Origin of the sequence: Streptomyces lichenis, assembly GCF_023218175.1 — a bacterium.
GTDB lineage: Bacteria > Actinomycetota > Actinomycetes > Streptomycetales > Streptomycetaceae > Streptomyces > Streptomyces lichenis.
The window spans coordinates 1-56,947 of the sequence record NZ_JALPTH010000037.1 but is presented as its reverse complement, the minus strand read 5'-3'; the positions used below and the strand labels follow the sequence as shown (position 1 = coordinate 56,947).

52 protein-coding genes (1 of these 52 cut by a window edge) are annotated in these 56,947 nt (G+C 74.3%); 41 read left to right on the top strand and 11 right to left on the bottom strand.

The annotated features are described in order from the left end of the window. Both M1O15_RS28375 and M1O15_RS28370 read left to right on the top strand, forming a co-directional pair. Positions 1-1,083 carry the 3' portion of a hypothetical protein gene (locus M1O15_RS28375; RefSeq protein ID WP_248637063.1) on the top strand. 195 nt of this gene lie to the left of the window's left edge, so only the last 1,083 of its 1,278 coding nucleotides appear in the window; the start codon falls outside the window, past its left edge; its stop codon occupies positions 1,081-1,083. Next, positions 1,065-1,940 (top strand): tetratricopeptide repeat protein, encoded by an 876-nt coding sequence (locus M1O15_RS28370; RefSeq protein WP_248637062.1) that lies wholly within the window; start codon positions 1,065-1,067, stop codon positions 1,938-1,940. The genes M1O15_RS28375 and M1O15_RS28370 overlap by 19 nt, the downstream gene beginning before the upstream one ends. Positions 1,941-2,010: 70 nt before the next feature. Here M1O15_RS28370 and M1O15_RS28365 read toward each other — a convergent pair whose 3' ends face one another. Then, a complete protein-coding gene (locus tag M1O15_RS28365; RefSeq protein ID WP_248637061.1) occupies positions 2,011-3,309 on the bottom strand; it encodes a DUF1015 family protein in 1,299 nt (432 codons plus the stop codon). Positions 3,310-3,419: 110 nt separating this feature from the next. Here M1O15_RS28365 and M1O15_RS28360 point away from each other — a divergent pair, with 110 nt between their 5' ends. From M1O15_RS28360 to M1O15_RS28345, 4 genes are all read left to right on the top strand, one after another. Further along, entirely contained in the window at positions 3,420-4,469 is a 1,050-nt protein-coding gene (locus tag M1O15_RS28360) for an HAD-IIA family hydrolase (RefSeq protein WP_372499603.1), read from the top strand. A gap of 128 nt (positions 4,470-4,597) precedes the next feature. Further along, positions 4,598-5,650, top strand: coding sequence for a FecCD family ABC transporter permease (locus M1O15_RS28355; protein WP_248637069.1), 1,053 nt, complete (start codon positions 4,598-4,600; stop codon positions 5,648-5,650). Further along, positions 5,647-6,690, top strand: a complete 1,044-nt coding sequence (locus M1O15_RS28350) for a FecCD family ABC transporter permease (protein ID WP_372499601.1) — start codon at positions 5,647-5,649, stop codon at positions 6,688-6,690. Before M1O15_RS28355 ends, M1O15_RS28350 begins: the two co-directional genes overlap by 4 nt. 83 nt (positions 6,691-6,773) lie before the next feature. Further along, positions 6,774-7,754 (top strand): ABC transporter ATP-binding protein, encoded by a 981-nt coding sequence (locus M1O15_RS28345; protein WP_248637060.1) that lies wholly within the window; start codon positions 6,774-6,776, stop codon positions 7,752-7,754. Positions 7,755-7,800: 46 nt separating this feature from the next. On the opposite strand, the gene M1O15_RS28340 is transcribed toward M1O15_RS28345, so the two are convergent. Continuing rightward, positions 7,801-8,148 (bottom strand): SCP2 sterol-binding domain-containing protein, encoded by a 348-nt coding sequence (locus tag M1O15_RS28340; protein ID WP_248637059.1) that lies wholly within the window; start codon positions 8,146-8,148, stop codon positions 7,801-7,803. Between the two features lie 41 nt (positions 8,149-8,189). Here M1O15_RS28340 and M1O15_RS28335 point away from each other — a divergent pair, with 41 nt between their 5' ends. The 5 genes from M1O15_RS28335 (at position 8,190) to M1O15_RS28315 (ending at position 14,768) form a co-directional block, all read left to right on the top strand. Then, the gene (locus M1O15_RS28335; RefSeq protein WP_248637058.1) at positions 8,190-8,639 is read left to right on the top strand and encodes a hypothetical protein; all 450 of its coding nucleotides are present in this window, start codon (positions 8,190-8,192) and stop codon (positions 8,637-8,639) included. Positions 8,640-8,646: 7 nt separating this feature from the next. Next, complete coding sequence (locus M1O15_RS28330) at positions 8,647-9,462, top strand: TlyA family RNA methyltransferase (RefSeq protein WP_248637057.1); 816 nt, start codon at positions 8,647-8,649, stop codon at positions 9,460-9,462. A gap of 14 nt (positions 9,463-9,476) precedes the next feature. After that, positions 9,477-10,421 (top strand): NAD kinase, encoded by a 945-nt coding sequence (locus M1O15_RS28325; RefSeq protein ID WP_248637067.1) that lies wholly within the window; start codon positions 9,477-9,479, stop codon positions 10,419-10,421. 243 nt (positions 10,422-10,664) lie between these two features. Beyond that, complete coding sequence (gene recN, locus M1O15_RS28320; protein WP_248637066.1) at positions 10,665-12,392, top strand: DNA repair protein RecN; 1,728 nt, start codon at positions 10,665-10,667, stop codon at positions 12,390-12,392. A gap of 1,293 nt (positions 12,393-13,685) precedes the next feature. After that, positions 13,686-14,768 carry a glycosyltransferase family 4 protein gene (locus M1O15_RS28315; protein ID WP_248637056.1) on the top strand — a complete coding sequence of 361 codons (1,083 nt, stop codon included), beginning with the start codon at positions 13,686-13,688 and terminating at the stop codon, positions 14,766-14,768. A gap of 17 nt (positions 14,769-14,785) precedes the next feature. Here M1O15_RS28315 and M1O15_RS28310 read toward each other — a convergent pair whose 3' ends face one another. The 3 genes from M1O15_RS28310 to M1O15_RS28300 all read right to left on the bottom strand — a co-directional run bounded on the left by M1O15_RS28310 (position 14,786) and on the right by M1O15_RS28300 (position 19,425). Then, positions 14,786-15,655, bottom strand: a complete 870-nt coding sequence (locus M1O15_RS28310) for an alpha/beta fold hydrolase (RefSeq protein ID WP_248637055.1) — start codon at positions 15,653-15,655, stop codon at positions 14,786-14,788. 80 nt (positions 15,656-15,735) lie between these two features. Further along, complete coding sequence (locus M1O15_RS28305; RefSeq protein ID WP_248637065.1) at positions 15,736-17,370, bottom strand: PucR family transcriptional regulator; 1,635 nt, start codon at positions 17,368-17,370, stop codon at positions 15,736-15,738. A gap of 249 nt (positions 17,371-17,619) precedes the next feature. Beyond that, on the bottom strand, positions 17,620-19,425 hold the full coding sequence (locus tag M1O15_RS28300) for a glycoside hydrolase family 15 protein (protein WP_248637054.1): 1,806 nt from the start codon (positions 19,423-19,425) through the stop codon (positions 17,620-17,622). 505 nt (positions 19,426-19,930) lie between these two features. Here M1O15_RS28300 and pyrG point away from each other — a divergent pair. The 14 genes from pyrG (at position 19,931) to M1O15_RS28230 (ending at position 35,348) form a co-directional block, all read left to right on the top strand. Next, a complete protein-coding gene (gene pyrG, locus M1O15_RS28295; protein ID WP_248637053.1) occupies positions 19,931-21,580 on the top strand; it encodes a CTP synthase in 1,650 nt (549 codons plus the stop codon). Between the two features lie 116 nt (positions 21,581-21,696). Further along, positions 21,697-22,329 (top strand): NUDIX domain-containing protein, encoded by a 633-nt coding sequence (locus M1O15_RS28290; protein WP_248637052.1) that lies wholly within the window; start codon positions 21,697-21,699, stop codon positions 22,327-22,329. 203 nt (positions 22,330-22,532) lie between these two features. Further along, positions 22,533-24,632 carry a tetratricopeptide repeat protein gene (locus M1O15_RS28285; RefSeq protein WP_248637051.1) on the top strand — a complete coding sequence of 700 codons (2,100 nt, stop codon included), beginning with the start codon at positions 22,533-22,535 and terminating at the stop codon, positions 24,630-24,632. Between the two features lie 143 nt (positions 24,633-24,775). Continuing rightward, a complete protein-coding gene (gene ald / locus M1O15_RS28280) occupies positions 24,776-25,891 on the top strand; it encodes an alanine dehydrogenase (protein WP_248637064.1) in 1,116 nt (371 codons plus the stop codon). A 457-nt stretch (positions 25,892-26,348) separates the two neighbouring features. After that, complete coding sequence (locus M1O15_RS28275) at positions 26,349-27,392, top strand: ParA family protein (protein WP_248637050.1); 1,044 nt, start codon at positions 26,349-26,351, stop codon at positions 27,390-27,392. Continuing rightward, positions 27,377-27,958 carry a hypothetical protein gene (locus M1O15_RS28270; RefSeq protein ID WP_248637049.1) on the top strand — a complete coding sequence of 194 codons (582 nt, stop codon included), beginning with the start codon at positions 27,377-27,379 and terminating at the stop codon, positions 27,956-27,958. Before M1O15_RS28275 ends, M1O15_RS28270 begins: the two co-directional genes overlap by 16 nt. A 50-nt stretch (positions 27,959-28,008) precedes the next feature. After that, entirely contained in the window at positions 28,009-29,085 is a 1,077-nt protein-coding gene (locus M1O15_RS28265; RefSeq protein WP_248637048.1) for a segregation/condensation protein A, read from the top strand. Beyond that, entirely contained in the window at positions 29,082-29,723 is a 642-nt protein-coding gene (gene scpB, locus M1O15_RS28260; protein ID WP_248637047.1) for an SMC-Scp complex subunit ScpB, read from the top strand. The genes M1O15_RS28265 and scpB overlap by 4 nt, the downstream gene beginning before the upstream one ends. Next, positions 29,723-30,865, top strand: a complete 1,143-nt coding sequence (locus M1O15_RS28255; protein WP_248637046.1) for a pseudouridine synthase — start codon at positions 29,723-29,725, stop codon at positions 30,863-30,865. The genes scpB and M1O15_RS28255 overlap by 1 nt, the downstream gene beginning before the upstream one ends. Positions 30,866-31,005: 140 nt before the next feature. After that, on the top strand, positions 31,006-31,662 hold the full coding sequence (gene pnuC / locus M1O15_RS28250; RefSeq protein WP_248637045.1) for a nicotinamide riboside transporter PnuC: 657 nt from the start codon (positions 31,006-31,008) through the stop codon (positions 31,660-31,662). Continuing rightward, the gene (locus tag M1O15_RS28245) at positions 31,659-32,729 is read left to right on the top strand and encodes an AAA family ATPase (RefSeq protein WP_248637044.1); all 1,071 of its coding nucleotides are present in this window, start codon (positions 31,659-31,661) and stop codon (positions 32,727-32,729) included. Before pnuC ends, M1O15_RS28245 begins: the two co-directional genes overlap by 4 nt. Then, positions 32,729-33,463: an NUDIX hydrolase gene (locus M1O15_RS28240; protein ID WP_248637043.1), complete on the top strand. Its 735-nt coding sequence runs from the start codon at positions 32,729-32,731 to the stop codon at positions 33,461-33,463. The genes M1O15_RS28245 and M1O15_RS28240 overlap by 1 nt, the downstream gene beginning before the upstream one ends. A 39-nt stretch (positions 33,464-33,502) precedes the next feature. Continuing rightward, a complete protein-coding gene (locus M1O15_RS28235) occupies positions 33,503-34,546 on the top strand; it encodes an ADP-ribosylglycohydrolase family protein (RefSeq protein WP_248637042.1) in 1,044 nt (347 codons plus the stop codon). A 4-nt stretch (positions 34,547-34,550) separates the two neighbouring features. Next, positions 34,551-35,348 carry a nucleotidyltransferase domain-containing protein gene (locus M1O15_RS28230; RefSeq protein WP_248637041.1) on the top strand — a complete coding sequence of 266 codons (798 nt, stop codon included), beginning with the start codon at positions 34,551-34,553 and terminating at the stop codon, positions 35,346-35,348. Positions 35,349-35,374: 26 nt separating this feature from the next. On the opposite strand, the gene M1O15_RS28225 is transcribed toward M1O15_RS28230, so the two are convergent. Then, positions 35,375-36,151: a nucleotidyltransferase domain-containing protein gene (locus M1O15_RS28225; protein ID WP_248637040.1), complete on the bottom strand. Its 777-nt coding sequence runs from the start codon at positions 36,149-36,151 to the stop codon at positions 35,375-35,377. A gap of 48 nt (positions 36,152-36,199) precedes the next feature. Here M1O15_RS28225 and M1O15_RS28220 point away from each other — a divergent pair, with 48 nt between their 5' ends. The 6 genes from M1O15_RS28220 to der all read left to right on the top strand — a co-directional run bounded on the left by M1O15_RS28220 (position 36,200) and on the right by der (position 41,125). After that, complete coding sequence (locus M1O15_RS28220) at positions 36,200-36,535, top strand: DUF952 domain-containing protein (RefSeq protein ID WP_248637039.1); 336 nt, start codon at positions 36,200-36,202, stop codon at positions 36,533-36,535. A gap of 152 nt (positions 36,536-36,687) precedes the next feature. After that, positions 36,688-37,050 carry a chorismate mutase gene (gene aroH, locus M1O15_RS28215; protein WP_248637038.1) on the top strand — a complete coding sequence of 121 codons (363 nt, stop codon included), beginning with the start codon at positions 36,688-36,690 and terminating at the stop codon, positions 37,048-37,050. Continuing rightward, positions 37,047-38,132, top strand: coding sequence for a prephenate dehydrogenase (locus M1O15_RS28210; protein ID WP_248637037.1), 1,086 nt, complete (start codon positions 37,047-37,049; stop codon positions 38,130-38,132). The genes aroH and M1O15_RS28210 overlap by 4 nt, the downstream gene beginning before the upstream one ends. 121 nt (positions 38,133-38,253) lie before the next feature. Beyond that, complete coding sequence (gene cmk, locus M1O15_RS28205) at positions 38,254-38,937, top strand: (d)CMP kinase (RefSeq protein WP_248637036.1); 684 nt, start codon at positions 38,254-38,256, stop codon at positions 38,935-38,937. Then, positions 38,934-39,602: a lysophospholipid acyltransferase family protein gene (locus M1O15_RS28200; protein WP_248637035.1), complete on the top strand. Its 669-nt coding sequence runs from the start codon at positions 38,934-38,936 to the stop codon at positions 39,600-39,602. The genes cmk and M1O15_RS28200 overlap by 4 nt, the downstream gene beginning before the upstream one ends. A gap of 74 nt (positions 39,603-39,676) precedes the next feature. Continuing rightward, a complete protein-coding gene (gene der, locus M1O15_RS28195) occupies positions 39,677-41,125 on the top strand; it encodes a ribosome biogenesis GTPase Der (protein WP_248637034.1) in 1,449 nt (482 codons plus the stop codon). A 78-nt stretch (positions 41,126-41,203) separates the two neighbouring features. Here der and M1O15_RS28190 read toward each other — a convergent pair whose 3' ends face one another. Together M1O15_RS28190 and M1O15_RS28185 are read right to left on the bottom strand one after the other, a co-directional pair. Continuing rightward, positions 41,204-41,572, bottom strand: coding sequence for a hypothetical protein (locus tag M1O15_RS28190; protein ID WP_248637033.1), 369 nt, complete (start codon positions 41,570-41,572; stop codon positions 41,204-41,206). 197 nt (positions 41,573-41,769) lie between these two features. After that, positions 41,770-42,561 carry a DUF8842 C-terminal domain-containing protein gene (locus tag M1O15_RS28185; RefSeq protein WP_248637032.1) on the bottom strand — a complete coding sequence of 264 codons (792 nt, stop codon included), beginning with the start codon at positions 42,559-42,561 and terminating at the stop codon, positions 41,770-41,772. Between the two features lie 213 nt (positions 42,562-42,774). On the opposite strand from M1O15_RS28185, the gene M1O15_RS28180 reads away from it, so the two are divergent. The 3 genes from M1O15_RS28180 to M1O15_RS28170 all read left to right on the top strand — a co-directional run bounded on the left by M1O15_RS28180 (position 42,775) and on the right by M1O15_RS28170 (position 45,818). Further along, on the top strand, positions 42,775-43,338 hold the full coding sequence (locus tag M1O15_RS28180; protein ID WP_248637031.1) for a LysM peptidoglycan-binding domain-containing protein: 564 nt from the start codon (positions 42,775-42,777) through the stop codon (positions 43,336-43,338). 535 nt (positions 43,339-43,873) lie between these two features. After that, positions 43,874-45,160: a glycosyltransferase gene (locus tag M1O15_RS28175; protein ID WP_248637030.1), complete on the top strand. Its 1,287-nt coding sequence runs from the start codon at positions 43,874-43,876 to the stop codon at positions 45,158-45,160. A 442-nt stretch (positions 45,161-45,602) separates the two neighbouring features. Further along, entirely contained in the window at positions 45,603-45,818 is a 216-nt protein-coding gene (locus M1O15_RS28170; protein ID WP_248637029.1) for an I78 family peptidase inhibitor, read from the top strand. Positions 45,819-45,899: 81 nt separating this feature from the next. Here M1O15_RS28170 and M1O15_RS28165 read toward each other — a convergent pair whose 3' ends face one another. Further along, positions 45,900-46,901, bottom strand: a complete 1,002-nt coding sequence (locus M1O15_RS28165) for a phosphatase PAP2 family protein (protein WP_248637028.1) — start codon at positions 46,899-46,901, stop codon at positions 45,900-45,902. A 494-nt stretch (positions 46,902-47,395) separates the two neighbouring features. On the opposite strand from M1O15_RS28165, the gene M1O15_RS28160 reads away from it, so the two are divergent. Together M1O15_RS28160 and M1O15_RS28155 are read left to right on the top strand one after the other, a co-directional pair. Further along, a complete protein-coding gene (locus M1O15_RS28160; protein WP_248637027.1) occupies positions 47,396-49,096 on the top strand; it encodes an MFS transporter in 1,701 nt (566 codons plus the stop codon). Between the two features lie 161 nt (positions 49,097-49,257). Beyond that, positions 49,258-50,448: an acyl-CoA dehydrogenase family protein gene (locus M1O15_RS28155; RefSeq protein ID WP_248637026.1), complete on the top strand. Its 1,191-nt coding sequence runs from the start codon at positions 49,258-49,260 to the stop codon at positions 50,446-50,448. A gap of 39 nt (positions 50,449-50,487) precedes the next feature. Here M1O15_RS28155 and M1O15_RS28150 read toward each other — a convergent pair whose 3' ends face one another. Further along, entirely contained in the window at positions 50,488-50,922 is a 435-nt protein-coding gene (locus tag M1O15_RS28150; RefSeq protein ID WP_248637025.1) for a cell division protein SepF, read from the bottom strand. Between the two features lie 285 nt (positions 50,923-51,207). Between M1O15_RS28150 and M1O15_RS28145 the strand changes: the two genes are divergently transcribed. From M1O15_RS28145 to M1O15_RS28135, 3 genes are all read left to right on the top strand, one after another. Further along, positions 51,208-52,452 (top strand): DUF5685 family protein, encoded by a 1,245-nt coding sequence (locus tag M1O15_RS28145; RefSeq protein WP_248637024.1) that lies wholly within the window; start codon positions 51,208-51,210, stop codon positions 52,450-52,452. Between the two features lie 43 nt (positions 52,453-52,495). Further along, positions 52,496-53,287: a DUF1684 domain-containing protein gene (locus tag M1O15_RS28140; RefSeq protein WP_248637023.1), complete on the top strand. Its 792-nt coding sequence runs from the start codon at positions 52,496-52,498 to the stop codon at positions 53,285-53,287. Positions 53,288-53,429: 142 nt separating this feature from the next. Beyond that, entirely contained in the window at positions 53,430-53,915 is a 486-nt protein-coding gene (locus tag M1O15_RS28135; protein WP_248637022.1) for a hypothetical protein, read from the top strand. Between the two features lie 308 nt (positions 53,916-54,223). Here the strand turns inward: M1O15_RS28135 and M1O15_RS28130 are convergent, their stop codons facing one another. Further along, entirely contained in the window at positions 54,224-55,102 is an 879-nt protein-coding gene (locus M1O15_RS28130) for a DUF4231 domain-containing protein (protein ID WP_372499602.1), read from the bottom strand. A gap of 249 nt (positions 55,103-55,351) precedes the next feature. Here M1O15_RS28130 and fxsA point away from each other — a divergent pair, with 249 nt between their 5' ends. Both fxsA and M1O15_RS28120 read left to right on the top strand, forming a co-directional pair. After that, positions 55,352-55,516 (top strand): FxSxx-COOH cyclophane-containing RiPP peptide, encoded by a 165-nt coding sequence (gene fxsA, locus M1O15_RS28125; RefSeq protein WP_248637020.1) that lies wholly within the window; start codon positions 55,352-55,354, stop codon positions 55,514-55,516. Between the two features lie 64 nt (positions 55,517-55,580). Beyond that, positions 55,581-56,947 (top strand): FxsB family cyclophane-forming radical SAM/SPASM peptide maturase (locus M1O15_RS28120; RefSeq protein ID WP_248637019.1); only part of this gene is annotated, 1,367 nt, incomplete at its 3' end.

The following is a 56,947-nucleotide window of genomic DNA, read 5'->3' as shown; positions in this document are numbered from 1 at the left end:
ACCGCGACCGTGGTGGTCGTTTCGGGGGCGGTGGTGGCGGTGGCTTCCGCCGCGATGACCGGCCCCGCGACGACCGTCCCCGTGATGACCGGCGTGACGATCGGCGGGATGACCGCCGTGATGGCCGAGGCGACGATCGGGGTGGCTTCCGCCGTGAGCCGCGTCGGGATGAGCGGCCGTACGAGCGTCGTGATGACCGTGGGCGTGACGACCGCCGTGACGATCGCCGCGATGACCGCCGTGACGGTCGGCGGGACGACCGCCCGAGCTTCCGGCGCGATGACAACCGGGGTGGCGGCGGTTTCCGTCGGGACGACAACCGGGGCGGCGGCGGTGGCTTCCGACGTGATGACAACCGGGGTGGTGGCGGCTTCCGTCGGGACGACAACCGGAGTGGTGGCGGCGGCTTCCGGCGGGACGACAGCCAGGGTGGTGGTGGCGGCTTCCGGCGCGACGATCGCCGGGATGACCGCCGTGACGACCGTGGTGGCTTCCGTCGGGATGACCGGCCGTTCGAGCGCCGGGACGACCGCCGTGACGACCGCCGGGATGACCGTCGAGACGATCGGCGGGATGACCGTCCGGGGTTCCGTCGTGATGACCGGGACCGTGGTGGGTTCCGTCGTGACGACAACCGGGGTGGTGGCGGCGGGTTCCGGCGCGGGGGCGAGCGGCCTTCGTACCCCCGGGACGACCGGGCCCCGCGCAGGGACGACCGTCGGGACGAGCGGCCCCGTGACGACCGCCGGGATGACCGTTCGTTCGAGCGGCGCGACGACCGTCGCGATGATCGGCGGGGCGGGTTCCCGCGCGACGACCGGATGCAGCGCCGTGACGACCGCGACCGCGGGGGCTACCGCGGCCGGGACGACCGTCCGCGTGGGCCGCGTCGGGACGATCGCCGCGATGACCGGCGTGACGACCGGGGCCGTGGTGGCTTCCGTCGGGACGACAACCGGGGCGGTGGCGGCGGCTTCCGTCGGGACGACCGTGACCGGGACCGCGAGCCGATCAGGCGGCTGCCCATCCCCGAGGACGTCACCGGGAACGAGATCGACCAGGATGTGCGGCAGGAGCTGCTGAGCCTGCCCAAGACGCTGGCCGAGGATGTGGCGAGGAACCTCGTCATGGTGGCCCGGCTCATCGACGAGGACCCCGAGCAGGCGTACGCGTACTCGCGGATCGCGCTGCGGCTCGCCTCGCGCGTGGCCGCCGTGCGTGAGGCGGCCGGCTTCGCCGCGTACGCGACGCAGAAGTACTCCGAGGCGCTGGCCGAGTTCCGGGCGGCCCGTCGGATGACCGGCAACGCCGAGCTGTGGCCGGTGATGGCCGACTGCGAGCGTGGTCTCGGCCGGCCCGAGCGGGCGCTGGCGATGGCCGGCGAGCCCGAGGTGCAGAAGCTGGACAAGGCCGGCCAGGTCGAGATGCGGCTGGTCGCCGCCGGTGCCCGCCGGGACATGGGGCAGCTGGACGCCGCCATCGTGACCCTGCAGAGCCCGGAGCTGGCCTCCCACTCGGTCCAGTCGTGGACGGCGCGGCTGCGGTACGCGTACGCCGACGCGCTGCTGGAGGCGGACCGCGAGGGCGAGGCGCGCGAGTGGTTCGCCAAGGCGCTGGAGGCGGACAAGGACGGCTCGACCGATGCCTCCGACCGACTGGCCGAGCTGGACGGTGTCGAGTTCACGGACGCCGAGGACGAGAACGCCGCGGAGGGGGACATCGCGGATGAGGACGTCCCGGAGGCGGACGGCGCAGTCGAGGACGCGGTGGACGAGGACGTGGACGGTGCCGACGACCGGGAGGTTGTGGAGGCGGCCGAGGGCGATGCCGGGGACTCCGGCGCGGTGGCTGCCGACGGCGAGCGGGACGAGGAGCAGGTCGAGGAGCGGCGCGAGGAGGACGGTCTGGTGACCGGGACCGACCGGGCCGACCGCGACTGATCGGACCGAACCCGACTGATCGGGTCCGGAGTGTGAGGGAGGGGCGGTGCCTGCGGGCGCCGCCCCTTTCTCATGCGGTGTCGAGGCTGCGCAGTACCAGGCCGGTGGCCGGCTTGGGGCCGAACGAGGTCGACTTGCGGGGCATCGTCACACCCTGGCGAGCCAGGTCGCGGACGACCTCCTCGCGTACCGGGTGCATCAGCACGGCCGTACCGCCGCGCCGTTCGGCCTGTTCCACCGCGGCGGCCGCGTCGTGGATGTAGGTGATGTCCTCGGGGGTGTCCGGGATCTTCCAGAGGTGTTCCAGCAGGGTGGCGTGGAGCACGGTGGCGTCCAGGGCGCGCCAGGCGGGCGGGTACTCCTGCGGGACGGTGCGGGTCAGCAGTCCGGGGGTGGGGCGGTCCAGGAGGTGGAAGCGGCCGGCGCCGCCGGCGAGGAGGTAGGCGTTGCCCAGTGCGGCGGCCTCGGCGAGGGCGTCCAGCGCGGCGGGGAGCGGGGCGTCGACCGTCCGGACGCGGAAGGCCCCGTCCAGGGCGGGGGCGGTGAGCGCGTCCAGGGCGTCGTCGAGGGGCAGCCGGTTCAGCAGGCGGTGGATGGCGCGGACCCGGAGGGGGTAGCGGGCGGTGTCGATGAGGAGCACCAGGCCGTAGTCCCAGGGGCTGGGGGAGGGGTGCTCGGCGCGCAGCCGGAGGTAGGTCGCCCAGCGGTGGTGGCCGTCGGCGATGAGCGCCTGGTGGCGGGCCAGGTCGGTGGCGACCTCGGTGAGCTGGGCGGGGTCGGTGACCGCCCACAGGCGGTGGTCGACGCCGTCCTCGGTGGTGGTGGCGAGCAGCGGGGCGCTCCGTACCGTGCGTTCGATGACGGCGGTCGCGCCGGTGCCGGTGCCGTCGCCGCGGTAGGTGAGCAGCAGCGGGTCGAGGTTGGCGGCGGTGGTGCGCATCAGGGCGGCGCGGTCCTCGACGATCGGGGCCATCACGTCCTCGTGCGGCAGGACGACGCCCTCTTCCGGAGGGGTGAGGGCGAGCGCCCCGATGAGGCCGCGTTGCAGCAGCTCGCCGTCGCGCTGCTCGTAGACGTAGAGCGCCGGTCGGTCGTCGGGGGCGAGCACGCCCTCGGCGATCCAGTCGCGCAGGGTGGAGGCCGCCTGGCGGTGGCGGGCCTCGGGGGTGGCGGCCTGCGGGAGGATCAGCCGGACGATGTTGTGGGGGTCGGCGGACTGGAGATGGTGGACACCGTCGGGTCGTACGACGACGTCGTACGGGGGTGAGGTCACCGCGGCCAGGCTGCCGACCCGTTCCGGGACGTAGCGCAGTCCGCGGAAAGGCTTCAGGTTGAGCCCGCCGTTCGCCGCAAGACCTGTGGTGTTCATCCCTGCATCGTATGTGCGTACGGGGTATGCGCGATGATCGGGGGGAGAGCATGCGGATGCGAGGAGTGACGGTTGTGACGGATGCGGCGAATGCGGCGGACGCGGCGGATGTGAGGGCCCAGGAGCGCGAGGGGCGGCAGGAGGTCCGACGGCCGCGGGGGAGCGCCACCGCGCTGAGCGAGGCCTATGACACCGCGCTGCTGGACCTGGACGGGGTGGTGTACGCCGGTGGGGAGGCCATCGCGCACGCGGTGGACGCGCTGGCGACCGCCCGGGACGGCGGGATGCACCTGGCGTATGTCACCAACAACGCGCTGCGGACGCCGGACGCGGTCGCCGCGCATCTGACGGAGCTGGGGGTGCCGGCCGCCGACGACGATGTGATCACCTCGGCGCAGGCGGTGGCCCGGCTGGTCGCGGAGCAGGTACCGGCCGGGGCGCGGGTGCTGGTGATCGGCGGCGAGGGGCTGCGGGTGGCGCTGCGGGAGCGCGGGCTGACGCCGGTGGACTCGGCGGACGACGATCCGGCGGCGGTGGTGCAGGGGTACGGCGGGCCGGACATGCCGTGGTCGCGGCTGGCCGAGGGTTCGTACGCGGTGGCGCGGGGTGTGCCGTGGTTCGCGTCCAACACCGATCTGACCATTCCCAGCGGCCGGGGCATCGCGCCGGGCAACGGGGCGGCCGTGGAGGTCGTACGGATCGCCACCGGCAAGGAGCCGCAGGTGGCGGGCAAGCCGCTACCGCCGATGCACCGGGAGACCATTCTGCGGACCGGGGCGGAGCGGCCGCTGGTGGTGGGGGACCGGCTGGACACGGATATCGAGGGCGCGGTGGCCGGCGGGGTCGACTCGCTGCTGGTGCTCACCGGGGTGACCGACGCGGCCGCGCTGCTGGCGGCCGTACCGAAGCACCGGCCGACCTATGTGGACGCCGATCTGCGCGGGCTGCTGACCGGGCAGCCGGAGGTGACCGGCTCGGCGGACGAGGGGTTCGGCTGCGGGGGCTGGACCGCCCGGGCGGCCGGGGACGCGCTGGAGCTGTCGGGCGACGGGGACCGGCTGGACGGGCTGCGGGCGCTGTGCGCGGCGGCCTGGACACAGGGGGGCGACGAGGCGTGCGCGCTGGACGCGGGGAAGGCGCTGTCCCGGTTGGAGGGGTGAGGCTCTGGGTGCGTGTGTGCGCTTGGGTCGTCCGGGACGTGACCCGGGGCGGCGTTGTGCGGTGTGTAGCGGGGCCCTGCCCCGGCCTTTCGGGCAGCGACAAAAGGTAGGCTAGCCTTACCGCCGTGTTGGTCGACAGTCCCTCCAAGCGGAGCGCGGACGCCGCCGACTCCGCGACCCGGCCACGCGGGCGCCACTCGGCGCGCGCGGCCGGGCTCGTGGTGTCCCTGGGCGTCCTGCTGCTGATATGCGTCGCGAGCATCGTGGTGGGCGCCAAGCCGGTGCCGTTGGCCGATGTGTGGCACGGCCTCTTCCACTACTCCGGCACCGGGAACGACGTCCTCATCCAGGACCTCCGGGTGCCGCGCACGCTGCTGGGACTGCTCGTCGGCATCGCGCTGGGACTCTCCGGCGCGGTGATGCAGGCGCTCACCCGCAACCCGCTGGCGGAGCCCGGGCTGATGGGCGTCAACGCCGGCGCCTCCGCGGCGGTGGTCACCGCGATCAGCTTCCTCGGCGTCACCTCGCTGAGCGGCTATGTCTGGTTCGCCCTGCTGGGGGCGGCGGTCGTCTCCGTCGTCGTGTACGTGCTCGGCGGCAGCAGGGCCGCCACCCCGGTACGGCTGGCGCTCGCCGGCACCGCCGCGACGGCCGCGCTGTACGGATACGTCAACGCCGTGCAGTTGCTGGACGCGGTGGCGCTGGACCGGCTGCGCTTCTGGATCGTCGGCTCGCTCTCCCACGCCGATATGACGACCATCCGCAGTGTGGCGCCGTTCCTCGCCGTCGGGGTCGTGCTCGCCCTGCTGATCGCCCGCCCGCTCAACGCCATGGAGATGGGCGACGACACGGCCCGGGCGCTCGGCGCGAACCTCAACCGCACCCGGCTGCTCGGCATGGTCGCGGTGACCCTGCTGTGCGGGGCGGCCACCGCCGCCTGCGGCCCGATCGTCTTCGTCGGACTGATGGTCCCGTATCTGGTGCGCGCGCTCACCGGGCCCGACCTGCGCTGGATCCTGCCGTACTCGGCGGGGCTCTCCCCGGTGCTGCTGCTCGGCTCCGATGTGCTCGGCCGGCTGCTGGTGCGCCCCTCCGAGCTCCAGGTCGGCATCGTCACCGCCTTCATCGGGGGACCCGTCTTCATCCACCTCGTACGCCGCAAGAGGATGGCCCAGCTGTGATCACGCGGACCAGCAAAGCACTGCGCACCCCCGGCGGTCTGTCGATCCGCTACCAGCCGAGGGCGACCGGGGCGGTCCTGCTGCTGGTCGCCGCGACCGTGGCGGCCGGGATCGTGCTCATCGGCAGCGGGGACTACCCCATCTCCCCGGCCGAGGTCGTCGCCACGCTGATGGGCGACGGCACCATGGCCCAGGAGTTCGTCGTCCAGGACCTGCGACTGCCCCGGGTACTGGTGGCCGTCCTGGTCGGAGCCTGCCTGGCCCTCGGCGGCGCCGTCTTCCAGTCGATCTCCCGCAACCCGCTGGGCAGCCCCGACGTCATCGGCTTCGGGCAGGGCTCCGCCGTCGGCGCGCTCGCGGTGATCGTGCTCTTCCACGGCAGCCAGGCGGCCGTCGCGGGCGGCGCGGTCGTCGGCGGACTGGTCACCGGGGTCGGCATCTACCTGCTCGCCTGGAAGCGCGGGGTGCACGGCTTCCGGCTGGTGCTGGTCGGCATCGGCGTCGCCGCCATGCTGACCGCGGCCACCCACTACATGATCACCAAGGCCGACCTGGTCGACGCCACCCGCGCGGTGCTGTGGATGACCGGCACCCTCGACGGCCGCGACTGGGTGCAGTTCTGGCCGCTGCTCGCCATGTGCGCGGTGCTGATCCCGCTGGTGCTGGCCTTCGGGCGCCCGCTGCGGATGCTGGAGATGGGCGACGACTCGGCGTACGCGCTGGGGGTCCGGGTCGAACGGGTACGGGTGACCCTGATGTGCGCCGCCGTGCTGCTGGTGTCGGCCGCCACCGCCGCCGCCGGGCCGATCGTCTTCGTCTCGCTGAGCGCCCCCCAGCTGGCCCGCCGGCTCACCCGCGCCCCGGGCCCCAACCTGGCGGCCTCCGCCTGCATGGGCGCCGCGCTGCTGCTGGCCGCCGACTGGACCGCCACCAACGCCTTCGGCGACCGCGAGCTGCCGGTGGGGGTCGTCACCAGCGTGGTCGGCGGGGTCTATCTGCTGTGGCTGCTGGTCACCGAACGCCGGGCGGGCCGGATTTGAGCCCCGCCCCCGAGCCCGCCCACGACCACGCGCCCGCCGCCGGCCCCACCGCCGCGCACCACGACAACGCCAGGAGCACGACCATGCAGCGCCAGCAGCGTCCGGACCGCAGCTCCGCCGACCAGGACGGCCGGCAGCGGCTCAGCGCCGAGTCGGTGACCCTCGCCTACGAGCAGCGGGTCATCGCCCGCGACCTCTCGGTCGAGATACCCGACCACTCCTTCACCGTGATCGTCGGCCCCAACGCCTGCGGCAAGTCCACCCTGCTGCGGGCGCTGTCCCGGATGCTGAAGCCCACCGAGGGCCGGGTGCTGCTCGACGGGCAGGCGATCCACTCCATGCCGGCGAAGAAGGTCGCCAGGACCCTCGGGCTGCTGCCGCAGTCCTCGATCGCGCCGGACGGCATCACCGTCGCCGACCTGGTCGCCCGGGGCCGCTACCCGCACCAGAGCCTGCTGCGCCAGTGGTCGCCGGAGGACGAGGCGATCGTGCAGGAGTCGATGGAGGCCACCGGGGTCGCCGAGCTGGGGGAGCGGTACGTCGACGAGCTGTCCGGCGGGCAGCGCCAGCGCGTCTGGATCGCCATGGCCCTGGCCCAGCAGACACCATTGCTGCTGCTGGACGAGCCGACCACCTACCTCGACATCCAGCACCAGATCGATGTGCTCGACCTCTGCGCCGAGCTCCACGAGCACCAGGGCCGCACCCTGGTCGCCGTGCTGCACGACCTCAACCACGCGGCCCGGTACGCCACCCATCTGATCGCCGTACGCGGCGGGGAGATCGTCGCCGAGGGGCCGCCGAGCGAGGTGGTCACCGCGGAACTCGTGGAACGGGTCTTCGGACTGCGCTGCCAGGTGATCGAGGACCCGGAGACCGGCACCCCGCTGGTGGTGCCCGCCGCCCGGCAGGCCCGCGCCGCGGACCGCGCCTCGGCCGCGGCCCGGGCCGCCCTGGTCGGCGGCATCGGAGGCGCCGGCGGTACCGGCGGTACCGGCGGCATCGAGACTGCCGAGCAGCCGGAGGCCGGTAGCGGGGTGGCGCTCAAGAAGGGCGCCGGCTGAAGAAGGACGCCGGCTGAAGATGGGGCGCCAGCTGAAAATGGGCGCGCTAGAGCAGTGAGCGCAGCCGCAGCAGGTCGCGGAAGCCGGCCTCCAGCCTGACCCGGCCGGAACCCCAGGCGCGGGCGAAGTGGAGCTGCCCGTCGACCAGGGCCACCAGGTCGTCCCCCGTCATGGCGAGCCGGATCTCCGCCTTGGCGGGCGGCGGTCCGGCCACCCGGTCCTCGACCAGGATCCGGCCGTTCACCAGACGGCCGGTGAAGGTGGTGTCCAGGTCGGTGAGGTGGCAGCTGAGCGTGCGGTCCATCGCGGCCGCGGAGCGCACCTCGCCGTCCGCGCGCCGCAGCGAGTCGGAGAGCTTGTCCAGTGCGCTGCGGCACTCCTCGATCGTGGCCATCGGACCGACGGTACCGCAGGGCCACGCGGTAGCGTCGGGGCATGGACGACGAAGTGACGCCCCGGTCCGCCCCGGCCCCGGCCCGGGCCACCGGGGAGCGGCCCGAGGGACGCGAAGGGTCCGAGGGCCCCGAGGAGTCCATGGCGGCCGGGGAGCGGCTTGCGGGAGCGGCCGGGTCCGTGGAGCCTGCGGGGCCTGCGGCGCTGGCGGAGGGGGGCGTGGGAGGAGGCGCGGAGGCTCTGGAGCCCGCCGCGGCCGCGCCGCTCGGGGTGGGACGGACGCTCACCGGCCATCCCGCGGTGGACTCGGCCCTGGAGCGGCTGGCGGACGCCGACCACCTCCCCGCCGACGGGCATCTGGAGGTGTACGAGGATGTACACCGGGAACTGCGGGAAGCGCTCGCCGCGCTGGACGCCCGTCCGCCCGCGCCCCCGGCGCCGTCCGCACCGACCGGAGCGCCGTCCTCTTCTTCGTACGACCACAGGAGCTGAACCGAACGTGGCAGGAGTGGCACGCCGCCGTCTCGACGCCGAGCTGGTACGCCGGAAGCTCGCCCGCTCGCGGGAGCACGCGGGCCAGCTCATCGCGGCCGGGCGGGTGACCGTCGGCGGTGCCGTCGCCGCCAAGTCCGCCACCCAGGTCGAGACCGCCGCCGCCATCGTCGTGGCGACCGACGACGCCGACCCCGACTACGTCTCCCGGGGCGGGCACAAGCTGGCCGGGGCGCTGGCCGCGTTCGTGCCGCGCGGGCTGGTGGTCGAGGGGCGGCGGGCGCTGGACGCCGGGGCGTCGACCGGTGGCTTCACCGATGTGCTGCTGCGCTCCGGGGCCGCTCATGTGGTGGCCGTCGACGTCGGATACGGGCAGCTGGCCTGGTCGTTGCAGAGCGATGAACGCGTCACCGTCAAGGACCGTACGAATGTGCGCGAACTGACCCTGGACGCGATCGGCGGTGCACCGGTGGACCTGGTGGTGGGCGACCTGTCCTTCATCCCGCTCGGTCTGGTGCTGCCGGCGCTGGCCGGGGTGAGCGCCCCGGACGCCGACCTGGTGCTGATGGTGAAGCCGCAGTTCGAGGTGGGCCGCGAACGGCTCGGCAGCGGGGGTGTCGTCCGCAGCCCCGAACTGCGCGCCGACGCCGTGCGGACCGTCGCCGGCCAGGCCTGGGGACTGGGACTCGGCGTCCAGGGCGTCACCGCCAGTCCGCTGCCCGGCCCGTCGGGGAACGTGGAGTACTTTCTGTGGATGCGGGCCGGGGCGCCCGCGCTCGATCCGGCCGATGTGGACCGCGCCGTGGCGGAGGGACCCCGTTGAGCTCGTCCAAAGCACTGTCGACGACCGCCGCACCCGCGCTCACCCACGAGTCCTCGACGGGGCCGCGGACCGTCTTCCTGCTCGCCCACACCGGCCGCCCGGCGGCGGTGCGCAGCGCCGAACTGGTCGCGCTGGGGCTGCTCCGCAGCGGCCTGGACGTGCGGGTCCTCGCCGCCGAGGCGGCCGACCTGCCGCTGCCCGACACCCCGGCCGTGCAGATCGTGCCCGAGGCCTCCTCCGACGTCCTCGACGGCTGCGAGCTGCTGATCGTGCTCGGTGGTGACGGGACGCTGCTGCGGGGCGCCGAATTCGCCCGGGCCTCCGGGGTGCCGATGCTCGGGGTCAACCTGGGCCGGGTCGGCTTCCTCGCCGAGGCCGAGCGGGACGATCTGGACCAGGTGGTCGACCGGGTGGTCACCCGCGCCTACGAGGTCGAGGAGCGGATGACCCTCGATGTGACGGTGCACGACGACGGGGACGTCATCCACTCCGACTGGGCGCTCAACGAGGCGGCCGTGCAGAAGGTGTCGCCGGAGCGGATGCTGGAGGTGGTCGTCGCCATCGACGGGCGGCCGGTGACCGGCTTCGGCTGCGACGGGGTGATCTGCGCGACCCCGACCGGCTCCACCGCGTACGCCTTCTCGGCCGGCGGGCCGGTGGTCTGGCCGGAGGTGGAGGCGCTGCTGATGGTGCCGATCGGCGCCCACGCGCTCTTCGCCAAGCCGCTGGTGACCACTCCGGACTCGGTGCTGGCGGTGGAGGTCGAACCGCACACCCCCGACGGGGTGTTGTGGTGCGACGGGCGGCGCACCGCCGAACTGCCCGCGGGCGCGCGGGTGGAGGTGCGCCGGGGGGCCGTACCCGTGCGGCTGGCACGGCTGCACCACGCCTCCTTCACGGATCGGCTGGTCGCGAAGTTCGCCCTGCCGGTGTCCGGTTGGCGGGGTGCGCCGCACTGAGGCAAGGGCGGGTCTGGCGGGGGCTGTGGTGGGGTGATTACTCATGGTGACTAGCCTGCCCGTGGGTGCGGGCGGGCTGCCATCCGGCTGCCACCCCTCTTCTCCGGGGGTTCTCCCCCCACTCCGGTGGGTGACAGGCCGTCCCGGCCGGGCCGCCGCGACCTGCCCGTTCGGCGGCGCGCGGCGGGGGCCGTCGCACAGGGGCCCCCGGACCTCGTAAGGTCTTCTCTCGTGTTGGAGGAGATGCGGATACGGTCGCTCGGAGTCATCGACGACGCGGTGGTGGAGCTGTCACCCGGGTTCACCGCGGTGACCGGCGAGACCGGCGCGGGCAAGACCATGGTGGTGACCAGCCTCGGGCTGCTGCTCGGCGGGCGGGCCGACGCAGCGCTGGTACGGATCGGGTCGCCGTCCGCCGTCGTGGAGGGCCGCGTCAGCGTGGCACCCGGCGGGGCGGCCGCCACCCGCGCCGAGGAGGCGGGTGCCGAGCTCGACGACGGCGCCCTGCTCATCAGCCGTACCGTCTCCGCCGAGGGCCGCTCCCGGGCCCACCTCGGCGGCCGGTCCGTACCGGTCGGGGTCCTCGCCGAACTCGCCGACGACCTGGTCGCGGTGCACGGCCAGACCGACCAGCAGGGGCTGCTCAAGCCGGCCCGCCAGCGCGGCGCCCTGGACCGGTACGCGGGTGAGGCGGTCGCCGGGCCGCTGGGCCGGTACGCCGGCGCGTACCGCCGGCTGCGGGCGATCGCCGGGCAGCTGGACGAGCTGACCACCCGGGCCCGGGAGCGGGCCCAGGAGGCCGATCTGCTGCGCTTCGGGCTCGGCGAGATCGAGGCGGTCGAACCGCTGGCCGGGGAGGACGTGGAACTGGCCGCGGAGGCGGAGCGGCTGGGCCACGCCGAGGCGCTGGCCTCCGCCGCCGCGCTCGCCCACGGGGCGCTCGCCGGGGACGTGGAGGACCCGGAGGGGGTGGACGCCACCACGCTCGTCGCGGGTGCTCAGCGCGCCCTGGAGGCCGTCCGGGCGCACGACCCGGCGCTGGCCGCGCTCGCCGACCGGATGGGCGAGATCTCCATCCTGCTCGCCGATGTCGCGGGCGAGCTCGCCGGGTACGCCGACAACCTGGACGCCGACCCGCTGCGGCTGGCGGCCGTGGAGGAGCGCCGGGCCGCGCTGACCGGGCTCACCCGCAAGTACGGCGGGCAGGGCGACGGTATCGACGCGGTGCTGGCCTGGGCCGAGGAGGGCGTGAACCGGCTCACCGAGCTGGACGGCGACGACGACCGGATCGGCGAGCTGACGGCGGAGCGCGACGTGCTGCGGGCCGAACTGTCGCAGCTCGCCCAGGAGCTCACCGATGCCCGTACGGAGGCCGCCGCGCGGTTCGCCGAGGCGGTCACCGCCGAGCTGGCCTCGCTGGCCATGCCGCACGCCCGGGTCTCCTTCGCCATCCGGCAGACCGAGGACCCGGACGGGGTCGAGGTGGGCGGGCGCACGGTGGCGTACGGGCCGCACGGCGCCGACGAGGTGGAGCTGCTGCTCGCCCCGCACCCGGGCGCCCCGCCCCGGCCGATCGCCAAGGGCGCCTCGGGCGGTGAGCTGTCACGGGTGATGCTCGCGGTGGAGGTGGTGTTCGCCGGTACGGACCCGGTGCCGACGTATCTCTTCGACGAGGTGGACGCGGGCGTCGGCGGCAAGGCGGCGGTGGAGATCGGCCGCCGGCTCGCCAAGCTGGCCAGGACGGCGCAGGTGGTGGTGGTCACCCATCTGCCGCAGGTGGCGGCCTTCGCCGACCGGCAGCTGCTGGTGGAGAAGACCAACGACGGTTCCGTCACCCGATCGGGTGTCACCGTGCTGGAGGGGGAGGACCGGGTGCGTGAGCTGTCCCGGATGCTCGCCGGGCAGGAGGACTCGGAGACGGCCCGGGCGCACGCCGAGGAACTGCTCGCGGCGGCCCGCGCCGACGCGTAGGGCGGCTTGCGCCGCCGGATAGTGGGGGGCGTGCGCGTGCTGCGTGAGCCCCTGGTGGGCGTTGGTGCCGAACGGGGCGGTGCGGAACGCGTGTCGGGTGGGCCCCGGGGGCCGTCGGTGCCGTGCCGGTCGGGAGTGGCGAGGTGTCGGGGCGGGCTTCGGGGGTCGTTGGTGGCGGTCGGTGGCGGTCGGGGCGGTATGGGGCGCGCGGCCTGCCGGTCGCGCGGCCTGACGGTTGGCGGCCTCCGCGGTGGACGCGCCGTGCGCCCCAGCGCGCGTCGGGCGGTGCCCGGGGGTCCGGCGGCGCCGGTCGGGGGCGGCTTGGGGCGCGTGTCTGGGGCGGGGTCTACGGGGACGTCCCGCTGGTCGGGGGTGACGTGGGCGTGTGTGTGGGCGAGCCCACGGGGGCGCCCCGCTGGTCAGGGGTGACATGGGGCGTGGGGTGTGGGCGGGGCCCATGGGGCCGTCCCGCTGGTCGGGGATGACATGGGGCTTGCGTGGGGGCCCACGGGCCCGCCCTGTCGGTCAGGTGTGACATGGGGCTTGCGTAGGGGGGCCATAGGGCCGTTCCACCGGTCAGGGGTGGCGTGGCGCGCGCGTGTTGGGTCCGGCCCGGGGGTCCGTCGGGGGCCGGTCGGGGGTGACGCGGGGCCAGGGCGGCCCCGGTGCGGCTCGGCCTTGGCCACGGCTGCCTGGGTGTGGCGTGGCCGCTCTGGAGTGGGGCTGTGCCTGGTGGTGTTGGAGGCGGCCCGGGGTGGCGCGGAGTCTGTGGTCGTGGAGGTTGTCGGGTTGTCGGGTTGTTGGTGCGGTGCCCGGGGCCACGGAGGCGGCCTGGGGCGGCGCCGTACCCGGGGCCGCCAGGGCGTCTTGCGGCGGCGCGAGGTCTGTGGCTGCGAGGACGCCCCGGGACGGCGCGAGGTCTGTGGCGGCGGGGTGCCCTAATACGGCGCGGGGTCCGTCGCGGCGGGGCGCCCCGTTGGCGCGAGGCGCTGGAGGCCGGGGCGGGGTGGTGGGGACGCCGGGGTGGGTGTGTGGCCGGGCGGTATGCGGTGGGGCTCGGGGGCGTGGTGGTGGGCGGGGCGGCTGGGGCGCCGGTTCTTTTCGGTCGAAGGGTGGTCGCCTTGGTGGCCGTACCGGTGCCGGGCGGCGGGTGCGGGACGCGGTTGGGGCCGGGCGGTTGTGGGAGGCGGGAGTCACTCGTGTGGGTGAAGCATGGTGGGGGATCGGCCGGTTCGATGGGTTCGGGGCTTCCGGCGGTGACGCGGAGGGCCTCCGCGCTGGCATCCTTGGCGGGTGACACAGCTGCGTACGGTCCAGGTGCTCGGCGGTGGAAGCGCGGGCAGCAGCGCTCATGTCAGATCACTGGCCGCCGGGCTGGTGGCCCGGGGTGTGCGGGTGACCGTGTGCGCCCCCGCCGCGCTGGACCGCGCGTTCGACTTCCTGGGCGCCGGCGCGGACTTCACGGCCGTGCCGCGCCGCAGCGATCCGCTCTCCCTCGCCGCCCTGCGTGCCGCCTGCGCCGACGCGGACGTGGTGCATGCCCACGGGCTGCACGCCGCCCTGCGCGTCGGCCGGGTGCTCGGTGCCGCGCGCCGGGCCCCGCTGGTGGTCACCTGGCACGCCTTCGCGCCCGAGAGCGGGGCCCGGGGGCAGTGGCTCCGGTTGCGGGAGCGCCGGGCGGTGCGGGACGCCGCGGTGGTGTTCGGCACCTCCTCCGTGATCGTGGACCGGGCCCGGCTGCGCGGCGCCCGGGACGCCCGGCTCGGCGCGGTCACCATCCCGGCGCCACGGCAGGGCACCGAACTCCACTCCGGCAAGGTCAGGGCCGAACTGGGCGCCATGGACCGGGCCCTGGTCGTCGCGGTCGGCGCCCTGGAGCCGCACCACGGGTACGGAACCCTGCTGGACGCGTCCCGCCACTGGCTGGACCGCGATCCTCCGCCGCTCGTCGCGGTCGCGGGGGAGGGGCCCGGCCGTGCCGCGCTCCAGCGCCGTATCGACGCCGAGGGCCTGCCGGTCCGGCTGCTCGGGCGGCGCGACGATGTCACCGCCCTGCTCGCCGCGGCGGACGTGGCGGTCCTGCCGAGCCGTTGGGAGGCGCGCCCGCCGCTGGGGCAGGAGGCGCTGCGGCTGGGCGTACCGCTGGTCGCCACGGCCGCCGGCGGGGTGCCCGAACTCGTCGGCGACGCGGCCGAACTGGTGGCCCCGGGGGACGCCCCGGCGCTGGCAGCCGCGGTCACGGCGCTGCTGGACGACCCGGAGCGGCGGGCCGAGCTGGCGGCGGCGGGCCGGGTCCAGGCCGCCGGCTGGCCGACCGAGGACGACACGGTGGCGCAGGTGCTGAGCGTGTACGACGAGCTGCGCGCGGGGCGCTGACGTTCCGTCGGAGGGCCTCAGGCGGGCCGCTCGGCGAAGAAGGCGGCCAGGGCGGAGGCGAGCGCCTCCGGTGCCTCCTCGGCCATATGGTGCCCGGAGTCGATGCCGTGGCCTCGGACGTCCGGCGCCCACTGCCGCCAGATCCTCAGCGGGTCGCCGTACAGGTCCTCCAGGTCGTCCCGGAGCGACCAGAGGGCCAGTGCCGGGCACCGGATCCGTACCCCGGCGGCCCGGTCGTCCTCCTCGTGCCGCCGGTCGACGGTGAGGCCGGCCCGGTAGTCCTCCAGCATCGCGCGCACCACGTCCGGGTTCCGCACGGCCGCGCGCCACTCGTCGTGGTTCTCCTGGCCCATGGTCCGCGGATCGCCGCGGTACCAGCGGTCCGGGTCGGCGGTGATGACCCGCTCGGGGATCTCCGGCTGGGCGAAGAAGAACCAGTGCCACCACTGGGTGGCGAACGTCGCCGTGATGCGGGACAGGTGCTCGCTGATCGGCAGGCAGTCGAGCAGCGCCACCCGCTCCACCGCGTCGGGGTGGTCGAGCACGAGACGCAGCGCCACGGCGCCTCCGCGGTCGTGCCCGGCGAGGGCGAACCGGTCGTGCCCGAGGGCGCGCATCACCTGGACCACGTCACCGGCGACGGCCCGCTTGGAGTGGGCGGTGTGGTCGGGGGTGGGCGCCGGGCCGGTGGACCGGCCGTACCCCCGCAGGTCGGGGCAGACCACGGTGAAGCCGTCCCGGACGAGCAGGGGGGCGACCCGGTGCCAGGTCGCGGAGGTCCGGGGGTGGCCGTGCAGCAGCACCACGGGCGGCCCTTCCCCGCCGTGGCGTACCAGGATCGACGCTCCGTCGACCGTGACCCGCTCGGTCTCGAAACCCTCGAACACGGCCCGTACCCCCTCCCGCCTCGATGGCCGGCCTTCCCGCCGGCGGGGTCCTTCTGCCCCCTGAGGAGCCGTGGACACCGCTACGGGGTGTGGCGGCGGGCGTGCAGGGCCAGGGAGAGGCCGAGGACGGTCTGCGGGTCGTCCAGGTCGGTGCCGAGCAGTTCGCCGATCCGGGCCAGCCGGTTGTAGAGGGTCTGGCGGTTGAGGTGCAGCTCGCGGGCGGTCTCCGCCTTGCGGCCGGCGTGCGCGAGATAGGTCTCCAGGGTGGGGAGCAGCGGCGGGCGGGAGGTGCGGTCGTGGTCGCGCAGCGGGCCGATCGCCCGGTCCACGAAGGCCGCCAGGTCGGGGTGGTCGCGCAGCCGCCACAGCAGCAGGTCGATGTCGAGCCGCCGGGCGTCGAACCACGGCCGCTCCGGGAGCCCCTGGGCCGCCGCCGAGGTCTCCGCGGCGTGCCGCAGCCCCGCCGAGGCCGCCGCCCAGCCGCCGCCCGCGCCCACCACGACCACCGGGGCGGGCGCGCCCAGGCGCTCCAGCCCGGCCCGGGCCGCGCCCGCGCGCAGCGCCGCCGCCACCCGGTCGGCCACCGCGGCCCGTTCGGTGTCCGCGCGCAGCCCCAGCAGCAGCAGGACCCGCCCCTCCACCGGCCGTACGCCCAGCAGCACCGGAACCCCCAGGGTGCCCAGCTCCTCCGGCACCGTGCGGGCCAGCACTGACCAGTTGCCGGCCGGGGCGCCCTCGGCCACCAAGCGCATCACCACCGGCAGGAGGGGGCCGTCGCCGGGCTTGAAGCCCAGGACCCGGGCCTGGGCCGGGGCCTCCTCGGCCGGGACGCGGCCCTCGGCGAGATCGGTCAGGAAGTCGCCCCGGCCCCGGGCCGCGAGCTCCTCCTCCTGGCGCGCCTGCATCAGCACCACGGCCAGGATCCCGGCCGTCCGCTCCGCCGCCATCCGGTGCACCGGGGACAGCGCCCCCGACACCGCGAGCAGCACCAGCCGGGCCCGTACCGCCCCGGTCCCGGGACCGCCGCCGCCCGGCACGTCCACCAGCACCGCCCCGGCCGGCGGCCCCGCCTCCCGGGCCGCCCGCTGACCGCGCAGCCCCTCCCAGACCTGGAGCGGGTCGGCGGCCGACGTCCCGGTGCCCGTGCCGGCCGCGTACAGCAGTCCGCCGTCCACGGTCTCCAGGAAGACCGGGTTGGCGGCGAAGTCGGCCAGGATGCGCAGCACCTGCGGCACCCCGCCGCCGCCGAGCAGCGCCTCGGTGCACCGGCGGTGCACGTCCTCGGCCTGCCGCAGCATCGCGTAGTGGCCGTTGACGATCTCGGTGTGCACCTCCTCGGTGACCGAGACGAAGGCCACCTCCCGGTGCAGCTGCACCAGCGGCAGCCCGGCCGCCCGCGCGGTCTCCACGATCACCGAGGGCAGCCGGGAGAAGCGCGGCCCCAGCTCCACCACCAGCGCGGCGATCCCCCGGTCCGCCAGCCGGCGGACGAACGCCCGCTGCTCGGCCGGCCGGGTGCCCAGCCCGAGCCCGGTGGTCAGCAGCAGCTCGCCGCCCTTGAGCAGCGAGGCGATGTTGGGCACCTCGCCGGCGTGCACCCAGCGCACCGTGCGGTGCAGCCGGTCCGCCCCGGCGACCACCTCGGGCAGCCCACCGCGCAGCCCCGGCAGCTCCAGCGCCCGCCGTACCGTGATGCCGCCGCCCTGTCCGTCCATGGTGCTCATACGGTCGGACGCTACCCGGCCCGGGCGGGTGGGGGGTATGGCCGCCGTGTCCGGTGCCGGGCCGCTCTTCCGCCGACCCGTCGGGCCCGGTCCGGTGGGGTACGCCGAACGCCTCGGGCAGGAGAGGGCCGGTCGCCCGGGTACGGGGGCGAGGCGGGGTCCGGTACGGGAGAGGGCCCCGGCGCGGTTGGCGGCCGGGGCCCTCTGCGGGCGGCACGCCCCTGGGGGCGGTACGGGCGGTCAGCCGCCGTAGGCGCCCGAGGCGGTGAGCCGCAGGGCGGTGTCGATCAGCGGGACATGGCTGAAGGCCTGCGGGAAATTGCCGACCTGGCGCTGGTGCCTGCTGTCCCACTCCTCGGCCAGCAGGCCCAGGTCGTTGCGGAGCCCGAGCAGCTTCTCGAAGAGCTTGCGGGCCTCGTCGACCCGGCCGATCATCGCCAGGTCGTCCGCCAGCCAGAACGAGCAGGCCAGGAACGCGCCCTCGTCGCCCTCCAGGCCGTCCACGCCCGCGTCCTCGCCCTCGGTGGGGTAGCGCAGGATGAAGCCGTCCTCGGTGGACAGCTCCCGCTGGATCGCCTCGATGGTGCCGATGACCCGCTTGTCGTCCGGCGGCAGGAAGCCCATCTGCGGGATCAGCAGCAGCGAGGCGTCCAGCTCCCGGGAGCCGTAGGACTGGGTGAAGGTGTTGCGCTCCGGGTCGTAGCCCTTCTCGCAGACGTCCCGGTGGATGTCGTCGCGCAGCTCGCGCCAGCGCTCCAGCGGGCCGTCCGCGTCACCGGACTCGATCAGCTTGATGGTGCGGTCCACCGCCACCCAGGCCATCACCTTGGAGTGGGTGAAGTGCCGGCGCGGGCCGCGCACCTCCCAGATGCCCTCGTCCGGCTCCATCCAGTGGTCCTCCAGGTACCGGATGAGCTTCAGCTGGAGCACCGAGGCGTAGTCGTTGCGGGCCAGCCCGGTCATATGGGCCAGGTGCAGGGCCTCGGTGACCTCGCCGTAGACGTCCAGCTGGAGCTGGGCCGCGGCGCCGTTGCCGACCCGTACCGGGGTGGAGCCCTCGTAGCCCGGCAGCCAGTCCAGCTCCGCCTCGCCGAGCTCCCGCTCGCCGGCGATGCCGTACATGATCTGGAGGTTCTCCGGGTCGCCGGCCACCGCGCGCAGCAGCCACTCGCGCCAGGCGCGGGCCTCCTCGCGGTAGCCGGTGCGCAGGAGGGAGGAGAGCGTGATGGCGGCGTCGCGCAGCCAGGTGTAGCGGTAGTCCCAGTTCCGTACCCCGCCGATCTCCTCCGGCAGGGAGGTGGTCGGCGCGGCGACGATCCCGCCGGTGGGCGCGTAGGTCAGCGCCTTCAGGGTGATCAGGGAGCGGATCACCGCCTCCCGGTAGGGGCCGCGGTAGGTGCACTGCTCCACCCAGTCGCGCCAGAACTCGGCGGTCGCCTCCAGGGCGCCCTCCGGGTCCGGCAGGTGCGGCTGGTTGTGGTGGGAGGGCTGCCAGCTGATGGTGAACGCGATCCGCTCGCCCGCCGAGACGGTGAAGTCCGAGTAGGTGGTGAGGTCCTTGCCGTGCGTCTCGGCCTCGGTGTCCAGCCAGACCGAGTCGGGTCCGGCGACGGCGACCGTACGGCCGTCCACCTTGTGCACCCAGGGCACGATCCGGCCGTAGGAGAAGCGCATCCGCAGCGTGGAGCGCATCTTCACCCGGCCCTTGACGCCCTCCACGATCCGCACCAGCTGCGGGGCGCCGTCACGGGGCGGCATGAAGTCGGTGACCCGTACGGTGCCGCGTCCCGGCTGGTCCCATTCGGACTCCAGGATCAGCGAGTCGCCGGCATAGCGGCGGCGGTCGGCGGTCGGCGGTTCGGCGCCCTCGGCGTGCGCCGGGCCGATCCGCCAGAATCCGTGCTCCTCGGTCCCGAGGAGGCCTGCGAAGACGGCGTGCGAATCGAAGCGGGGCAGGCACAGCCAGTCGACCGTGCCGTTCCGGCAGACCAGGGCGGCGGTCTGCATGTCTCCGATGAGTGCGTAGTCCTCGATGCGCCCGGCCACGTGCAATCTCCAGTCGAACGGCAACGTTCGCCCCGCGGGGCGCTTTCAGGGTTGGGGTCAAGGTCGCCGACGAGCGTGGTGGCAGTCCGCTTCGGGGTGTGCGGATGGTGCCGGTGGGGGTCGTCGCTCGCGGCGGATGTCCGAGCAGGATACGACGATGCCCCGGCCCTCTGTGTGATCGTCCCGAATCCGCTGTCCGGCCGGACGAGTGACCTCCGACACCTTGTGCGAAACCCATCAGCCGGGTGTGTCCGCCTGTGTGCCGGGTGTGTTCGGGAGGGGGACGGGAGGGCCGCGGAGCCGTGGTCGACGGCCGTCCTGGACGCGGCGGCCGGAGCGGGGGCGTCCGGGCGCTGATACCCTGGTAGCCCGTGGACCGGTTGGCGCCGCACCTCACCCGGCGGCCCCCGAACCGCAGCGACGGCACCACCCCCCGGAACTCCTGGGCCGGACGGACGCCGGTACGCACCTGACCCACCGCGACCACGGGAGCCCCCTCTTGGCCATGCCGTCGAAATCCACGACGACCAAGCACATCTTCGTCACCGGGGGCGTCGCCTCCTCCCTCGGCAAGGGGCTCACCGCCTCCAGCCTCGGCGCGCTGCTCAAGGCGCGCGGGCTGCGGGTGACGATGCAGAAGCTCGACCCGTACCTCAACGTCGACCCGGGCACCATGAACCCGTTCCAGCACGGCGAGGTGTTCGTCACCAACGACGGCGCCGAGACCGACCTGGACATCGGCCACTACGAGCGGTTCCTCGACGTCGACCTGGACGGCTCGGCCAACGTCACCACCGGCCAGGTCTACTCGCAGGTCATCGCCAAGGAGCGGCGCGGCGAGTACCTGGGCGACACGGTGCAGGTCATCCCGCACATCACCAACGAGATCAAGTCCCGCATCCGCCGGATGGCCACCGACGACGTGGACGTGGTGATCACCGAGGTCGGCGGCACGGTCGGCGACATCGAGTCGCTGCCGTTCCTGGAGACCGTCCGCCAGGTCCGCCACGAGGTCGGCCGGGACAACGTCTTCGTGGTGCACATCTCGCTGCTGCCCTACATCGGCCCGTCCGGCGAGCTGAAGACCAAGCCCACCCAGCACTCGGTGGCCGCGCTGCGCAACATCGGCATCCAGCCGGACGCGATCGTGCTGCGCGCCGACCGGGACGTGCCCACCGCCATCAAGCGCAAGATCTCGCTGATGTGCGACGTGGACGAGGCGGCCGTGGTCGCGGCCATCGACGCCAAGTCGATCTACGACATCCCCAAGGTGCTGCACACCGAGGGCCTGGACGCCTATGTCGTGCGCAAGCTCGACCTGCCGTTCCGGGACGTGGACTGGACGGTCTGGGACGACCTGCTGGACCGGGTGCACAACCCCGACCACGAGGTCACCGTCGCCCTGGTCGGCAAGTACATCGACCTGCCGGACGCCTATCTGTCGGTGACCGAGGCCATGCGGGCCGGCGGCTTCGCCAACAAGGCGCGAGTCAAGGTCAAGTGGGTCACCTCCGACGACTGCAAGACCCCGGCCGGCGCCGAGAAGCAGCTCGGCGACGTGGACGCCATCCTGATCCCCGGCGGCTTCGGCGAGCGCGGCGTCAACGGCAAGGTCGGCGCCATCCGCTACGCCCGCGAGAACAAGGTGCCGCTGCTCGGCATCTGCCTGGGCCTGCAGTGCATCGTGGTCGAGGCGGCGCGCAACCTCGCCGGCATCGCCGACGCCAACTCCACCGAGTTCGACGCGGCCACCGCCCACCCGGTGATCTCCACCATGGAGGAGCAGCTCGCCTATGTGGAGGGCGCCGGGGACCTCGGCGGCACCATGCGGCTGGGCATGTACCCGGCGAAGCTGGCCGAGGGCTCCATCGTCCGCGAGGTCTACGGCGACCAGCCGTACGTGGAGGAGCGCCACCGCCACCGCTACGAGGTGAACAACGCCTACCGCGCGGAGCTGGAGAAGAAGGCCGGGATCCTGTTCTCCGGCACCTCCCCGGACAACAAGCTGGTGGAGTACGTGGAGTACCCGCGCGAGGTCCACCCCTACCTGGTCGCCACCCAGGCCCACCCGGAGCTGCGCTCCCGCCCGACCCGCCCGCACCCGCTCTTCGCCGGGCTGGTCAAGGCGGCGGTGGAGCGCAAGACCGGGAAGTGAGCGGCACGCCGGCCGGAGGTTGATCCACTGGCGTTACGGTGGACCGGGGCACGCGGCCCGTCACGGGACCGCGCCCCGGTCCACCGTTTTTCCGTTCATCCAGGAGGGCGTCAGCCATGACCGCGATCAAGGACACTCCCGAGGAGTGGCGGGTCACCGCGACCTCCACGCCGTTCCGGGGAGCGAAGACCAGTGTCCGCACCGAGGACGTGGTGATGCCGGACGGCTCGGTGCACACCCGGGACTACCAGGTCCACCCCGGTTCGGTCGCCGTCCTCGCCCTCGGTGAGGACGACCAGGTGGTGGTGCTGCGCCAGTACCGCCACCCGGTGCGCCACAAGCTGTGGGAGATCCCGGCCGGGCTGCTGGACGTGCCCGGCGAGAACCCGCTGAACGCGGCGGTGCGCGAGCTGTACGAGGAGGCGCACATCAAGGCCGACGACTGGCGGGTGCTCACCGACGTCTACACCACGCCGGGCGGCTGCGACGAGGCCGTGCGGATCTTCCTCGCCCGGGGGCTGTCCGACGTGGAGGGCGAGAGGTTCGCCGCCGCGGAGGAGGAGGCCGACATGGAGCTGGCCCGGGTCCCGCTGGACGAGCTGGCCCGCCGGGTCCTCGCCGGCGACCTGCACAACAACTGCCTGGTGGTCGGCGTGCTCTCGGTCCTCGCCGCGCGCGCCGCCGCCGGCGGCCTGGACGCCCTGCGCCCGGGCGACGCCCCCTGGCCGGCCCGCCCCTTCGACAAGTAGGGGGATGGGGGCACCCCCCTTCCGGCCGGGCGCTGCTCCTCTCGGGTGACCGGTATGACGATCGGCTGATCCGATTGGGCGATGTAGGGGCCCCGCTCGGCCGGAGTGGCCCTTGTCACTGAACTACGCTCGGTGCGGGAGATCACCCGCCCGCGGAACCGCCGGCGGGATCGGCGTGTGCGCAGCGGACGGGAGCGTGGCCCGTGACGGATCAGGCGGTGGACATCGACGGGGACGGGCCGGGGCGCGAAGCCGTCCGTCCCGGTGCGCAGCCCGGGCGCCGCGCCTTCCACGGGCGGGCGCGGGAGCTGAAGGAGCTGCGGGCCGACATCGCCCGGGCGGGGCTGGACACCCTGGCGGGGCGGCCCTCGCCGCGGGCCCGGGTGCTGCTGATCGCCGGGCGCCCCGGCAGCGGGCGGACCGCGCTGGCCGAGGAGCTGGTCGCCGACCTGGCCCGGGGGTACCGGGACGGGGTGCTGCGGGCCCGGCTGACCGAGCCCGGCGGCGAGCCGGTGCCGGTCGAGCGGACCGCCCGGGACCTGCTCACGGCGGTGGGCGTCGCCGCGCCCGCGGGGGCCGGCGCCGAGGAGCTGAGCGAGCGGCTGCGCGGCGCCTTCGGCGACCGGCGGGCCCTGCTGCTGCTGGACGACGCCGCCGACGCGGAGCAGGTGGACGCGCTGCTCCCGGACAACCCCGCCTGCCTGGTGGTGGCGGTGGCCAAGGGGCCGCTCACCGGAATCCCGGACGTACGGCCGTGCACGGTGGGCGGGCTGGACGCCAAGTCCGCCATCGGGCTGCTGGAGGGGTACGCCGGGTCGGTGCGGATCACCGTGGACCCGCAGGCCGCCGAGACGCTGACCGAGCTGTGCGGCGGCCAGCCCGCCGCCCTGGTGCTGGCCGGCGGCTGGCTGGCCGCCCACCCCATGTCCTCGGTCGCCGACCTGGCCAAGCGGCTGCGCGCGCTGCCCGACGACCCCGAGCGGCCCGCCGCCGACCGGGCGCTGGCCCGCGCCTTCGCCCTCGCCTACGAGGCCCTGCCCGGCCCGGCCGCGCGCACCCTGCGGCTGCTGGCGCTCGCCCCGGTCGCGCTGGCCGACGGCCACACCGCCTCCGCGCTGGCCGGCTGCTCGGTGTCGGCCGCGGAGAGTGTTCTGGAGCGGCTCGCCACGGCGGGCTTCCTGCACCGGGGGCGGCCCGAAGGGGACGGGGGAGACGGGCAGGAGGGGCAGTACCAGGTGCCGGGGTGCCTGCTGCCGCTGCTGCGGGAGGAGCTGGAGCGGGACCGCCCGGCCGAGACCCAGCTCGCCCAGGCCCGGATGCTGGAGCGGACCGTACGGCTGCTCCAGTCCTGCCACGCGGTCACCGAGCCCGAGGGCTCCCCGGCCCGCCGCCGGCTCGCCGGACTGCCCCGGGCGCTGCGCTTCGACGGGCCCGAGGCCGCCGGGCGCTGGCTCGCCACCCGGCAGCCCGCGCTGCTGGCCTCCGCCCGGATCGCGGTGGCCGACGGAGACCTGGACACCCTCGCCCGCCGGCTGGTCGCCGCCCTGGTCAGGGCGCTCGCCGCGCACCGCGGGGCCGAGGCCGCCGCCCCCGAGCTGTACGGGCTGCACCAGCTGGTGCTGGGCGTGGCCGAGCGGCGCGGGCTGCCCCGGGAGCGGGCCGCCGCCCTGCTGAACCTGGGCGATCTGGACGCCCGCACCGGCCGCACCCGGGAGGCGCTGGCCCGCTACCGGGCCGCGCTGGACGCCGGACGGCAGGCGAACGACCCGTACGCGGTCGGCCGGGCGATGGAATCCGTAGGCGGCGCCCACCAGGAGCTGGGGGACTGGCCGCGGGCCGCCGACTGGTACGGCAGGGCGCTGGCCCAGCGGCTGGCCCGCGACGAGCGGGCGGACCAGGCGAGGCTGTACGGGCGGCTGGGCGCCGTGTACACCTACGAGGGCCGCTACGGGGAGGCGCTGCGGAACTGGCGGGCCGCCGCGGCCGGGTACCGGCGCCTGGGCGATGTCTCCGGCCACGCGCGGGCGTTGAGCGAGGCGGCCCGGGTCCAGGAGTACGCGGGGCGCCCCGAGGAGTCGCTGCGCACCTGCGAGGAGGCGGTGGAGTGCGCCCGCACCGCCAAGGACGTGCGGCTGCTGGCCGCGCTCCAGCTGCGGCTGGCCGACACCCTGGACCGGCTCGGCGACCCGGCGGCGGCCCGGTTGCACCGCGCGGCGGCTGATCGTCTGCTGGAAACGGAGGATCGTCAGGGAGGAACCCCCTCCTCCGCCTACGAAATCCGCAGTGCCTCGGCGAAAGATTAGGCATTCGCAAGGCTAGACAACCGAAGACCCTTCAATAGACTGGGTGGGCCGCAAATGAGTGCGGTCTCTCCCGGTGCGTCCAGTGCATCCGGGTATGTATTGCCTTGCCCCCCGTACCCCCCAAGCCAAGGACCGTGATCGACGTGAAGGTCGGCATCCCCCGCGAGGTCAAGAACAACGAGTTCCGGGTGGCCATCACCCCCGCCGGCGTGCACGAGCTGGTGCGCCACGGCCACCAGGTCCTCATCGAGCAGAACGCCGGCGTCGGCTCCTCGATCACGGACGCCGAGTTCGTCGCGGCCGGCGCGCGGATCCTCCCCACCGCGGACGAGGTCTGGGCCACCGCCGACCTGCTGCTCAAGGTCAAGGAGCCGATCGCGGAGGAGTACCACCGCCTCCGCAAGGACCAGACCCTCTTCACCTACCTGCACCTCGCCGCCTCCCGCGAGTGCACGGACGCGCTGCTGGCCTCCGGCACCACCGCCATCGCCTACGAGACGGTGGAGACCGCCAACCGCGCCCTGCCGCTGCTCGCCCCGATGTCCGAGGTCGCGGGCCGGCTCGCCCCGCAGGTCGGCGCCTACCACCTGATGCGCTCGGCCGGCGGCCGCGGCGTGCTCCCCGGCGGCGTCCCCGGCACCCACGCCGGCGAGGCCGTGGTCATCGGCGGCGGCGTCTCCGGCTGGAACGCCGCGCAGATCGCCATCGGCCTGGGCTTCCACGTGACCCTGCTCGACAGGGACATCAACAAGCTCCGCGAGGCCGACCGGATCTTCGGCACGAAGATCAAGACCATCGTCTCCAACACCTTCGAGCTGGAGAAGGCCGTCGTCGAGGCCGACCTGGTGGTCGGCGCCGTCCTCATCCCGGGTGCCAAGGCCCCGAAGCTGGTCACCAACGAGCTGGTCGCCCGGATGAAGCCCGGAAGTGTCCTTGTCGACATCGCCATCGACCAGGGCGGCTGCTTCGAGGACTCCCGTCCCACCACCCACGCCGAGCCGACCTTCCCGGTCCACAACTCGGTCTTCTACTGCGTGGCCAACATGCCGGGCGCGGTGCCGAACACCTCCACCTACGCGCTGACCAACGCCACGCTCCCCTACATCGTGTCGCTGGCCGACAACGGCTGGGTCGAGGCGCTGCGCCGCGACCCCGCGCTCGCCAAGGGCCTCAACACCCATGACGGCAAGGTCGTCTACCGCGAGGTCGCCGAGGCCCACAACCTGGAGCACGTCGAACTCGGCTCGCTCATCGGCTGATCCCGGCCGAACCTCCCGGCGGCCGTCAACGGCCGTCCGCCAACGTCACGCGTCCGGCCGGACCTTGCTCGCCAGGGTCCGGCCGGACGCGTGCGTGTTTCCCGGCCGGACGGCCGGTCCACCGGGTCCGCGACCGGCCCGTACACCGTCTGACGGGTGGTCAAGTCGCGTTGAACGTCGTACTTCAGCCGTTTCGCGCCCGCCGGAAACCATGCGGATGAGCGGCCTCACACCCTTGACAGGAAGCCGTCGCACCGCCGACACATCCGCCCGCGTCCCGCCGATTGTGTTGCTGCGGAGCGGTGACACGCCATAGAGTCGCCAACCGTCGGCATAGTGCCACGCTGACCTATCGATAAGTTTCCTGGTTCCGTCCAAGGAGGTAAGACGACTTGTGAATGAGTCGACATTTACTCTCGGAGGCGGGGCAACGGGAACGTACGTGCCGCACCAGCACATGACGACAGCCCACACGACGAAGATGACGGACGGCCAACACGTGAACGCCACGGCCGGCAACGAGAGTGGCCGAGAGTCCACCCATTTCGCCGCCTACGAGGAAGCCCCCGAGGGTCACTTCTACGACCCCGACGCCGAGTACGAGCCCGATCCGGAGTACGCGGCCACCCTCGCGCCCGACGCGGCCCGCCAGCGCCGCGAGCGCATCGGCCCCACCGGGCGCCCGCTGCCGTACTTCCCGATCCCGGGCCCGCTGACCGAGCACGGCCCCGCGAAGATCATCGCGATGTGCAACCAGAAGGGCGGCGTCGGCAAGACCACGTCGACCATCAACCTCGGCGCCGCGCTCGCCGAGTACGGCCGCCGGGTGCTGCTGGTCGACTTCGACCCGCAGGGCGCCCTCTCGGTCGGCCTCGGGGTCAACCCGATGGAGCTCGACCTCACCGTCTACAACCTGCTCATGGAGCGGGGCATGTCGGCGGACGAGGTCCTGCTGAAGACCGCCGTGCCCAACATGGACCTGCTGCCCAGCAACATCGACCTGTCGGCGGCCGAGGTCCAGCTGGTCAGCGAGGTCGCCCGGGAGTCGACCCTGCAGCGCGCCCTGAAGCCGCTGCTCAACGACTACGACTACATCGTGATCGACTGTCAGCCCTCGCTCGGTCTGCTGACCGTCAACGCGCTGACCGCCGCGCACAAGGTGATAGTGCCGCTGGAGTGCGAGTTCTTCGCGCTGCGCGGGGTCGCCCTGCTCACCGAGACCATCGAGAAGGTGCAGGAGCGGCTCAACCCGGAGCTGGAGCTCGACGGCATCCTCGCCACCATGTACGACTCGCGCACCGTGCACAGCCGCGAGGTGCTGGCCCGGGTGGTGGAGGCCTTCGACGACCACGTCTACCACACCGTGATCGGCCGTACCGTGCGCTTCCCGGAGACCACGGTCGCGGGCGAGCCCATCACCACCTACGCCTCCAACTCGGTCGGTGCGGCCGCCTACCGCCAGCTCGCCAGGGAGGTGCTCGCCCGGTGTCACGCCGAGTGAGTCTGCCCGGTGCCGACGAGTTGTTCCGCACGACCGGGGGGACGGCGCTGCAGTCGCCCACCCCGCGCCGCCAGCCCGGCGGCGAGCCCCGGGTGCCCGCGCCCGCGGCCGAGAGCGACCCCGCGGCCGTACCGGCCGCGGAAGGCCGGGAGGCCGGCGAGGCCAGGGACGGCCGGGGGACCCGGGAGGCCCGGGAGCGGTCGCAGGACGGCGAGCACACGGCCGCCGAGCCGGCCGAGCCGCGTGGGCGCCCCGCCGCGGCGGCCGACTCCGCGTCGGGCGGCTCCGGCGGGGACGGCAAGGACGGCGGGGCCCAGGCGCGCCGCCGAGGCCGCGCCGCCGGGCGCCGGCCCAGCGGCCGGGAGCGGCACGACGAGAAGATCACGGTCTATGTCTCCGCCGAGGAGCTGATGGACCTGGAGCACGCCCGGCTGGTGCTCCGCGGCGAGCACGGCCTCGCCGTGGACCGCGGCCGCATCGTGCGCGAGGCGGTCGCCGTGGTGCTGGCCGACCTGGAGTCCCGGGGCGACGCGAGCATCCTGGTACGGCGGCTGCGCGGGCGCTGACGGTACCCTGCGCGGGCCCGCCGTACCGTTTCCCCCCCGCCTGGACCACGATGCCGCCCCCGCACCACCCCCGCCCCGCCTCCCGCCGCCCCCTCGGCCGCGGCCCGGGCCCGGCGACGCCCGCCCCGGACGCGGTACGGGACGAGGAGGGCGCCCGCCCGGGGCCGGCGACGGCCGCGACGGCGCCGGACGCGCCCACGACAGACGGCCACCCCGAGCCCGTACACGGCCTGGAGCCCGATCCCGTACCCGAGGCGGCCCCCGAGCCCGTACCGGAGGCCGCCCAGGACCCGGGCGCCGCCCCCGAGCCGTCCGCGACCGGCCGGTTCACCGTGCGGCTGGCGAACTTCGAGGGGCCGTTCGACCTGCTGCTCCAGCTGATCGCCAAGCACAAGCTGGACGTCACCGAGGTGGCGCTGTCCAAGGTCACCGACGAGTTCATGGCGTACATCCGGGCCATGGGGCCGGACGGGGACCTCGACCAGACCACCGAGTTCCTGGTGGTCGCCGCGACCCTGCTGGACCTCAAGGCGGCCCGGCTGCTGCCCGCCGCCGAGGTGGAGGACGAGGCCGACCTCGCCCTGCTGGAGGCGCGCGACCTGCTCTTCGCGCGGCTGCTCCAGTACCGGGCCTACAAGCAGGTCGCGGCGATCCTCGACGGGCGGATGGACACCGAGGGCCGGCGCTATCCGCGTACCGTCGGACTGGAACCGCACCACGCCGAGCTGCTGCCGGAGGTGGTGATCAGCATCGGGGCGGAGGGGTTCGCCCGGCTGGCCGTGAAGGCGATGCAGCCCAAGGCCAGGCCCCAGGTGTACGTGGACCACATCCACGCCCCGCTGGTCAGTGTCCGGGAGCAGGCCGAGGTGCTGGTGGCCCGGCTGCGCGCCCACGGCGAGCTGCGCTTCCGCGAGCTGGCCGCCGACGCCCCGGACACCCTCACCGTGGTCGCCCGCTTCCTGGCGCTGCTTGAGCTGTACCGGGACCGGGCGGTCGCCCTGGACCAGGACGAGGCGCTGGGCGAGCTGACCGTGCGCTGGACCGGGTCGGCGGACGGGGCTCCGACGGTCACCGACGAGTTCGACCAGGCCGGGGGAGAGCAGGGAGAGCAGGGAGAGGCGGAGTGAGGGAGACGGACGGCGGCGCATCGGCGGCCGCGGGGCTGGAGCTGCGGCCCGCGCTGGAGGCCGTGCTGATGGTGGTGGACGAGCCGGCCACCGAGGAGCAGCTGGCCAAGGTGCTCGGCCGGACCCCGCGCGAGGTGGCGGAGGCGCTGCGCGAACTGGCCGACGAGTACGAGGTCCAGCGGCGCGGCTTCGAGCTGCGGCTGGTCGCCGGCGGCTGGCGGTACTACACCCGCCCCGCCTACGCCCCGGCCGTGGAGAACTTCGTCCTGGACGGCCAGCAGGCCCGGCTGACCCAGGCCGCGCTGGAGACCCTGGCCGTGGTCGCCTACCGCCAGCCGGTCAGCCGCTCCCGGGTCTCGGCGGTGCGCGGGGTGAACTGCGACGGGGTGATGCGCACCCTGCTCCAGCGGAGCCTGGTGGAGGAGGCGGGCACGGAACCCGTCACAGGTGCGATCCTGTACAGGACGACGAACTACTTCCTGGAGCGGATGGGCCTGCGCGGCCTGGACGAGCTCCCGGAGCTCGCGCCCTTCCTGCCCGAGGCGGAGGCGATCGAGGCCGAGACCCAGGAAGGGGTCCCGTCGTTCGATCCGGACGCCCCGGACACCGATGACGACGACAAGACGACGGACTTTTGATGCGAAGCAGCGGCAGCGGCAGGAACAGCGGCGGCAACACCGGACGCGGTGCGAACAGCGGACGCGGCGGCAGCGGGAACACCGGCCGCGGCAACTTCCGCGGCGCCGGCAACGGCCGGGACGACCGGCAGCAGGGCGGAGCCGGAGCCGGCAGGCCCCGCAAGCCGCGCCCCGAGGAGCGCCGCTACGACGTGGGCGGCACCCAGGACGCCGGCGGCCCGGGCCCGAAGAAGGGGCGCGGCGCGGCGGCCCGCGGCGGCGCCAAGGGCGGCCCCAAGCAGCCGACCACCCCGCAGCGGGGCCGGGGCTCCCGTACCGCCCCGGGCCGTTCCCGCGAGTACGACGCCCGCGCCGAGGAGCGCAACCGCGAGCGGTACGCCGGCAAGCCGGAGGTCAAGACGCCCAAGACCTTCGGCGAGCAGGAGGGCGAGCGCCTGCAGAAGGTGCTGGCCCGGGCCGGTATGGGCTCCCGGCGGGCCTGTGAGGAGCTGATCGACGCGGGCCGGGTCGAGGTCAACGGCGAGATCGTGATGGAGCAGGGCACCCGGGTCGACCCGGAGCACGACGAGATCAAGGTCGACGGGCTGACCGTGGCGACCCAGTCGTACCTGTTCTTCGCGCTGAACAAGCCGGCCGGGGTGGTCTCCACCATGGAGGACCCGGACGGCCGCCAGTGCCTGGGCGACTACGTCACCAACCGGGAGACCCGGCTCTTCCACGTCGGCCGGCTGGACACCGAGACCGAGGGCATCATCCTGCTCACCAACCACGGCGAGCTGGCCCACCGCCTCACCCACCCCAAGTACGGCGTGAAGAAGACCTATCTGGCCGCCATCACCGGCCCGCTGCCCCGCGAGGTCGGCCGCATGCTCAAGGACGGCATCCAGCTGGAGGACGGCTACGCCCGCGCCGACCACTTCCGGGTGGTCGAGCAGACCGGCAAGAACTACCTGGTCGAGGTGGAGCTGCACGAGGGCCGCAAGCACATCGTGCGCCGGATGCTGGCCGAGGCCGGCTTCCCGGTGGAGAAGCTGGTGCGGACCGCGTTCGGCCCGATCCAGCTCGGCGACCAGAAGTCCGGCTGGCTGCGCCGGATGACCAACACCGAGGTCGGGATGCTGATGAAGGAGGTCGGTCTCTAGGACCGGCCCTCTTCTCGAAGCCTTCGGGAGCCCGCGACCGCACCCCGGTCGCGGGCTCCCGGCGTGTGCGGGGGCGGTAAGAGGGTTGTGGCGGCCGCCCGGAGGCATTTATAGTCAGGGTGACTCTTAAGGAGGTCGGCGTGAGCCTCGCGGACATGCTCGAACCCGTACAGCGCCCGCTGTTCACCCTGCTGGACACCCCGGTCAGCCTCACCGAGGTGCTCGGCTTCGGCAGCGGCGCCCTCTGCGTCTGGCTCGTCGCCCGGCAGCACATCGCCAACTGGCCCATCGGCATCGCCAACAACCTGTTCTTCATCCTGCTGTTCACCCAGGCCGGGCTGTACGCCGACGCCGGCCTCCAGATCGTCTTCATCGCCCTCGCCGCGTACGGCTGGTGGACCTGGACCCACGGGGGTGGCCCGGGCTCCGACACCCTGCCGGTGCGGCGCACCACCCGCACCGAGTGGCTGTGGCTGCTCGCGGCGGGGGCGGTGGGGACCGCCGGACTCGCTCTGCTGCTGGACCACGCCACCGACTCCACCGTCCCGTTCTGGGACGCGCTGACCACCGGGCTGTCCCTGATGGCCACCTACGGGCAGTGCCGCAAGCGGCTGGAGTCCTGGTGGCTGTGGATCGCCGCCGACCTGGTCTACATCCCGCTCTACGCGCACAAGGGGCTGTATCTGACCTCGCTGCTGTACGCCGGGTTCCTGGCGCTGTGCGTGGCCGGACTGCTCAACTGGCGCCGCGATCTGACGGCCCCCCAGCGGCGCGCCGCGGTGGAGGCGGTCGTATGAGCCGCCACGGCCACGGGCTGGTGCTCGGCAAGTTCTATCCGCCGCACGCCGGCCACCACCATCTGGTGCGCACCGCCGCCGAGCGCTGCGAGCGGCTTACCGTGCTGGTCTGCGCCGCCTCCGTGGAGAGCGTCCCGCTGGCCGACCGGGTCGCCTGGATGCGCGAGGCACACCCCGGCGTCCGGGTGGTCGGGGCGGTGGACGACCATCCGGTGGACCTGCTCGACCCGGCCGTCTGGGACGCCCATATGGCCGTCTTCACCGGGGCCGTCCCGGAGCCGGTGGACGCGGTGTTCAGCTCGGAGGCGTACGGGGACGAGCTGGCCCGCCGGTTCGGCGCGGCGCACGTCCCGGTGGACCCGGACCGCACCGCGTACCCGGTCTCCGGCACCGCCGTCCGCAAGGACCCGGTCGGCAACTGGGCCTTCCTCTCGGCCCCGGTCCGGGCCGCGCTCACCCGCCGGGTGGTCGTCCTGGGCGCCGAGTCCACCGGCACCACCACCCTGGCCCGGGCCCTGGCTGATCACTACCGGGCCCGCGGCGGGGTGTGGGCGGACACCGGGTACGTGGCCGAGTACGGGCGCGAGTACAGCGAGCGCAAGCTCGCCGAGGTGCGGGCCGCCCGCCCGGGCGCCGACTGGTCCGAGGTGGCCTTCGCCTCCGCCGAGTTCCCGGTCATCGCCCGGGAGCAGGCGGCCCGCGAACAGGCCGCCGCCCGGGCCGGCTCGCCGGTGCTCTTCTGCGACACCGACGCCTTCGCCACCACCATCTGGCACGAGCGGTACCTGGGCGGGGCCTACCCGGCCGAGCCCGAACCGCGCACCCAGCACCTGTGGATCCTCACCGACCACACCGGGGTGCCCTTCGAGGACGACGGGCTGCGCGACGGCGAGCACCTGCGGCCCTGGATGACCCGGCGGTTCCGCGCCGAACTGGCCCGTACCGGACGGCGTACCGTCGAGGTGACCGGCCCGCACGAGCACCGGCTCGCCACCGCCGCCGCCGCGGTGGACGCCCTGCTCGCGGAGGGCTCCGGCCTCGCCGACCCCCTCCCGGAGCGCCGCTGATGACCGCCCCGGATCAGCAGGGCAGCCACCCGCCCGACTACGACCCGCGCGCCTTCCCGCCGTTCGCGGTCACCGTGGACCTGGCGGTCTTCACCCTGCGCGCCGACCGGCTGCACGTACTGCTGATACGGCGCGGCCAGACCCCGTACCAGGGCGACTGGGCGCTGCCCGGGGGCTTCGTCCGGCCCCGGGAGTCGGCCGGCGGCGCCGCCCGCCGGGAGCTCGCCGAGGAGACCGGGCTGTCCGAGGCCACCGCCGCCCACCTGCACCTGGAACAGCTCGCCACCTACAGCGAACCCGACCGCGACCCCAGGATGCGCGTGGTCTCCGTCGCCTACACCGCCCTCGGTCCCGGGCTGCCCGAACCGCGCGGCGGCGGCGACGCGGCGGACGCCCGGTGGCTCCCGTACGGGACGCAGGGCCCGCTCGCCTTCGACCACGACGCCATCCTGGCCGATGCCCACCGGCGGATCGGCGCCAAGCTGGAGTACACCTGCCTGGCCACCGCCTTCTGCCCGCCCGTCTTCACCCTCGGCGAGCTGCGCGGGGTGTACGAGGCGGTCTGGGGCGTCGAGCTGGACCGGCCCAACTTCCGCCGCAAGGTCCTCTCCACGCCCGGCTTCGTCCAGGCCGTGGACGGACCGCCCAAGCTCACCGGCGGCCGGGGCAAACCGGCCGCCCTTTACCGCGCGGGCGGCGCCACCGCCCTCCACCCGCCGCTGCTGCGGCCCTGAGCACCGAGAACGGGGACGACGAATGAACGGGGACAGCACATGACCACCGAGCACACCGGGGCAGCCCGGCCGCGTACCACCGTCAAGCAGGCCGCCACCGGGGCGCTCACCGGGCTGGCGCTCGGCGACGCCCTCGGCTTCCCGACCGAGTTCAGCGACCTGCCGATGATCTTCCGCAAGGTCGGGCCGTGGCGGGAGATGGCGCTGCCCACCCCGGCCGTCGTCACCGACGACACCCAGATGACCCTGGCCGTGGCCCGCGCGCTGCGCACCGCCCAGGCCCGCGGCCCGCTCGCCCCGCTGCGGTTCACCTCGCCGCTGCGCGAGGAGTACGTCGCGTGGTACCGCTCGCCCGAGAACAACCGCGCCCCCGGCCAGACCTGTATGCAGGCCTGCCACGCCCTGGCCGGCGACCTGCCCTGGCAGCAGGCCGGCCGCATCCACTCCAAGGGCTGCGGCGCCAACATGCGGGTCGCCCCGGTCGGCCTGGTCCCCGGACTGAGCGAGACCCAGCGGGCCGGCGCCGCCCAGCTCCAGTCCGCCCTCACCCACGGCCACCCCACCGCGCTCGCCGCCTCCGACCTCACCGCCCGCGCCGTCTACCTGCTGGCCCAGGGCGCCGAACCGCTCGGCCTGGTCGGGCTGCTGCGCTCCTACGCGTACGAGAACCGCTCCTGCTACCACGAGGCCTGGCTCGGCGACCTGTGGACCCGCAGCCAGGACCCCACCCCCCAGCACTTCATCCAGCGCGGCTGGGACGAGTGCCTGGCCGTCCTGGAGAACCTGGCCACGGCCGTCCGCACCGCCAACCCCGAGGCCGACCCGTGCCTGCTCACCGGTGAGGGCTGGATCGCCGAGGAGGCCCTGGCCACCGGGCTGCTCTGCTTCCTGCTCTTCCCCGACGAACCGGTCACCGCCATCCGCCGGGCCGCCTGCACCTCCGGCGACTCCGACTCCATCGCCTGCCTCACCGGCGCCTTCGCCGGAGCCCATCTGGGCGCCGCCGCCTGGCCCAAGGAGTGGGCCGAACGGATCGAGTACCGCAGTGAGCTCCTCACCCTCGGCGCGCTCTGGGATTCTTGATCGCATGACCGCACTCGTGGACCTCCCCGACCTGGCCTCCGTCGTCGCCGAGCAGCCGGATCCGCTGCTGTTCGCCACCGTCTCCGGCGCGCATCTGTACGGCTTCCCGTCCCGCGACTCGGACGTGGACCTGCGCGGGGCGCACCTGCTGCCGGTGGAGGCGCTCACCGGGCTGCGCGAGCCCGAGGAGACCAGGTCGCGGATGTGGGACCGGGACGGCGTGGAGATGGACCTGGTCAGCCACGACCTGCGCAAGTTCGTCCGGCTGATGCTCGGCCGCAACGGCTACGTCCTGGAGCAGCTGCTCTCCCCGCTGGTCGCCCACACCACCGACGCCCACGCCGAGCTGTGCGCCCTCGCCCCCGGGGTGCTCACCTCCCACCACGCCCACCACTACCGGGGGTTCGCAGGCACCCAGTGGCGGCTGTTCGAGAAGAGCGGCGAGCTCAAGCCGCTGCTCTACACCTTCCGGGCGCTGCTCACCGGCATCCATCTGATGCGCACCGGCGAGGTGGTCGCCCATCTGCCCACCCTGCTCGGCGCGGTGCCCGCCCCGGACTACCTGGCCGAGCTGATCGCCGCCAAGGCCGACGCCGAGCACGGCCCCGCCGACGGGGTGGACCGCGAGCGGGTCCACGCCGACATCGAGGCCCTGCACACCGTGCTGGACGAGGCCGAGACCGCCACCGCCCTGCCCGGCGCGCCCACCGCCTTCGACGCCCTGCACGACTTCGTCGTCCGGGTGCGGGTGGAAGGACCGGGGCGGGTCCAGTCGGCGGGGGAGGAGGACGGGCAGGACTGAGCGGGGGTGCGGGGAGCGGTGCGGGGTCAGGCCCCCGGTCGTACGGCCGCCGTGTGCCCGGCCCCCGCCACTCGCTCTACGCGCCCCCCGTCCGCCGCCAGCGCCGAGGCCCGGCGGACGCGGTAGAGGAAGTCCTCCACCGCCCCGGTGTCCGGCTCGGCCGGCAGCGGGGAGCCCTCGGCGGCCCGGTCCGCCTCCTCGGCCAGCCGGGCCATCCACCGCTCCACCTCGTCCCAGGCCACCTCGCCCCGCTTCACCGCCAGCAGCCGGTCCCGGCCGGCGCCCGCGTCGATCACCAGCTCACCGGTGCGCAGCAGGTCCCGGCAACTGCCCAGCAGCCGCAGCAGATGCATCGCGTGCTTCCAGCGGGGCTCCCCGTACTGCCGGACGTCCGCCTCCAGCTTGCGGCGCTGCGCCACCGCGTACCGCACGAAGGTGGTGTGCGCCCGCCGGGACAGGAACGCCCCGCGCAGCGCCAGCAGTTCGCGGCCGGTGGCGTCCGCGTACTCCACCAGCGGCGAGTGCAGGCACTCCAGGATGTTCGGATTGGCCCGCAGCGCCAGCTCGCAGAACCGTTCCAGCTCCCAGCTGAACTGCTCCTCCGCGGGCCCCTCCACATGCGTCGGCGGCTTGGTGAACCGCCACTGGAGCGCGGTCGGCGCCAGGAACACCCCGCGCCGGTCGGTGTCGCTGCCCTCGGTCGCCAGCCCGAAGGCCCGCGAGCCCATCACACAGGAGTAGACCGTGTGCTCCCGCACCAGCCGCTCCCCGGTCAGCCCGCAGTCCCCGTCCCCGTACGTCATGGGCCCCGACCCTAGCCGCCACCTCCCCGGCTCCGGGACACTGGGCGGATGATCTTCCACCTCGTACCGGAGGCCGAGTGGCCGCCCGCGCCCGGCTCCGCCTACCGTCCCGCCTCCCTCTCCACCGAGGGCTTCGTGCACTGCTCGGGCGACGAGGCCATCGCCCAGGAGGTGGCCGCCGCCCTCTACCGGGAGGTGCCCGGCACCCTGCTGCTGCTCACGCTGGACGAGAGCCGGCTGACCGCCGAGCTCCGCTGGGAGGAGGCCGACGGACGGAGCTTCCCGCATGTGTACGGGGAGATCGCCCCGGACGCCGTGGTGGCCGTCCAGGAGCTGCGCCGGGACGCCGAGGGGCAGCCGCTGGGACTCGCCCCGCGCCGCTGAGCCGCGGCTGGGAAGCGCCCTCGCCCGCACCGACCTGACCTAGTACCGCCGAACGGGCTGCGCCCCGCCGCCCCCGGCTGACTAGGCTGAACGCCGACGCCGGGGCCGCGACACAGGCCGGCCGGGCGCACGAGACATCCGAGGAGCACGAGGTGGCGGTACGAGCGGTCCGCGGGGCCGTCCAGCTGGAGCGGGACGAGGCGGCGCACCTGCGCGAGCGGGTCGGCGAGCTGCTCACCGCCGTACTGGACCGCAACGGCCTGACCGCCGAGGACCTGATCAGCGTCTGGTTCACCGCCACCCCCGACCTGCACAGCGACTTCCCGGCCGTCGCCGCGCGCGGCCTCGGCATCACCGACGTCCCGCTGATCTGCGCCCAGGAACTCGACATCGCCGGCGCCATGCCCCGGGTGGTCCGCATCCTCGCGCACATCGAGACCGACCTGGCCAAGTCCGCCGTCGCGCACGTCTACCTCGGCGCCGCCGCCGCCCTCCGGAAGGACATCGCCCAGTGAGAACCGCCGTCGTCATCGGAACCGGGCTCATCGGCACCTCCGCGGCCCTCGCGCTCACCGCCCGCGGCATCGCCGTCCACCTGGTCGACCACGACCCCGACAGCGCCCGCACCGCGGCCGCCCGCGGCGCCGGGACCGAGGGCGCCCCGGACGGGCCCGTGGACCTGGCGATCATCGCCGTACCGCCCGCCTACGTCGCCACCGCCCTCGCCGAGGCCATGCGCGGCGGCCTGGCCCGCGGCTACCTGGACGTGGCCAGCGTCAAGGGCGGGCCCCAGCGGGAGCTGGCCGGGCTGGGCCTGGACCTCACCGCGTACATCGGCACCCACCCGATGTCCGGCAAGGAGCGCTCCGGCCCGCTCGCCGCCACCGCCGACCTCTTCGAGGGCCGCCCCTGGGTGCTCACCCCCACCGCGGACACCGACACCGAGGTGCTCAACCTCGCCCTGGAGCTGGTCGCGCTCTGCGGCGCCGTCCCGGTCGTCATGGACGCCGACTCCCACGACCGGGCCGTCGCCCTGGTCTCGCACACCCCGCACCTGGTCTCCTCGATGGTCGCCGCCCGGCTCGCCGACGCCGACGAGACCGCGGTGCGGCTCTGCGGCCAGGGCATCCGGGACGTCACCCGGATCGCCGGCTCCGAGCCCCGGATGTGGGTGGAGATCATCGCCGCCAACCCCGGCCCGGTCGCCGACGTCCTCGCCGGGATCGCCACCGACCTGGACGACACCGTCCGCGCGCTGCGCGCCCTGCAGTCCGCCGACGAGGACAAGCGGCGCGGCGGTGCCCTCGGCGTGGAGGACGTGCTGCGGCGCGGCAAGACCGGCCGGGCCCGGGTGCCCGGCAAGCACGGCGGCGGCCCCACCGTCTACGAGACGGTCACCGTGATGATCAGCGACGAGCCCGGCGAGCTGGCCCGGATCTTCGCCGACGCCGGCCGGGCCGGGGTCAACATCGAGGACGTCCGCATCGAGCACGCCACCGGGCGGCAGTCCGGCCTGGTCCAGCTGATGGTGGTGCCCACCTCCGTCCCCGCCCTGGTGGAGACCCTGCGCGAACGGGGCTGGTCGCTGCGGTTGTGACCGGCCCGGGCGGGAGGGGAGCGGGCTGGGCCGAACGGGTGTGAGGCGAGGCCCCGGCAGTCGGTAACCTTGTGCGGGGTCCCCGGCAACCGGCCCGCCCCGCTCCCCGCGTACCAGGAAGGTGTCCGACACCGTGGAATCCGTGATCGTCGCCATCGACGGCCCCTCCGGCACGGGCAAGTCGAGCACCTCCAAGGCGGTCGCCGCCAAGCTGGGGCTCAGCTACCTGGACACCGGCGCCCAGTACCGGGCGATCACCTGGTGGATGCTGACCAACGGTGTGGACACCGACGACCCGGCCGCCGTCGCCTCCGCCGCGGGCAAGCCGGTGATCGTCTCCGGCACCGACCCGAACCACCCCACCATCACCGTGGACGGGCTGGACGCCGCCGGCCCGATCCGCACCCAGGAGGTCACCTCCCAGGTCAGCGCGGTCAGCGCGGTCCCCGAGGTGCGCACCCTGATCACCGGGCTCCAGCGCTCCATCGCCGCGGCCGCCGCCGGCGGCATCGTGGTCGAGGGCCGGGACATCGGCACCACCGTGCTGCCCGACGCCGACCTCAAGATCTTCCTCACCGCCTCCCCGGAGGCCCGCGCCGCCCGCCGCTCCGGCGAGGTCAAGGGCTCCGACGTGGCGGCCACCCGGGAGGCCCTGATCAAACGGGACGCGGCCGACTCCAGCCGCAAGACCTCCCCGCTCGCCAAGGCCGGCGACGCCGTCGAGGTGGACACCACCGAGCTCACCCTCCAGCAGGTCATCGAGTGCGTGGTCACCCTGGTCGAGGAGAAGCGGGCCGCCGGATGACCGCACCCGGTCCTTCGACCATCGCGAGACCCTCCGCCAAGGGCGCCGCCGTTGGCCGCCGCATCGGCATCGGACTGATGTACGGGCTGTGGCGCCCGCGCGTCCTCGGCGGCTGGCGCGTCCCGGCCGCCGGCCCGGTGATCCTCGCCGTCAACCACGCGCACAACCTCGACGGCCCGATGCTGATGGGCACCGCGCCGCGGCCCGTGCACTTCCTGATCAAGCGGGAGGCGTTCGTCGGCCCGCTCGGCGCCTTCCTCACCGGCATCGGCCAGCTCCAGGTGGACCGCACCGCCGCCGACCGGGCCGCCATCACCAGCGCCCTGGACGTGCTGAGCGACGGCGGCGTCCTCGGCATCTTCCCCGAGGGCACCCGCGGCACCGGCGACTTCGCCTCGCTGCGGGCCGGCCTGGCGTACTTCGCCGTACGCTCCGGCGCCCCGATCGTGCCGGTCGCGGTCCTCGGCTCCACCGACCGGCGGAGCCGGATCACCCGGGTGCTGCCGCCGGTGCGCAGCCGGGTCGACGTCGTCTTCGGGGACGCCTTCCAGGCGGGCGACGGCAGCGGGCGCCGCACCCGCACCGCGCTGGACGAGGCCACCGTCCGCATCCAGGAGCGGCTGACCGCCCACCTGGAAAACGCCAGGCGCCTCACCGGGCGCTGAGCCAGACTTGAACCGCGAGGCGGCCGGACATCCGCCGCCCCGCCGCAGACGACGAAGAACGAGGAACGGACTTCATGAACGACCAGCACGACCACGGAGCGCTCGGCGACACCGAGTACGCGGAGTTCATGGAGCTCGCCACCGAGGAGGGCTTCGACGCCGAGGAGGTCGAGGGCGCGATCGAGGAGGCCGGCCACGGCCCGCTTCCCAGGCTCGCCGTCGTCGGCCGCCCCAATGTCGGCAAGTCGACCCTGGTGAACCGGATCATCGGCCGCCGCGAGGCCGTGGTCGAGGACCGCCCCGGCGTCACCCGCGACCGCGTCACCTACGAGGCCGAATGGGCCGGCCGCCGCTTCAAGGTCGTCGACACCGGCGGCTGGGAGCAGGACGTCTTGGGCATCGACGCCTCCGTCGCCGCCCAGGCCGAGTTCGCCATCGAGGCCGCCGACGCCGTGGTCTTCGTGGTGGACGCCACCGTCGGCGCCACCGACACCGACGAGGCTGTGGTCAAGCTGCTGCGCCGGGCCGGCAAGCCCGTCGTCCTCGCCGCCAACAAGGTCGACGGCCCCTCCGGCGAGGCCGACGCCGCCATGCTCTGGTCCCTCGGCCTCGGCGAGCCCCACCCGGTCTCCGCCCTGCACGGCCGCGGCACCGGCGACCTGCTGGACGAGGTCCTCAAGGCCCTCCCCGAGGCGCCCGAGCAGTCCTTCGGCACCGCCGTCGGCGGCCCCCGCCGGATCGCCCTCATCGGCCGCCCCAACGTCGGCAAGTCCTCCCTGCTCAACAAGGTCGCCGGCGAGGAGCGCGTGGTGGTCGACGCCACCGCCGGCACCACCCGCGACCCGGTGGACGAGCTGATCGAGCTCGGGGGCACCACCTGGAAGTTCGTGGACACCGCCGGCATCCGCAAGCGCGTCCACCTCCAGGAGGGCGCCGACTACTACGCCTCGCTGCGCACCGCCGCGGCGGTCGAGAAGGCCGAGGTCGCGGTCGTCCTGATCGACACCTCGGAGTCGATCTCCGTCCAGGACCAGCGGATCATCACCATGGCCGTGGAGGCGGGCCGCGCCCTGGTCATCGCCTACAACAAGTGGGACTCGCTGGACGAGGAGCGGCGCTACTACCTGGAGCGCGAGATCGAGACCGAGATGCAGCAGGTCTCCTGGGCGCCCCGGGTGAACGTCTCCGCCCGCACCGGCCGCCATATGGAGAAGCTGGTCCCGGCCATCGAGGCGGCCCTTGCCGGCTGGGAGACCCGCGTCCCCACCGGCCGGCTCAACGCCTTCCTCGGCGAACTGGTCGCCGCCCACCCCCACCCGATCCGGGGCGGCAAGCAGCCCCGCATCCTCTTCGGCACCCAGGCCGGCACCAAGCCGCCGCGCTTCGTCCTCTTCGCCTCCGGCTTCCTGGAGCACGGCTACCGCCGCTTCGTGGAGCGCCGGCTGCGTGAGGAGTTCGGCTTCGAGGGCACCCCGATCCACATCTCGGTCCGCGTCCGCGAGAAGCGCGGCCGCAAGAAGTAGGGCCCTCGGCCAGGTACGGCCGCGGGGCCGGGGTGGACGATCCACCCCGGCCCCGCGGCCGTACGCGTTCCGTACTGCTTACAGCCCCCGCCGGGGAGCCGGCGGCAGCGCGGCCGGCACATGGTGGTGCCCGCCCCGGTGCACGGGACCGACCTGCTGCCAGCCGCCGCCACCGAACCCGGCGTGCTGCGCCGCGTATCCGCCACTGCCGGTGCCGAACGACCGGAACCCGAGGTCCTCCTCACCGCTCCGGTCGAACGGCAGCGTCCGGAAGGACCGCAGGTACTCGGAGTACAGCGCGTCGTAGATCGGGGTGGCCGAACGCGCCACCGAACCGCTCACCGACAGATGGCCGGTCATATGCCCGATGGCGGCCTGCCCGGCGTGCCCGGCGGGGGAGTGGCCGGGCGCCGCGTGCCCCGACCCCCCGTCATGGGCCGGGCGCATGGCCGGAATCGGGTGGTAGGGCTGGCGAGATGGTTCGTATGGGTGCACGTAGGTGCCAACGACCCCGCCGCCCGGGGGATGCGGCCGGGGCCCCTCCGGTACGGGATTCGACCGGCCCGCGCCGGCCGCCCGGCCATGGCGGCCCGTACCCGCGCCGCCCCCGCCCTCGCCGCCGTCCCGGGCGGCCCCCTCCGGCATCAGGTACCGGCCAGCGGCATGGACCCCGCCACCAGCCGCCCGTCGGCCGCCGCCTTCTCCAGCGCGTCCCGCAGCAGGTCCTCGCGCGGCTGCTGCCCGATCGAGCCCACCGGGGCGGCGAACACCAGCACCGTGTGCGACTTGTTCGCCGCCGCCCGCCAGCCGTCCGTCACCTGGAGCGGCTGGTGCGCCTGCCACCAGGCCACCGGGCTGCCGCCGCCGGTGCCCGGCTGGAGGATCGCGTGCAGCTGCCCCATGGCCAGCAGCACCGACCAGCCGGCCACCGGGCTGGGCACCTGGTTCACCTGCGACACCGGGAGGAAGCCCTGCTCGATCAGGAGCGGCAGGAACTCGTCGGCGAACCCGTCCGACCCGGGCCGGGCGATCGGCGCGGTCGGCTCCACCACCAGCGCGGGGTGCAGCTCGCCCTCGACCAGCACCAGCCCGCTGGTGACCCCCAGCACCGCCTGGTCGGCGGCCGGGGCGGGCGGCTGCGGCTGCGGCTGCTGCTGCTCGGTGCTGGTGATCGATCGGACGGCGCCCTGGAGCTGGTCCTCGGCGACCCTCACCACCTGGGAGGGGATGCAACTGGCGTGCGCGAAGGCCAGCACGGCCGTCTCCTCGCCCACGAACAGCACGGTGCTGGTGCGCTCCTGCTCGGAGTCGCCCGGGGTGCGGCAGGAGGTGCAGTCGTAGCTGCCCGGAGCGTTCTCGCCGGCGAGCAGCCGGTCGGCTTCCTCGTCGCCGATCTCGGCGCGTACGTCCTCGCTGACGTCGAGCATGCGGGACACGGGGGACTCCTCGGACTCATCACGTGCGATGCCGGGCGGATCCCGGCACGTCTGTGAAGGGTTCAACGGGCGACCCGCGGCCCGGGTCACGCGTACGGACCAAACCCGTCCGGTGCCGGCGGTGTCCTGCGACGTCGGCCGACCGGGTGGGCCCGGGCCGCCCCGCCCGCGCGGTGGCCGCCCCGCGTCCCGGGGCGCGCCTAGCGTGGCCCGATGCCGAAGATCCGCTTCTGGCCGGTGCTGGTGCCGGCCGTGCTGCTGCTCCTGGCCGGGCCCGCGCCAACCGCCCTGGCGGCGGCGCCCGGCGGCCACCCGCCCCCGCCCGCCCCCGGCCCGGGCGCGGCCCCCACCGCCGCCGACTGCCGCACCGACCAGTGGCCGTGGGGCTGCGTCGCCGACTGCGAGAGCGGCGGCCGCTGGCACATCAACACCGGCAACGGCTACTACGGCGGCCTCCAGTTCCGCCAGTCCACCTGGGAGGCGTACGGCGGGCTCAAGTACGCCACCCGCGCGGACCTCGCCACCAAGCAGGAGCAGATCACCGTCGCCCAGGAGGTGCTGCGCTGGCAGGGCTGGGCGGCCTGGCCCAGCTGCTCCAAGCAGTACGGCCTCTCCGGCCGCGCCCACACCGTCCAGCCCGGCGACACCCTCTCCGCGGTCGCGCGCCGCTTCAAGGTCCCGGGCGGCTGGAAGGCCCTCTACCAGGCCAACGCGAAGGCGATCGGCACCGACCCGAACCGGATCCGGCCGGGGACGCTTTTGTCGCTGCCGCTGTAGTTCGTGGGCGGGTCTGCGTCTGCGGGGCGGTGGCCTCGTTGAGGTGGGCGGCTTTCGCCGCCGGTGTCCGGGTTGGGGCTGCTGCCCCGTGGGTTCGCTGACCTGGGCGGCCCGCGCCGCCGGTGTCCGGGCCGCTGCCCGGTGGGTGCGCTGACGCGGGTGGGTCTGTTGCGGTGGCGGTCCGGTGGCCGGGTGCGGCTTCGGTGGCCGGGTCTGCGGTTCGGTGGGTGGGGGCGTGGGCACTCCGGGCTCACGTGCTCGCGGCTCGCGCTGACCGTTCGACGGTCAATCTCACCGCCTCATTACGCTCGGCCGCTGCGCGCGCGACCCTGCGTACCCCCACCCGACCGGCGGCGCACTGACCGATTCGCCGTGGTCGCGCGCTACCGGGCCGGTGGCCCGGACCGTCTCGTCCGGACCCACCGGACCGGCTGACCCGTCGCGGGTGGCCAATCCCTCCGGGACAGGGCCCGGTAGGGTCGAGGGACCAGGGGCATGTCCTGGTTTCGTCAACACCGGGGGACGCGGCGACGCGATGCGCATCTCTTTTCTGCTGCACAACGCCTACGGAATCGGCGGCACGATCCGTACCACCTTCAACCTCGCCCAGGCGCTGGCCGAGCGGCACGAGGTGGAGATCGTCTCGGTCTTCCGCCACCGCGATCAGCCCACGCTCGGCGCTCCCGCCGGGGTGGTGATGAAGCACCTGGTAGACCTGAGGAAGAAGTCGCCGGAGTATGACGGTGACCACCCGGACTACCAGCGCCCCGCGAAGGTGTTCCCGCGCGGGGACGGGCGGTGGAAGCAGTACAGCCGGCTGACGGACGCCCGGATCGCGGCGCATCTGAAGGGGCTGGACGCCGATGTGGTGGTGGGGACGCGGCCGGGGCTGAACGTGCACATCGCGCGGCAGGCGCCCGCCGGGCCGGTGCGGGTGGGGCAGGAACATCTGACGCTGGACAGCCACGGCTACCGGCTGCGCCGGGAGATCGGGCACCGGTACGGCCTGCTGGACGCCGTCACCACGGTCACCGAGGCGGACGCCCGGTCGTATCGGACCCGGCTGAAGCTGCCCGCGGCGGTGCGGATCGAGTCGGTGCCGAACAGCGTGCCGGAGCCGCAGGTCGGGCCCGCCGATCCCGCGGCGAAGTACGTGGTGGCGGCCGGGCGGCTGACCCGGGTGAAGCGGTACGACCTGCTGGTGGAGGCGTTCGCCAAGGTGGTGGCCGCCCGGCCGGACTGGCGGCTGCGGATCTACGGCTCGGGGGACGCGACTGGGAACGAGAAGGACGCGTTGAGAGGGCTGGTGGAGGAGCGCGGGCTGGGGGAGCACGTCGCGCTGATGGGGACCGCCAACCCGCTGGACGCGGAGCTGGTCAAGGGGTCGATCGCGGTGTCGACCTCGCGGCTGGAGTCCTTCGGGATGACCCTGGTGGAGGCCATGCGGTGCGGGCTGCCGGTGGTGTCCACGGACTGCCCGCACGGGCCCCGGGAGATCATCGAGGACGGGGTGGACGGCCGGCTGGTGCCGGTCGGGGACGCGGACGCGGTGGCGGAGGCGCTGCTGGGCTACATCGAGGACGACGAGTTGCGGCGCCGGGCCGGTGCGGCCGCGCTCGCCAACGCGCGCCGGTTCGACCCGGTGGCGATCGCCGAGCGTCATGAGGCGCTCTTCACCGAGCTGGTGGGAGGCGGCGGGGAGGGGCGGCGGCGCAGCCGGGTGCGGGACGGGGTGCAGCGAGTGCGCGGCGCGGTGCTGGACGCCGGGTACGCGGCCCGGTACAAGGCCGCGGGGCTGGTGAGCCGGGGCGGCGGCCGATAGGCGGGATGGCTCGGCGTCGCCCGCGTGTGCTGCCCGCCGCACGGGCTCCGGTTCATGCCCCTCCGCCGAGGATCTGGAGGGCCCGGGGCGGCGAATGAGGTGGGGGCGGACCCGGAAACGGTGGGCGGGGAAATGGGGGCGGGCGGGGGGGCGGTGGAAAGTGTGGGAAGGGCGGGGCGGGGCCATTCGGGGGGAAAGGGGGGGGGGGGAGCTGATGGGGCGTGGAATTCCTGCGAATGCGTGTGGGGGATTCGGGTGGGCCTTCGGAATTCCGGCGGTCGGGTGGGGTGGAGGGGCCGCGGTGGCGCGAGGTGGTGACCGACCGCGTACGGGCGGGCTGTGACGGGAGCGTGATCGGGGGTGGACCTGGGGGTGGTGGGGCTGGGGTGTCGGCGCGGGTGCCCGCTTCCACCGGTGTGCGCGGCCGCCTACGGTGAGGTGCATGGCATCGATTCCGACCCCTTCCGGACAGCCCGCCGACGCGCCCGAGGCGTATGTGGGACTCGACGAGACCGAGGCGGAGCGGCTGGCCCGCGACCGCGGCTGGACAGAAGTCCGCTCCCTGCCGCCCGGCACGGTGATCACACTGGAGTTCGTGGCCGGGCGGATCAACTTCGAGGTCACCGACGAGACCGTCACCCGCTGCTGGGTCGGCTGAGCGGCCCCGGGGGCAGGGGAAAGGGGCCCGGTTCCTGAAGAGGAACCGGGCCCCTTTCGCGTACTTCCTGGCGCGGGTGGGTCAGCCGCCTGTGGCGGGGCGGGAGCGCGGTGGGCGGCGGCTGCCGGCCGGGGTGACGGGGGTGCGCTCGGAGCGGACCGCGGAGTGGGCGCTGTGCGCGCGGGGGTGGTGGGTGAGGGTGGCCCGGGTGGCGGTGCGGGTGCCGCCGGAGGCGCCGACCGGGTCGAGGGCCGCCTCCTCGGCGGGGCTCTCCTGGGCGGGGGCGCCGAGCCGGCGGTGGGCGGCCGGCCAGGCGCCGCCCGCCGCGACCGGCACCGTCGGCAGCCTGCGGCGGCGCGCCCGCAGCCGCTCGCGGGCCGCGAAGACCACGGCCTCGGCCCGGTCCATCAGCGGTTCGCACCAGGGCAGGGCCAGCAGGATCAGCAGCCCGGCGGCCCAGCCCAGCAGGACGTCGCTCAGCCAGTGCGTACCGAGGTAGACCGTGGTCAGGCCCACCCCCAGGGCCACCACCGCGGAGACGGCCGACAGCACCCGCCGGGCCGTCGGGGTGGTGGCGAGATAGGCGAGGATGCCCCAGGTCACCACGGCGTTGGCGGTGTGGCCGGAAGGGAATATATCGCCGCCGGCGAACATCTCGGTCGAGCCGACCTGCGTCGCGTAGTGCGGGCCCAGCCGGCCGAGGCCGAGCTTCACCGCGCCCACCGTGACGTTCAGCAGCAGCAGCGCCGCGCCCAGCACCAGCAGCGGCCGCAGGGTGTGCTGCCGCCAGGAGCGCCAGCCCAGCCAGGCGGCCACCATCACGGCCGTCGGACCGCGCTGCCCCAGCACCACGAAGTAGTCGAGGGTCGCGTGCACCTCGGGCCACTGCTGGTAGGGCCGGAAGAGCATGACCTTCCAGTCGATGATCACCAGCCAGGACGAGGCCAGCACGGCGACGACGATGGCGAGGTAGAACGCCAGCGTCCCGCCGAAGAGGGCGAGACGGGTGCGGCTCATCCGCGGGATCTCAATCTTCGGCGGTTCCGGCTCCCGGTCCAGACGGGCAAAGATGTCGGTACGCACCCGATCGACGTTACAGGGAGTGAGTGACAGCCCACGCCCATCCGCTCTCTTCGTGATGACGATGTGATGTGGGATCCGTCTCGGGGTGCTGCTTATTCCCTGCTTATGCATAACCGTCGGTGACCTCGGGGCGGTATTAACCGGGGGCTCTTCCGGAAGTTTGTTTGTAGGGCGGACGGAATTCGCCGGGAGCGGGGACCCGGGCGCCGCCGGCGCGGAATCGCTCCCTTCGGGGTGCCGCCGGAGCCGTTCTGGTGGACCGGGTGCCGGGCGGCCCTGTCCGCGGGTAGCGCCGAGGCGCCGGATGCCCGCATACCCGTGGCACACGCCACAGCCGTGCGTCTGCCCCGTGAGAGCTGGACCACGCGCCTCACCGGCGGACTCGCGTACGCTGGCACATCACTCGCCCCGATGCCGGGCCGCCCCGGACACGTCCCCCTCCGGCCGGTCAACCCGCCGGGTGCGAGGGACATCCATCTGCGGGAGGTACGCACATGTCCCTGACGACCATGGCCGGAGCGCGCTCCCGCGCCACCGGCGGCGGTGCCAACCGCTGGGTCGTCCTGATCGTCCTCTGCGTGAGTCTGCTGCTGGTCGCCCTGGACGCGACCGTCCTGCACGTCGCCGTCCCCGCGGTGACCGAGGACCTGCGGCCGAGCTCCACCGCGCTGCTGTGGATCGTCGACGCCTACCCGCTGGTGTGCGCCTCGCTGCTGATCCTGTTCGGCACGCTCGGTGACCGCGTCGGGCGCCGGCGGGTGCTGCTGGTCGGCTACGGGATCTTCGCCGCCGCCTCCGCGCTCGCGGTGGCCGCCGAGACGCCCGCGGTGCTCATCGCCGCCCGGGCGCTGCTCGGCGTCGGCGGTGCGATGATCATGCCGGCCACGCTGTCGATCCTCCGCGCCGTCTTCCCCGACCGGCGCGAGCGGGCCACCGCCATCGGTGTCTGGACCGCGGTCGCCGCCGTCGGCGCCGCCACCGGACCGGTCCTCGGCGGCTTCCTGGTCGAGCACTTCTGGTGGGGCTCGGTCTTCCTGATCAACCTGCCGCTGATGGCGGTGATCCTGCCGCTGGGCCGACGGCTGCTGCCCGAGTCCCGCGGCGGCGACGACGGCCCCTGGGACGTGCTGGGCGCCCTGATGGCCGCCGCCGGTGTGCTGGGCGTGGTCGTCGGGGTCAAGCGGGCCGGCTCCGGCCACGCCCTGGAGCCGGCCACCCTGGCCGCCCTGCTGGTGGGTGGCGCGGTGCTGGCGCTGTTCGTGCGCCGGCAGAAGCGGCGTACCCACCCGCTGATCGACATGCGGATGTTCGCCCGGCCCGCCTTCACCACCTCCGTCGGCTGCATCGTGCTCGCCATGCTGGCCCTGGTCGGCCTGGAGCTGATCGCCGTCCAGTACCTCCAGCTGGTGCTGGGGCTCAGCCCGCTCCAGACCGGGCTGCGGCTGCTGCCGCTCACCTTCGCCGCCATGGCCGCCGGCGCCACCGGCTCGTACACCCTGGCCCGGATCGGCCCGCGCCGGATGGTCGGCTGGGGCTTCGTGCTCACCGCCGCCGCCGTGCTGCTGCTGATCCTGATGAACCACCACGACCGGCCGGTGCTGCTCACCACCGGATTCGTGCTGCTCGGCTTCGGGCTCCAGACCACCCTGTTCGGCGCCTACGAGTCGATGCTCAGCGAGGCCCCGGCCGAGAGCGCGGGCGGCGCCGCGGCGATCGGCGAGACCTCCTACCAGCTGGGCGCCGGGATGGGCATCGCGCTCCTCGGCAGCGTGATGAACGCCGCGTACGCGCCCGGGCTGCGGGACGTCCCCGGGGTGCCCGGGCCGGCCGCCGCCTCCGCCGCCAACTCGCTCGGCGAGGCCTACCGCACGGCCGCGCAGCTCGGCGGCCCGGTCGGCGAGGCGCTGCACCGTACCGCTCGGAACGCCTTCGTGCAGGGGCTGCACCTCACCCTGGCGGTCAGCGCGGGGCTGCTGCTGCTCGGCGCGCTGATGGCGGTGCGGCTGCCGAAGGTGATGGAGAATCCGGCCGACCCCGACGCCCGCCTCGGCGGCACCGACCACCATCCGGCCGAGCAGCCGCGCCCTCAGGGCGACGGGGTGCCCCGCGCCCGGAGCGCCGCCGAGCCGGCCCGGCCGCCCGCCCGGCGCGGCCCCGTCCGGCCCGCGACCGCGCCCCGCAACGGGGCCCGCTGAGCAGCCCCGCGGTGGGGCGCGCCGGGCGCCGCGCGCCGAGCCGCCCTGGACGCGCGGCACCGGGGGCCGTAACGTCGGCGAACGGCCGTGATTACCACTGCTAGTTTTTCCGCGTTCCCTCCGTGCCTGAGCCCGAGCCCGCGCCCGAAAGGTCCCCCGCGATGTCCGCACCCGCGAAGCTCCCGCCCTTCGACGCCGGCGACCCGCTCGGCATCGACGACCTCCTCGACCCCGAGGAGCTCGCCGTCCGCGACACCGTCCGCACCTGGGCCGCCGACCGGGTGCTGCCGCACATCGCCGAGTGGTACGAGTCCGGGGAACTGCCCGGCATCCGCGAGCTGGCCCGGGAGCTCGGCTCCCTCGGCGCGCTCGGCATGACCCTCGACGGCTACGGCTGCGCCGGGGCGAGCGCGGTCCAGTACGGGCTGGCCTGCCTGGAGCTGGAGGCCGCCGACTCCGGCATCCGCTCGCTGGTCTCCGTCCAGGGCTCGCTCGCCATGTACGCGATCCACACCTACGGCTCCGAGGAGCAGAAGCAGCGCTGGCTGCCGTCCATGGCGGCCGGCGAGACCATCGGCTGCTTCGGGCTGACCGAGCCCGACATCGGCTCCGACCCGGCCGCCATGCGCACTCACGCCAAGAAGGACGGTGGCGACTGGGTGCTCAACGGGCGCAAGATGTGGATCACCAACGGCTCGGTCGCCGGGGTCGCCGTGGTCTGGGCCCGCACCGACGAGGGCATCCGCGGCTTCGCCGTACCCACCGACACCCCCGGCTTCTCCGCCCCGGAGATCAAGCACAAGTGGTCGCTGCGGGCCTCGGTCACCAGTGAGCTGGTCATGGACGACGTCCGGCTGCCCGCCGACGCGCTGCTGCCCGGCGCCACCGGGCTCAAGGCACCGCTGGGCTGCCTCAGCCACGCGCGGTACGGGATCGTGTGGGGCGCCATGGGCGCCGCGCGCTCCTCCTTCGAGGCCGCGCTGGAGTACGCCCGCAGCCGGGAGCAGTTCGGCCGGCCCATCGGCGGCTTCCAGCTCACCCAGGCCAAGCTGGCCGACATGGCCCTGGAGCTGCACAAGGGCATCCTGCTCGCCCACCACCTCGGGCGGCGCCTGGACGCCGGACGGCTCCGCCCCGAGCAGGTCAGCTTCGGCAAACTGAACAACGTCCGGGAGGCGATCGACATCTGCCGTACCGCCCGGACCATCCTGGGTGCCAACGGGATCTCGCTGGAGTATCCCGTGATGCGGCACGCGGGCAACCTGGAATCGGTGCTCACCTACGAGGGCACCGTGGAGATGCACCAACTGGTGCTCGGCAAGGCGCTCACCGGTCTCGACGCGTTCCGGTGACCCCGGGGCCACCGGTCTGTCGGCGAGCGGCCCCGCCGGTCAGCTCTGGTTGAAGAAGCCGTCCTGGCGGTGGGCCCCCGGCTCACCGCTGACGATCCGGGTGTCGGCCGGGGTCAGCAGGAACACCCGGGTCGCCACCCGCTCGATCGAACCGCGCAGCCCGAAGGTCAGCCCGGCCGCGAAGTCCACCACCCGCTTGGCGTCCGCGGAGTCCATGGCGGTGAGGTTCACGATCACCGGGACGCCCTCGCGGAACAGCTCCCCGATGCTCCGGGCGTCCCGGAAGCCGTCCGGGGTCACCGTGGCGATCCGGCGCCCCTCCTCCTGCGCGGACTCGGAGGCGACCCGCACCCGCGGGTCGGTCACCCAGGCGTCGTTGCTGCGCTCACCCTCGGCGTACTCGTCGTCGTAGTAACGCTCGTCGCTGTCCTCGACGAGGCCAAGCCATGCACTCGCCTTGCGCACCGATCCCATGGACGCCTCCTTTCAACGCGGTCACTGGTGGTTCCGCTATCCCTATGGTCGTCCATCATGCGGATCCCGCGCCAAGTGGATAGTCGCCGCGCGAGGGATTCGTGACGGTACTGGTGCAGAGGATGTGGCGATTCGTCAAGGTTCTGCCTGCACAAGCCCTCTGGAGAGCGGCCTCCGTAACTCACATATGACATTCCGACCGGACGGGTGAGCGGACCGGCGGACGGGTGAACGACCTCCCGATACGATGCCCGCGCAATCGAACGACACACGGGGGGACACGAGATGTTCGGCATCGTCAGACCCTGCTCGCACCGGCTCACCGACGGGCTGAAGACCGAGTGGATGGCCCATCTGTGCGGACTGTGCCTGGCGCTCCGCGCCGATCACGGGCAGTTCGCGCGGATCGCCACCAACTACGACGGACTGCTCATCTCCGTACTGACGGAGGCTCAGGCCGCGCCCGACCCCACCGCCCGGCGCACCGCCGGACCCTGCCCGCTGCGCGCCATGCGCACCGCGCCGGTCGCCCGCGGCGAGGGCGCCCGGCTGGCCGCCGCCGTCTCGCTGGTCCTCGCCTCCGCCAAGATGCGCGACCACCTCGCCGACGGCGACGGACTGCTCGCCCGCCGCCCCATGGCCGCCGCCGCCCGCCGGGTCGCCCGCGGCTGGGACCGGGCCGGCGCCCGCACCGGCCGCTCCCTCGGCTTCGACACCGCCCTCCTGGTCGACGCGGTCGACCGGCAGACCGGCATCGAGGCCCTGGCCGGCCCCGGCACCCCGCTGCTCACCGTCACCGAACCCACCGAGACCGCCACCGCGGCCGCCTTCGCCCACACCGCGGTGCTCGCCGGCCGCCCGCACAACGCGGCGCCGCTCGCCGAGGCGGGCCGGCTCTTCGGCCGCCTCGCCCATCTGCTGGACGCCGTCGAGGACCGCGAGGCCGACGCGGCCGCCGGCGCCTGGAACCCGCTCACCGCCACCGGCACCGGCCTCGCCGAGGCCCGCCGCCTCGCCGACGACGCCCTGCACGGCATCCGGCTCGCCCTGCGCGACACCGACTTCACCGACGGCAAGCTCGTCCACGTCCTGCTCGCCCACGAGCTGCGGGTCTCCATCGACCGGGCCTTCGACTCCCCCTCCTGCTCCCACCAGCAGCCCGGCCCCTACGGCCCGGTGCCGGGCCACGGCCACGGCCCGGGTCCGGTGGACGGCAACCCCTACGCCGCCGGCGGCCCGTACGCGGGCGGCGGGCACGCCCACGGCGGGGGCGGTCATGGGGGCGGAGGCTTCGGCGGAGGCGGGGGCTTCGGGGGCGGGCACGGGCAGCCGCAGCCCAAGAAGCCCCGCGGACTGCTGGCCGGCTGCGCCGCCTTCATCGGGCTGTTCTGCACCTGCCGGCTGTGCTGCGCCAAGGAGTACGAGGGCCCCTGGTCCCGCAAGAAGCGCGAGGGCTGCTGCCACAGCTGCGACTGCGGGCCCAACTGCGACTGCGACGGCTGCGACTGCTGCTGCCCTTGCGACTGCTGAGACGCCCCTTCGGCGTACCCGCCCGGGGCCGTACGCTGGCGGCATGAGCAGCGATCCCGTGCAGGACTGGAAGCAGTGGCACGAGCAGCGCACCGCCGCGGTCTCGGCCCCCTATGGTCCACTCGCCCTCACCGGCACGTACTGGCTCTCCGACCACCCCGACGGGCGGCTGCCCGGCGTCCCCGGCCTCTGGCGGGACGCCGGGGAGCACGTCCACCTCACCGCGGCCCCCGCCGACGGCCTCACCGCCGACGGGCGGCCGGTCGACGGCGAACTGCGCCTCACCGCCGAGCAGAGCCTTCCGGAGCACGCCTCCCTCGCCGCCGGTGATCGACGCCTCGTCGTGCTGCGCCGCGAGGGGCAGTGGGCCGTCCGCGACTTCGACCCCGCCTCCCCGGCCCGCCGCGCCTTCCAGGGCATCGAGGCCACCCCGTACGACGAGCAGTGGGCCGTGCCCGGCGTCTTCACGGCCTACGACGGCGAGCAGCGCGTCCGGGTGGAGAACGCCGACGGCCGCGAACGCGGGCTCGGCCTGGGCGGCGAGCTGGTGTTCACCCTCGCCGGCACCGAGCACACCCTGCGGGTCGCGGTCGAGGACGACGGCTCGCTGTGGGCCGTCTTCGCCGACGCCACCGGCGCGGACGGCTCCTCCTACCGCTTCCGCTTCCTGCGGCCCGGGGCCCCGGAGGCGGACGGCACCATCACCGTGGACCTCAACCGCGCGCTGCTGCCGCCGTGCGCCTTCGCGGACCACTTCATCTGCCCCTTCCCGCCGCCGGGCAACACCCTGGACGTGCCCGTCGCCGCGGGTGAGCGGCGCGTCCGGGCCCGGTGAACCCCGCCTCGCGCCGGGGCGCCTGAGCACCCGTGAGCACCCCGGACGGCTAACCGTCCGGGGTGTTCGCGCCCTGCCCGGCGGCGGCCCGGTTTGACACCATGGACGGCGGGGCTGTCACCGTGGGGGGATCGGGGGGCGTATGAAGCGCATCGGAGTCACCGGCCACCGGGACATCCCGCCCGAGCTGCACGCGCACGTCCGGGCCGCCATGCACGAGGCCTTCCGCGGCCACGGCGGCGGCACCGGCCTGGAAGCCCTCTCCAGCCTCGCCACCGGCGCCGACCAGCTCTTCGCGGACATCGCCCTCGCCTGGGGCGCCGAACTGACCGTGGTCATCCCCAGCGGCGACTACGAGGACGGCTTCGCCGACCCGAGGGAGCTGGCCCGCTACCACTGCCTGCGCACCCGGGCCACGCGCGAGGTCCGCCTCGACTTCCCGCACTCCACCGACGAGGCCTACTACGCGGCCGGCGCGTACATCGCCGACCACTGCGACCGCCTCATCGCCGTCTGGGACGGCTGCCCGGCACGGGGGCTGGGGGGCACGGGGGACATCGTCGCCTACGCGCTGGGGCGGGGGCGGCCGGTGACGGTGGTCTGGCGCGAGGGGGTCACCCGGGGGTGACGTTGCCTCTGGCCGCGTCTTCGGCTGCGGGCCGGTGGCCCCTCCCCCAAGGACTCCGTCCAGGGGGGCCCCATCGCGTCTGCGTCTGCCCTTGGTCGCGGTCCGGTGGCGGTTCGCAGGCCCGGTGGGTGTGCACCCGCCCGGTGGCACGACCCCGGCCGATGGCCGGGACGCAGCCCGGGCGGCGGGCAGCCGGTACGGGCCCCAGGCCCGGAAAGGGCCGTATCCGGCGGTACGGGTGGGGCAGGGCCGTCCCACCCGCCGGGCAGTAGCGTCCCACCGGTGCGGGCCCTCGGCCCGGGACGGCGCTACCTGCGGTGCTGGACCAGCCAGTCGGTGTGCTGGGGGCTGACGATGCGTTCGGTTTCGTAGACGGCGGCGGGCCAGCGGTCCTCGCCGACGGTGGTCTCCATCGCGGTGTGCATGGCCGCGAGGTCCTCCTCGACCAGGGAGTGGGCCGCGATCAGCGGCTGGTGGCGGCGGATCTCGCTCCAGGCGACGCACGCCGCGGCGGCGGCGGAGAGCAGGGCGGCGGTGATGGAGGGGGACTCGACGGAGAGGAGCCGCAGGACGCCGAGGGTGAGCGCGGCGACGGTGAGGAGGGAGATGGTGGCCGACCAGAGGGTGGTGGCGCGGCGGGAGACGACGGTACGGCGGTGGTACCAGTTGCGCTGCTCGATCAGGCGGTCCCGGACGTACGTCTCCTTGCGTACCTGGAAGGGTCGCTCGCGTAGCCGCCGCATGGCCGGGGTGATGAGCTCGGAGGGGCTGTCGGGCGCCTCGGTGGTACGGGGATCGGACCAGCCGGTCTTGCGCAGCTCGGCGAGGCCCTGTTCGAGGCGGGAGAGGAACTCGGCGTCGGCGTCGGTGCGGTCGGCTGTGAAGGGGGTGCCGTGGACGGCGTACCGCCAGCACATGGACTTGATGAACTCCGCCGCGGACCGGTTCAGTTGCCACTGGGAGGCGGCCCGGCGGCGGGAGGCCCGCCAGGTGGCCCAGAGGACCCCGGCGTAGGCCGCCGCGCTGAGCGCGCCCGCCGCGCGGAAGGGCAGCGCGAACACCAGCGCGCCGAGCACCAGCAGCCATAACTGGAGGCGGGTGTCCTGGACCGCCTCGCGCTGCCGGGCCACCGCGGTCTCGTCCGCGCGGTGGAAGAGCCCCGGAAGGTCGCTGTTGCGGAAGACCATGCTCCGCGTGTGGTCCTGGGACCGCGTCATCGCCCACCCCCGTCTGCGGCGTCACCCGTGCGGTGCAAGGGGCCGGGTCCGATCGGTCGAAGCGCCTGGTCCGGGCCCCTCGGGATGGGCGTTCGCCACGTGCCCGCCACCCCTCCACGCGCTGATTTGCCGTGGGTGGCCATGAGGGTAAAGTCGTGCCGCCGACACTGCAATGGTGCCGCCAGCCAAGATCGACCCCACTCCCCTAGGACGGCCGTCGTGACTCCTCAGATCCCCGCCGCGTTCGCCGCCGCGAAGCCGCACCGCGTCCCGCTCGCCGAGATCGACGTCCGCGGGGCCGCCGCGGAGCGCAAGCTCGGCCGGCTGCTGCCCTCGGTGAGCGACCGCACCGAGCGGGTCCCCACGTTCAACTCCGCGATCTGACACGGTCCGCGGCGCATCACCGAAGAGCGCCGTACAAGGTCATGAACCGCCCTAGACTGGCGGAATGACAGGACCACTGGTCCCCTTTCGCGAGATCGTCCTGAAGGTCCACAGCCGCTGCGACCTCGCGTGTGACCACTGCTATGTCTACGAGCACGTCGATCAGAGCTGGCGCACCCGCCCCAAGGCGATCACCGACGAGGCCGTCTCGTGGACGGCTCGGCGTCTGGCCGAGCACGCCGAGACCCATGCTCTGCCCTCCGTGACGGTGATCCTGCACGGAGGGGAGCCCCTGCTGGCGGGGCCGGCCCGGTTGCGGCGGGTGTGCGAGGAGCTGACGGGGGCGCTTGCCGGTTCGGGGACGCGGCTTGATCTGCGGATCCACACCAACGGGCTGCAGTTGTCGGCTCGTTATCTTGATCTGTTCGCGGAGTTCGGCGTCCGGGTGGGGATCTCCCTGGACGGGGACAAGGCGGCCAACGACCGGCACCGGCGCTTCGCCGACGGGCGGTCGAGCCATCCGCTGGTGCTCAGGGCGGTGGGGCTGCTCCGGGAGGAGCGCTACCGGCGTCTGGACCTGGGCCTGCTGTGCACGGTGGACGTCCGGAACGACCCGGTGGCGGTGTACGACGCGCTGATGGAGCTGAGGCCGCCGCGGATCGACTTCCTGCTGCCGCACGCCACCTGGGCGCAGCCGCCGGTGCGGCCGGACGGCTCACCCACCGCGTACGCCGACTGGCTGCTGGCGGTGTTCGACCGCTGGGACGAGCAGGGCCGGCCGGTGCCGGTGCGGCTGTTCGAGTCGGTGCTCTCCACCCTGGGCGGCGGGCCCGCGCTGACGGAGTCGCTGGGGCTGGCGCCGACCGATCTGGTGGTGGTGGAGACCGACGGGACGCTGGAGCAGGTGGACTCGTTGAAGAGCGCCTATGAGGGGGCGGCGGCGACGGGGTTCGATGTGCGGCGGCATGCCTTTGACGAGGTGGCCGGGCATCCGGGGGTGCGGGCCCGGCAGCTGGGGCTGGCGGGGGTGAGTGGGGAGTGCCGGCGCTGTCCGCTGGTGCGGTCCTGCGGCGGGGGGCTGTACACCCATCGGTACGGGGAGGACGGGGGGTTCGACCATCGTTCGGTGTACTGCGAGGACCTGGCGGCGCTGATCCGGGGGGTGGAGGACCGGACGGCCACCCGGGGGGTGCCGGCCGCGCTGATCGAGCCGGAGGCGCTGGCCGCCGAGCAGCTGGAGCTGACCCGGATGGTCCTGGCCGAGCTGAACGGCGCGCTGGACGGGCGCGGCGGCGAGGAGTGGGCCGAGGTGTGGGAGCTGGCGGGGGAGGTGGAGCGGCGGCGTCCGGAGGCGTTGGACGGGGTGCTGGCGCATCCGTATGCGCGGGGGTGGTTGCTGGGGTGCTGGGAGGGGGCCGGACGCGGTGGCGC

Bases quoted from the DNA above. Each gene is read 5' to 3' on its own strand.
- M1O15_RS28365 (WP_248637061.1), bottom strand. From the start codon at position 3,309: ATGAACACCACAGGTCTTGCGGCGAACGGCGGGCTCAACCTGAAGCCT.
- M1O15_RS28345 (WP_248637060.1), top strand. From the start codon at position 6,774: ATGCAGCGCCAGCAGCGTCCGGACCGCAGCTCCGCCGACCAGGACGGC.
- M1O15_RS28340 (WP_248637059.1), bottom strand. From the start codon at position 8,148: ATGGCCACGATCGAGGAGTGCCGCAGCGCACTGGACAAGCTCTCCGAC.
- M1O15_RS28335 (WP_248637058.1), top strand. From the start codon at position 8,190: ATGGACGACGAAGTGACGCCCCGGTCCGCCCCGGCCCCGGCCCGGGCC.
- recN (WP_248637066.1), top strand. From the start codon at position 10,665: ATGCGGATACGGTCGCTCGGAGTCATCGACGACGCGGTGGTGGAGCTG.
- M1O15_RS28305 (WP_248637065.1), bottom strand. From the start codon at position 17,370: ATGGACGGACAGGGCGGCGGCATCACGGTACGGCGGGCGCTGGAGCTG.
- pyrG (WP_248637053.1), top strand. From the start codon at position 19,931: ATGCCGTCGAAATCCACGACGACCAAGCACATCTTCGTCACCGGGGGC.
- M1O15_RS28290 (WP_248637052.1), top strand. From the start codon at position 21,697: ATGACCGCGATCAAGGACACTCCCGAGGAGTGGCGGGTCACCGCGACC.
- M1O15_RS28275 (WP_248637050.1), top strand. From the start codon at position 26,349: ATGACGACAGCCCACACGACGAAGATGACGGACGGCCAACACGTGAAC.
- M1O15_RS28265 (WP_248637048.1), top strand. From the start codon at position 28,009: ATGCCGCCCCCGCACCACCCCCGCCCCGCCTCCCGCCGCCCCCTCGGC.
- M1O15_RS28255 (WP_248637046.1), top strand. From the start codon at position 29,723: ATGCGAAGCAGCGGCAGCGGCAGGAACAGCGGCGGCAACACCGGACGC.
- M1O15_RS28245 (WP_248637044.1), top strand. From the start codon at position 31,659: ATGAGCCGCCACGGCCACGGGCTGGTGCTCGGCAAGTTCTATCCGCCG.
- M1O15_RS28240 (WP_248637043.1), top strand. From the start codon at position 32,729: ATGACCGCCCCGGATCAGCAGGGCAGCCACCCGCCCGACTACGACCCG.
- M1O15_RS28235 (WP_248637042.1), top strand. From the start codon at position 33,503: ATGACCACCGAGCACACCGGGGCAGCCCGGCCGCGTACCACCGTCAAG.
- M1O15_RS28230 (WP_248637041.1), top strand. From the start codon at position 34,551: ATGACCGCACTCGTGGACCTCCCCGACCTGGCCTCCGTCGTCGCCGAG.
- M1O15_RS28225 (WP_248637040.1), bottom strand. From the start codon at position 36,151: ATGACGTACGGGGACGGGGACTGCGGGCTGACCGGGGAGCGGCTGGTG.
- M1O15_RS28220 (WP_248637039.1), top strand. From the start codon at position 36,200: ATGATCTTCCACCTCGTACCGGAGGCCGAGTGGCCGCCCGCGCCCGGC.
- M1O15_RS28200 (WP_248637035.1), top strand. From the start codon at position 38,934: ATGACCGCACCCGGTCCTTCGACCATCGCGAGACCCTCCGCCAAGGGC.
- der (WP_248637034.1), top strand. From the start codon at position 39,677: ATGAACGACCAGCACGACCACGGAGCGCTCGGCGACACCGAGTACGCG.
- M1O15_RS28190 (WP_248637033.1), bottom strand. From the start codon at position 41,572: ATGCGCCCGGCCCATGACGGGGGGTCGGGGCACGCGGCGCCCGGCCAC.
- M1O15_RS28180 (WP_248637031.1), top strand. From the start codon at position 42,775: ATGCCGAAGATCCGCTTCTGGCCGGTGCTGGTGCCGGCCGTGCTGCTG.
- M1O15_RS28175 (WP_248637030.1), top strand. From the start codon at position 43,874: ATGCGCATCTCTTTTCTGCTGCACAACGCCTACGGAATCGGCGGCACG.
- M1O15_RS28170 (WP_248637029.1), top strand. From the start codon at position 45,603: ATGGCATCGATTCCGACCCCTTCCGGACAGCCCGCCGACGCGCCCGAG.
- M1O15_RS28160 (WP_248637027.1), top strand. From the start codon at position 47,396: ATGTCCCTGACGACCATGGCCGGAGCGCGCTCCCGCGCCACCGGCGGC.
- M1O15_RS28155 (WP_248637026.1), top strand. From the start codon at position 49,258: ATGTCCGCACCCGCGAAGCTCCCGCCCTTCGACGCCGGCGACCCGCTC.
- M1O15_RS28150 (WP_248637025.1), bottom strand. From the start codon at position 50,922: ATGGGATCGGTGCGCAAGGCGAGTGCATGGCTTGGCCTCGTCGAGGAC.
- M1O15_RS28145 (WP_248637024.1), top strand. From the start codon at position 51,208: ATGTTCGGCATCGTCAGACCCTGCTCGCACCGGCTCACCGACGGGCTG.
- M1O15_RS28140 (WP_248637023.1), top strand. From the start codon at position 52,496: ATGAGCAGCGATCCCGTGCAGGACTGGAAGCAGTGGCACGAGCAGCGC.
- M1O15_RS28135 (WP_248637022.1), top strand. From the start codon at position 53,430: ATGAAGCGCATCGGAGTCACCGGCCACCGGGACATCCCGCCCGAGCTG.
- M1O15_RS28130 (WP_372499602.1), bottom strand. From the start codon at position 55,102: ATGGTCTTCCGCAACAGCGACCTTCCGGGGCTCTTCCACCGCGCGGAC.